This window comes from Mycobacterium sp. NGS57 (assembly GCF_059812405.1).
The window spans coordinates 387,749-444,482 of record NZ_JCALCP010000001.1; the positions used below are offsets into that span (position 1 = coordinate 387,749).

At 70.7% G+C, this 56,734-nt stretch carries 56 protein-coding genes (2 of these 56 cut by a window edge); 41 read left to right on the forward strand and 15 right to left on the reverse strand.

Annotated elements, in window-relative coordinates:
- Window positions 1-343, forward strand: partial view of a hypothetical protein gene (locus tag AC5Y43_RS02060; RefSeq protein WP_499968779.1) — the 3' portion only. The gene continues 389 nt to the left of window position 1, outside the view; 343 of the gene's 732 nt are visible here — the last part of the coding sequence; its start codon lies beyond the left edge, outside the window; it ends in the stop codon at window positions 341-343.
- Between the two features lie 6 nt (window positions 344-349).
- On the opposite strand, the gene car is transcribed toward AC5Y43_RS02060, so the two are convergent.
- Both car and gabT read right to left on the reverse strand, forming a co-directional pair.
- The gene (car, locus tag AC5Y43_RS02065) at window positions 350-3,823 is read right to left on the reverse strand and encodes a carboxylic acid reductase (protein WP_499968781.1); all 3,474 of its coding nucleotides are present in this window, start codon (window positions 3,821-3,823) and stop codon (window positions 350-352) included.
- Between the two features lie 137 nt (window positions 3,824-3,960).
- Entirely contained in the window at window positions 3,961-5,310 is a 1,350-nt protein-coding gene (gene gabT, locus AC5Y43_RS02070; RefSeq protein WP_499968783.1) for a 4-aminobutyrate--2-oxoglutarate transaminase, read from the reverse strand.
- Window positions 5,311-5,423: 113 nt separating this feature from the next.
- On the opposite strand from gabT, the gene yajC reads away from it, so the two are divergent.
- From yajC to AC5Y43_RS02100, 6 genes are read left to right on the forward strand one after another with little or no spacing between them, the layout of a single operon-like run.
- Window positions 5,424-5,774, forward strand: coding sequence for a preprotein translocase subunit YajC (gene yajC / locus AC5Y43_RS02075; RefSeq protein ID WP_499968785.1), 351 nt, complete (start codon window positions 5,424-5,426; stop codon window positions 5,772-5,774).
- Between the two features lie 43 nt (window positions 5,775-5,817).
- Entirely contained in the window at window positions 5,818-7,617 is a 1,800-nt protein-coding gene (gene secD / locus AC5Y43_RS02080; RefSeq protein WP_499968787.1) for a protein translocase subunit SecD, read from the forward strand.
- A gap of 3 nt (window positions 7,618-7,620) precedes the next feature.
- Window positions 7,621-8,889 carry a protein translocase subunit SecF gene (gene secF, locus AC5Y43_RS02085; RefSeq protein WP_499968789.1) on the forward strand — a complete coding sequence of 423 codons (1,269 nt, stop codon included), beginning with the start codon at window positions 7,621-7,623 and terminating at the stop codon, window positions 8,887-8,889.
- Window positions 8,890-8,894: 5 nt separating this feature from the next.
- A complete protein-coding gene (locus AC5Y43_RS02090) occupies window positions 8,895-10,535 on the forward strand; it encodes an ABC transporter substrate-binding protein (RefSeq protein WP_499968791.1) in 1,641 nt (546 codons plus the stop codon).
- On the forward strand, window positions 10,517-11,068 hold the full coding sequence (locus AC5Y43_RS02095; protein WP_499968794.1) for an adenine phosphoribosyltransferase: 552 nt from the start codon (window positions 10,517-10,519) through the stop codon (window positions 11,066-11,068). Before AC5Y43_RS02090 ends, AC5Y43_RS02095 begins: the two co-directional genes overlap by 19 nt.
- Before the next feature lie 43 nt (window positions 11,069-11,111).
- Complete coding sequence (locus tag AC5Y43_RS02100) at window positions 11,112-13,469, forward strand: RelA/SpoT family protein (protein WP_499969379.1); 2,358 nt, start codon at window positions 11,112-11,114, stop codon at window positions 13,467-13,469.
- Window positions 13,470-13,473: 4 nt separating this feature from the next.
- Here the strand turns inward: AC5Y43_RS02100 and AC5Y43_RS02105 are convergent, their stop codons facing one another.
- On the reverse strand, window positions 13,474-15,195 hold the full coding sequence (locus tag AC5Y43_RS02105) for a protein kinase domain-containing protein (protein ID WP_499968796.1): 1,722 nt from the start codon (window positions 15,193-15,195) through the stop codon (window positions 13,474-13,476).
- Window positions 15,196-15,274: 79 nt separating this feature from the next.
- Entirely contained in the window at window positions 15,275-16,174 is a 900-nt protein-coding gene (locus AC5Y43_RS02110; RefSeq protein WP_499968798.1) for a peptidylprolyl isomerase, read from the reverse strand.
- Window positions 16,175-16,278: 104 nt separating this feature from the next.
- On the opposite strand from AC5Y43_RS02110, the gene AC5Y43_RS02115 reads away from it, so the two are divergent.
- From AC5Y43_RS02115 to AC5Y43_RS02130, 4 genes are all read left to right on the forward strand, one after another.
- Complete coding sequence (locus AC5Y43_RS02115) at window positions 16,279-16,941, forward strand: MBL fold metallo-hydrolase (RefSeq protein WP_499968800.1); 663 nt, start codon at window positions 16,279-16,281, stop codon at window positions 16,939-16,941.
- On the forward strand, window positions 16,938-18,209 hold the full coding sequence (gene hisS / locus AC5Y43_RS02120) for a histidine--tRNA ligase (RefSeq protein ID WP_499968802.1): 1,272 nt from the start codon (window positions 16,938-16,940) through the stop codon (window positions 18,207-18,209). Before AC5Y43_RS02115 ends, hisS begins: the two co-directional genes overlap by 4 nt.
- A 92-nt stretch (window positions 18,210-18,301) precedes the next feature.
- Window positions 18,302-18,589 carry a CDGP domain-containing protein gene (locus AC5Y43_RS02125; RefSeq protein ID WP_499969380.1) on the forward strand — a complete coding sequence of 96 codons (288 nt, stop codon included), beginning with the start codon at window positions 18,302-18,304 and terminating at the stop codon, window positions 18,587-18,589.
- A gap of 48 nt (window positions 18,590-18,637) precedes the next feature.
- Window positions 18,638-19,639: an Rv2578c family radical SAM protein gene (locus AC5Y43_RS02130; protein ID WP_499968804.1), complete on the forward strand. Its 1,002-nt coding sequence runs from the start codon at window positions 18,638-18,640 to the stop codon at window positions 19,637-19,639.
- Here the strand turns inward: AC5Y43_RS02130 and AC5Y43_RS02135 are convergent.
- Window positions 19,636-21,177: a purple acid phosphatase family protein gene (locus tag AC5Y43_RS02135; RefSeq protein WP_499968807.1), complete on the reverse strand. Its 1,542-nt coding sequence runs from the start codon at window positions 21,175-21,177 to the stop codon at window positions 19,636-19,638. The two genes, AC5Y43_RS02130 and AC5Y43_RS02135, sit on opposite strands and share 4 nt — an antisense overlap.
- 36 nt (window positions 21,178-21,213) lie before the next feature.
- Here AC5Y43_RS02135 and AC5Y43_RS02140 point away from each other — a divergent pair, with 36 nt between their 5' ends.
- A complete protein-coding gene (locus tag AC5Y43_RS02140; RefSeq protein ID WP_499968810.1) occupies window positions 21,214-21,654 on the forward strand; it encodes an Rv2576c family protein in 441 nt (146 codons plus the stop codon).
- Window positions 21,655-21,658: 4 nt separating this feature from the next.
- On the opposite strand, the gene AC5Y43_RS02145 is transcribed toward AC5Y43_RS02140, so the two are convergent.
- The gene (locus AC5Y43_RS02145) at window positions 21,659-22,180 is read right to left on the reverse strand and encodes a helix-turn-helix domain-containing protein (RefSeq protein WP_499968812.1); all 522 of its coding nucleotides are present in this window, start codon (window positions 22,178-22,180) and stop codon (window positions 21,659-21,661) included.
- Between the two features lie 50 nt (window positions 22,181-22,230).
- On the opposite strand from AC5Y43_RS02145, the gene AC5Y43_RS02150 reads away from it, so the two are divergent.
- Both AC5Y43_RS02150 and AC5Y43_RS02155 read left to right on the forward strand, forming a co-directional pair.
- The gene (locus AC5Y43_RS02150) at window positions 22,231-23,016 is read left to right on the forward strand and encodes an aldolase (RefSeq protein WP_499968814.1); all 786 of its coding nucleotides are present in this window, start codon (window positions 22,231-22,233) and stop codon (window positions 23,014-23,016) included.
- A 10-nt stretch (window positions 23,017-23,026) separates the two neighbouring features.
- Complete coding sequence (locus AC5Y43_RS02155) at window positions 23,027-23,896, forward strand: dihydrodipicolinate synthase family protein (RefSeq protein ID WP_499968816.1); 870 nt, start codon at window positions 23,027-23,029, stop codon at window positions 23,894-23,896.
- 3 nt (window positions 23,897-23,899) lie between these two features.
- On the opposite strand, the gene ypfJ is transcribed toward AC5Y43_RS02155, so the two are convergent.
- The 3 genes from ypfJ to AC5Y43_RS02170 are packed head-to-tail and all read right to left on the reverse strand — an operon-like array spanning window position 23,900 to window position 26,185.
- A complete protein-coding gene (gene ypfJ, locus AC5Y43_RS02160) occupies window positions 23,900-24,775 on the reverse strand; it encodes a KPN_02809 family neutral zinc metallopeptidase (protein ID WP_499968818.1) in 876 nt (291 codons plus the stop codon).
- A 9-nt stretch (window positions 24,776-24,784) separates the two neighbouring features.
- Window positions 24,785-25,288, reverse strand: a complete 504-nt coding sequence (locus AC5Y43_RS02165) for an SRPBCC family protein (RefSeq protein ID WP_499968820.1) — start codon at window positions 25,286-25,288, stop codon at window positions 24,785-24,787.
- Between the two features lie 9 nt (window positions 25,289-25,297).
- Window positions 25,298-26,185 (reverse strand): oxidoreductase, encoded by an 888-nt coding sequence (locus AC5Y43_RS02170; RefSeq protein WP_499969381.1) that lies wholly within the window; start codon window positions 26,183-26,185, stop codon window positions 25,298-25,300.
- 54 nt (window positions 26,186-26,239) lie between these two features.
- Between AC5Y43_RS02170 and aspS the strand changes: the two genes are divergently transcribed.
- Genes aspS through AC5Y43_RS02185 form a run of 3 tightly spaced genes read left to right on the forward strand, consistent with a single transcriptional unit; the run spans window position 26,240 to window position 29,478 of the window.
- Window positions 26,240-28,021 carry an aspartate--tRNA ligase gene (gene aspS, locus AC5Y43_RS02175; RefSeq protein ID WP_499968822.1) on the forward strand — a complete coding sequence of 594 codons (1,782 nt, stop codon included), beginning with the start codon at window positions 26,240-26,242 and terminating at the stop codon, window positions 28,019-28,021.
- 49 nt (window positions 28,022-28,070) lie between these two features.
- Complete coding sequence (locus tag AC5Y43_RS02180) at window positions 28,071-28,502, forward strand: nitroreductase family deazaflavin-dependent oxidoreductase (RefSeq protein WP_499968824.1); 432 nt, start codon at window positions 28,071-28,073, stop codon at window positions 28,500-28,502.
- A 31-nt stretch (window positions 28,503-28,533) separates the two neighbouring features.
- Window positions 28,534-29,478: an FUSC family protein gene (locus AC5Y43_RS02185; RefSeq protein WP_499968827.1), complete on the forward strand. Its 945-nt coding sequence runs from the start codon at window positions 28,534-28,536 to the stop codon at window positions 29,476-29,478.
- Here AC5Y43_RS02185 and AC5Y43_RS02190 read toward each other — a convergent pair.
- Complete coding sequence (locus AC5Y43_RS02190; RefSeq protein ID WP_499968830.1) at window positions 29,470-29,859, reverse strand: MmcQ/YjbR family DNA-binding protein; 390 nt, start codon at window positions 29,857-29,859, stop codon at window positions 29,470-29,472. The genes AC5Y43_RS02185 and AC5Y43_RS02190 overlap by 9 nt on opposite strands.
- 58 nt (window positions 29,860-29,917) lie before the next feature.
- Entirely contained in the window at window positions 29,918-30,877 is a 960-nt protein-coding gene (locus tag AC5Y43_RS02195) for a hypothetical protein (RefSeq protein WP_499968832.1), read from the reverse strand.
- 111 nt (window positions 30,878-30,988) lie between these two features.
- On the opposite strand from AC5Y43_RS02195, the gene AC5Y43_RS02200 reads away from it, so the two are divergent.
- Window positions 30,989-32,335, forward strand: a complete 1,347-nt coding sequence (locus AC5Y43_RS02200) for a replication-associated recombination protein A (protein WP_499968834.1) — start codon at window positions 30,989-30,991, stop codon at window positions 32,333-32,335.
- Window positions 32,332-32,667, forward strand: a complete 336-nt coding sequence (locus AC5Y43_RS02205; protein WP_499968837.1) for a hypothetical protein — start codon at window positions 32,332-32,334, stop codon at window positions 32,665-32,667. Before AC5Y43_RS02200 ends, AC5Y43_RS02205 begins: the two co-directional genes overlap by 4 nt.
- Window positions 32,668-32,768: 101 nt before the next feature.
- On the opposite strand, the gene AC5Y43_RS02210 is transcribed toward AC5Y43_RS02205, so the two are convergent.
- Entirely contained in the window at window positions 32,769-33,392 is a 624-nt protein-coding gene (locus AC5Y43_RS02210) for a hypothetical protein (RefSeq protein ID WP_499968839.1), read from the reverse strand.
- 138 nt (window positions 33,393-33,530) lie between these two features.
- Between AC5Y43_RS02210 and AC5Y43_RS02215 the strand changes: the two genes are divergently transcribed.
- The 10 genes from AC5Y43_RS02215 to aroQ all read left to right on the forward strand — a co-directional run bounded on the left by AC5Y43_RS02215 (window position 33,531) and on the right by aroQ (window position 42,933).
- Window positions 33,531-33,920, forward strand: a complete 390-nt coding sequence (locus AC5Y43_RS02215) for a secondary thiamine-phosphate synthase enzyme YjbQ (protein ID WP_499969382.1) — start codon at window positions 33,531-33,533, stop codon at window positions 33,918-33,920.
- Between the two features lie 65 nt (window positions 33,921-33,985).
- On the forward strand, window positions 33,986-36,688 hold the full coding sequence (gene alaS / locus AC5Y43_RS02220) for an alanine--tRNA ligase (RefSeq protein ID WP_499968840.1): 2,703 nt from the start codon (window positions 33,986-33,988) through the stop codon (window positions 36,686-36,688).
- Window positions 36,689-37,180, forward strand: coding sequence for a Holliday junction resolvase RuvX (gene ruvX / locus AC5Y43_RS02225; protein WP_499968842.1), 492 nt, complete (start codon window positions 36,689-36,691; stop codon window positions 37,178-37,180). It begins immediately after the preceding gene.
- Complete coding sequence (gene mltG / locus AC5Y43_RS02230; RefSeq protein ID WP_499968844.1) at window positions 37,173-38,381, forward strand: endolytic transglycosylase MltG; 1,209 nt, start codon at window positions 37,173-37,175, stop codon at window positions 38,379-38,381. The genes ruvX and mltG overlap by 8 nt, the downstream gene beginning before the upstream one ends.
- Window positions 38,359-39,165, forward strand: coding sequence for a shikimate dehydrogenase (locus AC5Y43_RS02235; RefSeq protein ID WP_499968846.1), 807 nt, complete (start codon window positions 38,359-38,361; stop codon window positions 39,163-39,165). The genes mltG and AC5Y43_RS02235 overlap by 23 nt, the downstream gene beginning before the upstream one ends.
- Window positions 39,166-39,175: 10 nt before the next feature.
- Window positions 39,176-39,595, forward strand: coding sequence for a prepilin peptidase (locus tag AC5Y43_RS02240; RefSeq protein WP_499968848.1), 420 nt, complete (start codon window positions 39,176-39,178; stop codon window positions 39,593-39,595).
- Window positions 39,596-39,666: 71 nt separating this feature from the next.
- Entirely contained in the window at window positions 39,667-40,881 is a 1,215-nt protein-coding gene (gene aroC / locus AC5Y43_RS02245; RefSeq protein ID WP_499968850.1) for a chorismate synthase, read from the forward strand.
- Window positions 40,881-41,408, forward strand: coding sequence for a shikimate kinase (locus AC5Y43_RS02250; RefSeq protein WP_499968852.1), 528 nt, complete (start codon window positions 40,881-40,883; stop codon window positions 41,406-41,408). Before aroC ends, AC5Y43_RS02250 begins: the two co-directional genes overlap by 1 nt.
- Window positions 41,405-42,484, forward strand: coding sequence for a 3-dehydroquinate synthase (gene aroB / locus AC5Y43_RS02255; protein WP_499968854.1), 1,080 nt, complete (start codon window positions 41,405-41,407; stop codon window positions 42,482-42,484). The genes AC5Y43_RS02250 and aroB overlap by 4 nt, the downstream gene beginning before the upstream one ends.
- Window positions 42,481-42,933, forward strand: coding sequence for a type II 3-dehydroquinate dehydratase (aroQ, locus tag AC5Y43_RS02260; RefSeq protein WP_499968856.1), 453 nt, complete (start codon window positions 42,481-42,483; stop codon window positions 42,931-42,933). Before aroB ends, aroQ begins: the two co-directional genes overlap by 4 nt.
- Here the strand turns inward: aroQ and AC5Y43_RS02265 are convergent.
- Window positions 42,930-43,607, reverse strand: a complete 678-nt coding sequence (locus AC5Y43_RS02265) for a B-4DMT family transporter (protein WP_499968858.1) — start codon at window positions 43,605-43,607, stop codon at window positions 42,930-42,932. The two genes, aroQ and AC5Y43_RS02265, sit on opposite strands and share 4 nt — an antisense overlap.
- A gap of 33 nt (window positions 43,608-43,640) precedes the next feature.
- Here AC5Y43_RS02265 and AC5Y43_RS02270 point away from each other — a divergent pair, with 33 nt between their 5' ends.
- From AC5Y43_RS02270 to AC5Y43_RS02290, 5 genes are read left to right on the forward strand one after another with little or no spacing between them, the layout of a single operon-like run.
- Window positions 43,641-44,735, forward strand: a complete 1,095-nt coding sequence (locus tag AC5Y43_RS02270) for a M24 family metallopeptidase (protein ID WP_499968860.1) — start codon at window positions 43,641-43,643, stop codon at window positions 44,733-44,735.
- 14 nt (window positions 44,736-44,749) lie between these two features.
- Window positions 44,750-45,313, forward strand: a complete 564-nt coding sequence (gene efp, locus AC5Y43_RS02275) for an elongation factor P (protein ID WP_499968862.1) — start codon at window positions 44,750-44,752, stop codon at window positions 45,311-45,313.
- Window positions 45,314-45,322: 9 nt separating this feature from the next.
- A complete protein-coding gene (gene nusB, locus AC5Y43_RS02280) occupies window positions 45,323-45,787 on the forward strand; it encodes a transcription antitermination factor NusB (protein WP_499968864.1) in 465 nt (154 codons plus the stop codon).
- Window positions 45,784-46,149, forward strand: a complete 366-nt coding sequence (locus AC5Y43_RS02285) for an antitermination protein NusB (RefSeq protein ID WP_499968866.1) — start codon at window positions 45,784-45,786, stop codon at window positions 46,147-46,149. Before nusB ends, AC5Y43_RS02285 begins: the two co-directional genes overlap by 4 nt.
- A gap of 4 nt (window positions 46,150-46,153) precedes the next feature.
- Window positions 46,154-48,991, forward strand: a complete 2,838-nt coding sequence (locus AC5Y43_RS02290) for an aminotransferase class I/II-fold pyridoxal phosphate-dependent enzyme (protein ID WP_499968868.1) — start codon at window positions 46,154-46,156, stop codon at window positions 48,989-48,991.
- Here the strand turns inward: AC5Y43_RS02290 and AC5Y43_RS02295 are convergent.
- A complete protein-coding gene (locus tag AC5Y43_RS02295; protein ID WP_499968872.1) occupies window positions 48,972-49,229 on the reverse strand; it encodes a hypothetical protein in 258 nt (85 codons plus the stop codon). The genes AC5Y43_RS02290 and AC5Y43_RS02295 overlap by 20 nt on opposite strands.
- 70 nt (window positions 49,230-49,299) lie before the next feature.
- Here AC5Y43_RS02295 and AC5Y43_RS02300 point away from each other — a divergent pair, with 70 nt between their 5' ends.
- A complete protein-coding gene (locus AC5Y43_RS02300; protein ID WP_499968874.1) occupies window positions 49,300-50,679 on the forward strand; it encodes a HAMP domain-containing sensor histidine kinase in 1,380 nt (459 codons plus the stop codon).
- Here AC5Y43_RS02300 and AC5Y43_RS02305 read toward each other — a convergent pair.
- Window positions 50,661-51,329 carry a response regulator transcription factor gene (locus tag AC5Y43_RS02305; RefSeq protein WP_499968876.1) on the reverse strand — a complete coding sequence of 223 codons (669 nt, stop codon included), beginning with the start codon at window positions 51,327-51,329 and terminating at the stop codon, window positions 50,661-50,663. The two genes, AC5Y43_RS02300 and AC5Y43_RS02305, sit on opposite strands and share 19 nt — an antisense overlap.
- 194 nt (window positions 51,330-51,523) lie before the next feature.
- Here AC5Y43_RS02305 and AC5Y43_RS02310 point away from each other — a divergent pair, with 194 nt between their 5' ends.
- The 6 genes in view from AC5Y43_RS02310 to AC5Y43_RS02335 are tightly spaced (at most 37 nt apart) and all read left to right on the forward strand, a layout consistent with a single transcriptional unit that may run on beyond the window.
- Window positions 51,524-52,285 carry a GntR family transcriptional regulator gene (locus AC5Y43_RS02310; RefSeq protein WP_499968878.1) on the forward strand — a complete coding sequence of 254 codons (762 nt, stop codon included), beginning with the start codon at window positions 51,524-51,526 and terminating at the stop codon, window positions 52,283-52,285.
- Window positions 52,282-52,509 carry a 4Fe-4S dicluster domain-containing protein gene (locus AC5Y43_RS02315; RefSeq protein WP_077098705.1) on the forward strand — a complete coding sequence of 76 codons (228 nt, stop codon included), beginning with the start codon at window positions 52,282-52,284 and terminating at the stop codon, window positions 52,507-52,509. Before AC5Y43_RS02310 ends, AC5Y43_RS02315 begins: the two co-directional genes overlap by 4 nt.
- A gap of 37 nt (window positions 52,510-52,546) precedes the next feature.
- On the forward strand, window positions 52,547-53,929 hold the full coding sequence (locus AC5Y43_RS02320; protein ID WP_499968881.1) for an ABC transporter substrate-binding protein: 1,383 nt from the start codon (window positions 52,547-52,549) through the stop codon (window positions 53,927-53,929).
- On the forward strand, window positions 53,926-54,792 hold the full coding sequence (locus tag AC5Y43_RS02325; protein WP_499968883.1) for an ABC transporter permease: 867 nt from the start codon (window positions 53,926-53,928) through the stop codon (window positions 54,790-54,792). The genes AC5Y43_RS02320 and AC5Y43_RS02325 overlap by 4 nt, the downstream gene beginning before the upstream one ends.
- Window positions 54,789-55,538, forward strand: coding sequence for an ABC transporter ATP-binding protein (locus AC5Y43_RS02330; RefSeq protein ID WP_499968885.1), 750 nt, complete (start codon window positions 54,789-54,791; stop codon window positions 55,536-55,538). Before AC5Y43_RS02325 ends, AC5Y43_RS02330 begins: the two co-directional genes overlap by 4 nt.
- Window positions 55,535-56,734 carry the 5' end (the start) of a fumarate reductase/succinate dehydrogenase flavoprotein subunit gene (locus tag AC5Y43_RS02335; protein WP_499968887.1) on the forward strand. Its footprint extends 1,485 nt past the window's final position, so 1,200 of the gene's 2,685 nt are visible here — the first part of the coding sequence; it begins with the start codon at window positions 55,535-55,537; its stop codon lies off the right edge, out of view. Before AC5Y43_RS02330 ends, AC5Y43_RS02335 begins: the two co-directional genes overlap by 4 nt.

The window sequence follows — 56,734 nt, forward strand, 5'->3', positions numbered from 1 at the left end:
GGTCTCCTACTTCACCGGCCTGGGCGCGCTGATCGTGTTCGTCGGCGGGGTGGTCCTGGCGCGCACGGCGGCGCGCCTCGCCCGTGACGTGGAGCCCAAGTGGCACACCGAGCCCGCCGAAGCCCCGCGGGCGGCCGAAGAGCCGGCCTACGTGTCGGGGCTGCACGAGCCCCTTCAAGAGCCGGTTCGCGAGCCCGTTCGAGAGCCTGAAGTGTCCTCCGGCGCGCTGACCAAGCCGCGCCTCGATCCGGGCGAGCCGAAGCGGCGCTGGCGTCGCCAGCAGCAGGGCGGCGCCGGCTCGCGGGGCGAGGCGTACTTGCGCTGGCCCCATCCCCAGCGCTGAGTTGTCTCAGAGCAATCCGAGCAACTGCAGGTCGGTCACGTACTTGACGACGATCGGCGCGGAGACATGCGGAATGTCTTTGTCCGGGCCGATTTTCGCCTCCTGCACCGCGGCGCGGAACACCTCGGTCGGGGCCATCGATCCGCGGATCGGCTGCTCCGGCTTCTGGTAGTTGTGCAGCAGCGGCAGTAGCGAGTACTGGCGCTGCCGCTCGGGCAGGGCCCGCATCGATCCCTCGAACCGGCGCAGCCACTCGCCGTAGTCGGCGACGCGCTGGATCGGGTAGCCCGCGTCGACGAGCCAGTCGACGTATTCGTCGAGGCCGAGGCCGTCGTCGTACGGGTTCATCACGTGGTAGGTCTCGAAACCTCGGGTGACGTCGCCCCCCAGCGTGGCGATCGCCGCCGCGATGAACTCGACCGGAAGGCCGTCGTAGTGCGCGCGCTGCCGGTTGCCGTCGGCGTCCAGCTCGTAGAACGAACCGGGCGCCACGCCGGTGGCGACCAGGCTCAGCATCAGCCGGGTGAACATGTCCGGCAGGTTGAGCTGTCCCGCGTAGGTGGTGTCGGCCAGGATCATGTCGCAGCGGAACACCGAGACGGGCAGGCCGCACAGGTCGTGGGCCTCGCGCAGCAGCACCTCGCCGGCCCACTTGCTGTTGCCGTAGCCGTTGGCGTAGTTGTCGTTGACCGCGCGCGTCGCGCTGATCTGCCGGATGTCGGCGTTCTCGACGAACTGGCCGGGCTTGATCTGGTCGCCCACCCCGATCGTGGACACGTAGACGTACGGCTTCTGCTTGGTGGTCAGCGCGATCCGGATCAGCTCGGCGGTGCCCAGCGCGTTCGGGCCGAACAGCTCGCTGTACGGCAGCACGTGGTTCACCAGGGCGGCCGGGTCGACGATGAGGTCGACGGTGTCGGCCAGCCGCTGCCAGGTTGGCTGGTCCAGGCCCAGGTCGGCCTCGCCCTTGTCGCCCGCGAGGACCTCGAGGTGGTCGGCGGCCAGCTGCCGGTAATGGGCCAGCAGCTCGGGGTCTCCGCTGTCGAAGGTCTTGTCGAGCCGGGCGCGGGCCTCCTCGTCGGACTTGCCGCGCACCAGGGCGATCACCTTGCCGTCGACGAGGTCCATCCGCTCGAGCCATTCCAGCGCCAGGTAGCGACCAAGAAAGCCGGTCGCCCCGGTCAACAGGACCGTGCGCACCGCGGAGGTGGGCTTGGGCAGCTCGGGCGCGGCGGCCAGCGTCGACGCCTCGAGGAACTTGTCCAGCGTCAAATCGCCCGCGTGCACCTCGACCGCGTCACGGCCGTGCACCGAGGCGAAGCTGGGCCGCTTGGTGCCTGCGGGTGCAAGCGCAGCCTGGATGAAGTCGGCGATGGCGGCCAGGTCGTTGGCCGGGCTGACGATGACGCCCACCGGCACGTCGACGTCGAAGATCTCGCGCAGCAGGTTGCCGAATGTCAAGGCCGACAACGAGTCTCCGCCCAGGTCGGTGAAGTGCGCGTCGGACGGAAGGTCCGCTCCAACAAGCTGGGCGCTGCCCAGCAGCGCGCCGGCGGCCCGGCTGACCGTCTGCAGCACCGGCGCGTCGGCGCCGCTTTCGCGCAGCGTGCGCAGCTCGTCGGCCTGGCCCTCGGCCAGCTCGGCGTAAAGCTGCTCCAGCCGCTCGCCGTAGTGCTGCTTCAGCTTCGGCCACGCCAGCTTGCGGATGCCGGTCAGCAGGCCGTTCTCCAGCGTGAAAGGCGTTGTCTCGATGATGAAGTCGCGCGGCACCTCGTAGGACTGCAGGCCGGCCTCCTTGGCGACGGTCTGCAGCGAGTCGGCGATGGCCTGCTTCGGCGCGTTCTCGTCGGTCGGCACGACCACGGCCACCAGGTAGGGGTGCGCGCTGTTGCCGTAGATGTAGATCTGCCGGACCAGCGGGCTGTTGCCGAACACCGCCTCGAGCTTTGCGACGGTGACGAACTCGCCCTGCGCCAGCTTGAGCACGTTATTGCGGCGGTCGACGTACACCAGCCGGTCGGGAGCGACCTCGGCGACGACGTCCCCGGTCCGGTAGTAGCCGTCGGGGTCGAAGACGTCCGCGGTGACCTCGGGCCGCTTGTAGTAGCCGGGGAACATGTTCTCGGTCTTGAGCAGCAGCTCGCCGCGCGGAGACGGCCGGTCGGTGGAGAAGTAGCCGAGATCCGGGACGTCGACCAGCTTGTAGTCGACGACCGGCGGGCGCTGCACCTCGCCGTCGAACAGGACCATGCCCGCCTCGGTGGAGCCGTAGCCGTCCATCAGGTGCATCTCGAGCAGGGACTCGACCCACTGCTTGAGCTCCGGGGAAATGGGCGCCGAGCCCGTCATCGCGAAGATGAACCGGCCGCCCAGCTGGTACTGCCGCTGCTCGGCGAGCACCTCGGATTCGGGCTCCCCGCGGTCGATCCGGCGCTGGAACTCGCCATAGAGCGTCTCCCAGATCCGCGGCACGAAGTTCAGCTCGGTGGGGCGCACCAGCTCGAGGTCCTCCAGCAGGGTCGAGAGGTCGCTGCGGGCCGCGAAGTAGGCGGTGCCGCCGTTGCCGAGGGTGCCGTAGAGGATGCCGCGGCCCATGACGTGGCTCATCGGCATGAAGTTGAGGGTGATCGACGCGGCGCTCTCGCCGAACCAGTTGCGCGCCGACCGCCGCCACATCTTGGCGACGTTGCTCTGCGGGTACATCGCGCCCTTGGGCGCGCCGGTGCTGCCCGAGGTGTAGATCAGCAACGCCAACGGGTCATCCGAGTCCGGCGCGGCGGCCGGCGCGGCCGGCAGCTCTTTCCCGCGCGCGATGACGTCGGCCAGCGTCTCGACCGTCACCGAGGTGTCGGAGAGGGCGGCGACAGCGCCATCGAAGGCCTCGCGCTGGTCGTCGACCTCCGGGTGGTAGTCGAAGACCACCAACGCGACGGGTGGCTGTCCGGCCAGGATCAGCTCGACGGCGTCGGCCAGCTGGTCGACGCCGGCCGCGACGACGCGCGGCTCGGTCTCGGCAACGATGGGCCCCAGCTGGGCGATGGCCGCGCTGGTCTGCAGCGGGACGGACACGGCGCCGATCGTCCCGAGCGCGATGTCGATGGCGGTGTAGTCGACGCTGTTGAAGCCCAGCACGCACACCCGGTCGCCGGCCCGCACCGGCCCGTCGGCCAGGGCGCGCGCCAGGGCGTCGACGCGGTCGCCGAGCTCGCGGTAGGTGAGGGTTTCGTAGCGGGGGAGCAGTTCGGCCGAGGTGCGCCCGGTCGTGGGGTCCTCGACGAACTGCACCGCGCGCTGGCCCAGGGCCGGCCGGTCGGCGTAACCCTCGAGCACGGTCCGGATCACCTGCGGGAGGTGCAGGCCGGGTTGTTCGAGGGCCGCGACGACCGTCGGGCTCGGGGCGGCGGCGGCGAACTGTGGGTCGGTGGCGGTGAGTTCTTCGATGCGGCGCTCGAGCCGCGGGTCAACAACGGGATTCGACATGGCGGTGCCTCTTAGTGGACAAGAAGGAAGTTCCGATTTGCGCGGCGTTGCGCTGACCCCTAGAACGTTAGCGAAACTAACGTTATTCCTCAATGACGTGGCGGCGGCGAGTCCTTGTGAAATCGGCCACCGGGGTCTCAGAGCCCGGCGAGGCTCCCGGTCAGCACCTCGACGCCCTCCATGAGCAGCTCGTCGCTGATGGTCAGCGGGGGCAGCAGCCGGATGATGTTGCCGAACATGCCGCAGGTCAACACGATCACCCCGGCGGCGTGCGCCGCGGTGGACAGCGCCTCGGTCAGCTCGGCGTCCGGTTCGGCCGTGCCGCTCTTGACCAGCTCGATGGCGATCATGGCGCCGCGGCCGCGCACGTCACCGATCCGGTCGTCGGCGGCCTGCAGCCGCATCAGCGGCTCGGTCAGCACCCGCTCGATCTGCCGCGCCCGCTCGATCAGGCCGTCGCTCTCGATCGTCGCGATCGTGGCCAGTGCCGCCGCGCAGGCCACCGGGTTGCCGCCGAAGGTCCCGCCCAGGCCGCCGACGTGGGGGGCGTCCATGATTTCCGGCCGGCCGGTCACCGCCGACAGCGGCAGCCCGTCGGCGATGCCTTTGGCGGTGCAGATCAAATCGGGCACCAGGCCGTCGGGGCCCTCGTGCTCGCAGGCGAACATCGCGCCGGTGCGCGCGAAGCCGGTTTGCACCTCGTCGGCGATGAACACCACGCCGTTGCGGCGGCACCAGTCGAGCAGCGCGGGCAAAAACCCCTCGGCCGGGACGATGAACCCGCCCTCGCCCTGGATCGGCTCGATGATGAGGGCGGCCAGGCTGTCGGCGCCGACCTGGCTTTCGATGACCCGGATGGCCCGCGCGGCGGCCTTCTCGCCGTCGGTGGCCAGCTCCTTGTCGATCAGGCCGTCGCGATAGGGATACGACAGGGGGGCCCGGTAGACCTCCGGCGCGAACGGGCCGAAGCCGCTCTTGTAGGGCATGGACTTGGCGGTGAGCGCCATCGCCAGGTTGGTGCGCCCGTGGTAGGCGTGGTTGAACGCCACGACGGCGGGCTTGCGGGTGTAGGCGCGGGCGGCCTTGACGGCGTTCTCGACGGCCTCGGCGCCGGAATTGAACAGCACCGAGCGCTTCTCGCCGGTACCGGGGGTGATCCGGTTGAGTTCCTCGGCGACGGCGATGTACTCCTCGTACGGCGTCACCATGAAGCAGGTGTGGGTGAAGTCGTCGACCTGCGCGCGCACCGCGTCGACCACCCGGGGCGAGGAATTGCCGATCGTGGTGACCGCGATGCCGGAACCCAGGTCGATGAGCCGGTTGCCGTCGACGTCCTCGACGATGCCCCCGCCGGCGCGCGCGACGAAGACGGGCAGGGAGACGTTCACGCCACCGGAGACCGCCCCGGCCCGGCGCTTGTTGAGTTCCAGCGATGCGGGACCGGGGATTTCGGTGACCAGCTGGCGACTCTGCTCGAGGCTGGCCACGACGTCCTCCTCACCACGGCGCGCCTGTCACGTCGTGGTGAAAAGCCTATCGGGTCCGCGGCGGGTCAGCGGGGCCCGCGGGGACGACCTGCGGTGCTGGCACACTGGCCGTCATGGATAGCTTGGTTTTGTTCTTGCCGTTCCTGCTCATCATGGGCGGCTTCATGTACTTCGCGTCGCGTCGCCAGCGGCGGGCGATGCGGGCCACCATCGACCTGCACGAGTCGCTGCGGCCCGGCGACCGGGTGCACACCACGTCCGGGCTGGAGGCCACCGTCGTCGCGCTGAGCGACGACACCGTCGAGCTCGAGATCTCGCCCGGCGTGGTGACCACCTGGATGAAGCTCGCCGTGCGCGACAAGATCCTGCCCGACGCGCCGGAGCAGGATTTGGGCGACGTCGCCGACGAGCACGTTGACGGCGTGGAAGAGTCCGAGGGGCTGACCGACCCCGGGCGACACTAGGCTCTGTCGGGGTAACACCGATCCCTAGGAGATACGAGTAAACGTGGCATCGTCTTCGGCGCCGGTGCACCCCGCCCGCTACCTGTCGGTCTTCTTGTTATTGCTGGTCGGCGTCTACCTGATGGTCTTCTTCACCGGTGACAAGCGGGCAGCTCCGAAGCTCGGCATCGATCTGCAGGGCGGCACCCGCGTCACGCTGACCGCCCGCACCCCCGACGGTTCGCGCCCCAGCCGGGAGGCGCTGGCGCAGGCGCAGCAGATCATCAGCGCGCGCGTGAACGGGCTCGGCGTGTCCGGGTCGGAGGTCGTCGTCGACGGCGACAACCTGGTCATCACGGTGCCCGGAACCGACGGCAGCGAGGCCCGCAACCTGGGCCAGACCGCGCGGCTGTACATCCGGCCCGTGCTCAACTCTGAGCCCACGCTGGCCTCCCAGCCCAAGGCGCCGCAGCCCGGTCAGCCGCCGGCCGGTCAGCCGCCGGCCGGTCAGCCGCCGGCCGGTCAGCCGCCGGCCGGTCTTCCGCCGGCTGGTCAGCCGCCGGCCGGGGCGCCCGCCCCACCGGCGCGGTCCGCGCCCGGGCAGCCGCCCGCTCAGCCACGGCCCTACCCGCAGGACCCGCCGCCGTCGCCCGGCCCGGCCCCGCCGCCGGCTCCCGCGCCCGCACCCGCGGCACCGGCCGGCCAGGCCCCGCCGCCGGCGCCCGGGCCACCGGACCCGCGCAAGGACCTCGCCGAGCGCATCTCGGTGATGAAGGAATTCCGGCAGAGCAGCAACCCGTACCTGCAGATGGCCGCCATGCGGTGGGCGATCGTGCACTGCGGCGAAGACGACATCCTGGCCGGCAACGACGACCCGGCCCAGCCGCTGGTCACCTGCTCGACCGACCACAAGGTCGCCTACCTGCTGGGGCCGTCGATCATCAGCGGTGACCAGATCGCGGACGCCACGTCGAGCCAGAACCAGCGCGGCATCGGTTACGTCGTCGACCTGCAGTTCAAGCCGGCCGCGGCGAACACCTGGGCGGACTTCACCGCCGCGCACGTCGGCACCCAGACCGCGTTCACCCTGGACTCCCAGGTGGTCAGCGCCCCCATGATCCAGGAGGCCATTCCGGGCGGGCGCACCCAGATCTCCGGCGGCCAGCCGCCGTTCAACGCCTCCACCGCCAAGCAGCTGGCCAACGTCTTGAAGTACGGGTCGCTGCCGCTGTCCTTCGAGTCCTCGGAGGCCCAAACCGTCTCGGCGACACTGGGTCTGACCTCGCTGCGGGCCGGTCTGCTCGCCGGTGCGATCGGGCTGGTGCTGGTGCTGCTCTATTCGTTGCTCTACTACCGCGTGCTGGGGCTGTTGACGGCGCTGTCGTTGGCCGCTTCCGGCGCAATGGTTTTCGCGATACTGGTGATCCTGGGCCGCCAGATCAACTACACCCTGGACCTGGCGGGCATCGCGGGTCTGATCATCGGTATCGGCACCACCGCCGACTCCTTCGTGGTGTTCTTCGAACGCATCAAAGATGAGATCCGCGAAGGCCGTTCGTTCCGCTCGGCGGTGCCGCGCGGTTGGGTGCGGGCCCGCAAGACGATCGTGTCGGGCAACGCCGTCACCTTCCTGGCCGCCGCCGTGCTCTACGCGCTGGCGATCGGCCAGGTGCGGGGGTTCGCGTTCACGTTGGGGCTCACCACGATCCTCGACGTCGTGGTGGTGTTCCTGGTGACGTGGCCGCTGGTGTATCTGGCGTCGAAGTCCCCGACGCTGGCCAAGCCGGCGTACAACGGACTGGGCGCCGTGCAACGGGTCGCGCGCGAACGCCGGGCCGCCGATGTGAAGACGGGACGGGGATAGCGCATGGCCGAGTCCACCAACACCCACGCCACCGAGATCACCGAAGCCAGCCCGGATGTGGTGGAGGCCAAAGACGCCGCCGACGCCACCGGTCCGCACCACAATTTCATCTCCCGGCTCTACACGGGCACGGGCGCGTTCGAGGTGGTCGGGCGCCGTCGGCTGTGGTACGGCGTCAGCGGCGCGATCGTCGCGGTCGCGCTCGTCAGTATCGTGTTGCGCGGCTTCACCTTTGGGATCGACTTCAAGGGCGGCACGACGGTGTCCATGCCGCGCGGTACGGCCACGGTCGCAGCGGTGTCCGAGGTGTTTAACAAGACCCTCGGCAGCGACCCCGAGTCGGTCGTCGTCGTCGGCAACGGCGCGTCGGCGACGGTCCAGATCCGCTCGGAGACGCTGACCAACGACCAGACCAACAAGCTGCGCAACGCGCTGTTCGACGCGTTCCAGCCGACCGGCGCCGACGGCAAACCCACCAAGCAGGCCATCAGCGACTCGGCGGTGTCGTCGACCTGGGGCGGCCAGATCACCGACAAGGCGCTGCTCGCGCTGGGGGTTTTCGTGGCGCTGGTCAGCCTGTACATCACCGTGCGCTACGAGCGCTACATGGCGATCTCCGCGCTGACGACCATGGTGTTCGACCTCGCCGTCACCGCCGGCGTGTACTCGCTGGTGGGTTTCGAGGTCACCCCGGCCACCATCATCGGCTGGCTGACGATCCTCGGGTTCTCCCTGTACGACACCGTGATCGTCTTCGACAAGGTCGAGGAGAACACCCACGGGTTCCAGCACACCGCGCGGCGCACCTTCGCCGAGCAGGCCAACCTGGCGATCAACCAGACGTTCATGCGCTCGATCAACACCAGCCTGATCGGGGTGCTGCCGGTGCTGGCGCTGATGCTGGTGGCGGTCTGGCTGCTCGGCGTCGGCACGCTGAAGGACCTGGCACTGGTGCAGCTGGTCGGCATCCTGGTCGGCACGTACTCGTCGATCTTCTTCGCCACCCCGCTGCTGGTCAGCCTGCGCGAACGCACGGAGTTGGTGCGCACCCACACCCGGCGGGTGCTCAAGCGGCGTAAGCCGGGGGCGCAGGCCGAAGAAACCGGGGAAACGGGGGCGGCCGGGGCTGCTGAAGCGACCGAAGCGACCGAAGCGCCCGCTGCGGAAGCGCCCGCCAAGCCCGCGTCGAACAAGCCGGCACCCGGGGCGCGGCCGGTGCGCCCCACCGGGACCCGCCGACCGAGCGGCAAGCGAAACGCCGGCCGGAGGTAACCCACATGGCCAGCTGGTTTCGGCTTGGGATGGCCGGGCTGCTGGTGGCGGCGTTCGCCGCGACGCTCAGCGGGTGCTCCGGCAGCGCCGCCTCGCAGATCGACTACGTGGTCGACGGCCCCTTAACCACCTACAACACGAACACCGTCGCCGGGGCGGCGTCGGCCGGCGCGCAGGCGTTCGCCCGCACGCTCACCGGCTTCGGCTACCACGGCCCCGACGGACAGGTTGTCGCCGACCGCGACTTCGGCACCGTCTCGGTGGTGGGGGGTTCGCCGCTGGTGCTGGACTATCAGATCGCCGACAACGCCGTCTACAGCGACGGCAAGCCGGTGACCTGCGACGACCTCGTCCTGGCATGGGCGGCGCAGTCCGGCCGGTTCTCCGGCTTCGACGCGGCCACCCAGGCCGGCTACATCGACGTCGCCAACGTCGAGTGCATTCCCGGACAGAAGAAGGCGCGGGTGTCCTTCATCCCGGACCGCGGCGTCGTCGACTACAACCAGCTGTTCACCGCGACCGCGATCATGCCGTCGCACGTCATCGCCGATCAGCTCAACGTGGACGTGACCGCCGCCCTGCTGAGCAACAACGCGCAGGCGGTGGAGCAGATCGCCAAGCTGTGGAACACCACGTGGGACCTCAAGCCGGGGCTGGATCTGAAGCGCTTCCCGTCGTCGGGCCCCTACCGGATCGAGTCGGTCCTCGATGGCGGCGCGGTGGTGCTCGTCGCCAACGACCGCTGGTGGGGCCCCAAGGCGATCACCAAGCGGATCACCGTGTGGCCGCAGGGCCCCGACATCCAGGACCGGGTCAATAACCGCAGCGTCGACGTGGTCGACGCCGCCACCGGATCGGCAGGGGTGCTGCCCACCCCGGACAACTACGAGCGCAGCGAGGGGCCGTCGGACGGCATCGAGCAGCTGATCTTCGCGCCGCAGGGGCCGCTGGCGCAGCCCAAGGCCCGGCGCGCGTTCGCGCTGTGCACGCCGCGCGACACGATCGCCCACGACGCCGGCGTGCCCATCGCCAACTCGCGCCTGCAGCCGGCCACCGACGACGCCATCGCCGCCGGTGAGGGCGCCGCCGAGGCCGCCCCGTTCGGCAAGGCCGACCCCGCCGCGGCCCGCGACGCGCTGGGCGGGGCGCCGCAGACCGTGCGGATCGGCTACCGCGGGCCCAACGCGCGGCTGGCGGTGGCCGTCGGGGCCATCACCAAATCCTGCGCCGCGGCCGGGATCACCGTCACCACGGTCGCGCTGGACACCTCCGGCCCGCAGGCGCTGCGGGAGCAAAAGATCGACGTGCTGCTCGCCAGCACCGGCGGGGCCAGCGGCAGCGGGTCGACGGGGTCGTCGGCGATGGACGCCTACGCCCTGCACACCGGCAACGGCAACAACCTGTCCGGCTACTCGAACCCCCAGGTCGACGGCGCGATCAGCGCGCTGGCGGTGTCGGCCGATCCCGCCGAGCGGGTCCGGCTGCTCGCGCAGGCGGCACCCATCCTGTGGGCCGACCTGCCGACGCTGCCGCTGTACCGGCAGCAGCGCACGCTGCTGGTGTCGAAGAAGATGTACGCCGTGGGCACCAACCCGACCCGCTGGGGAGCCGGCTGGAACATGGACCGATGGGCGCTGGTGGAATGACGGGCGAGGGCACGCCGGCGGCCGAACTGATCGCGGCGCTGGCGCGGGATGTCGCCGACTTTCCGCGGCCCGGCGTGCAGTTCAAGGACCTGACGCCGGTCTTCGCCGACCGGGGCGGGTTGGCGGCGGTCACCGAGGCGCTGGCCGGGGTGGCCTCCGGCGCCGACCTGGTCGCCGGCATCGACTCGCGCGGGTTCCTGGTCGCCGCGGCCGTCGCCGCCCGGCTGGGCACCGGCGTGCTGGCCATCCGCAAGGCCGGCAAGCTGCCCCCGCCGGTGCTGGCCGAGCGCTACGAACTGGAGTACGGCAGCGCCACCCTGGAGATCCCCGCCGACGGCATCGACCTGCGCGGACGCACCGTCGTCGTCATCGACGACGTGCTGGCCACCGGCGGCAGCATGGGTGCGGCGGTCCGGTTGGTCGGGCGCGCCGGGGCCGAGGTGACCGCGGCGGCAGTGGTGATGGAACTCGCCGCGCTGGGCGGCCGCGCGGCGCTGGCGCCGCTCGCGGTGCACAGCCTGACTCGGGCTTGATCACGCCCCGCAAGCGATATCCTCGAGGTCGGAGGTGACCGACGTGGCGGACGAGAAGAGCGGGGCGCAGGCTCTCGACGCGCCCGCCGCCGTCACCGACGCGCCGGCGGTAACCGAGCCGATCGAGACCCTGAAGTCCTCCAGCAGCGCCTCGCGCCGCGTGCGGGCCCGGCTGGCCCGCCGGATGACCGCCCAGCGCAGCGCGCTGAATCCCGTGCTCGAGCCGCTGGTGGCGGTGCACCGCGAGGTCTATCCCAAGGCCGACCTGTCGATGCTGCAGCGCGCCTTCGAGGTGGCCGACCAGCGCCACGCCACCCAGTTGCGCCATTCCGGTGACCCCTACATCACCCACCCGCTGGCGGTCGCGAACATCCTGGCCGAATTGGGCATGGACACCACCACTTTGGTGGCGGCGCTGCTGCACGACACCGTCGAGGACACCGGTTACACGCTCGAGGCGCTCTCCGAGGAGTTCGGCGAGGAGGTGGGTCACCTCGTCGACGGTGTGACCAAGCTGGACCGGGTGGTGCTGGGCAGCGCCGCCGAGGGCGAGACCATCCGCAAGATGATCACCGCCATGGCGCGTGACCCGCGGGTGCTGGTGATCAAGGTCGCCGACCGGCTGCACAACATGCGCACGATGCGTTTCCTGCCGCCTGAGAAGCAGGCCCGCAAGGCCCGTGAGACGCTGGAAGTCATTGCGCCCCTTGCCCATCGGCTGGGCATGGCCAGCGTCAAGTGGGAGCTCGAAGACCTGTCGTTCGCGATCCTGCACCCCAAGAAGTACGAGGAGATCGTTCGGCTGGTCGCCGGGCGCGCGCCGTCGCGGGACACCTACCTGGCCAAGGTCCGCACCGAGATCGTCAACACCCTTGGCGCGTCGAAGATCAAGGCGACGGTGGAGGGCCGCCCCAAGCACTACTGGTCGATCTACCAGAAGATGATCGTCAAGGGCCGCGACTTCGACGACATCCACGACCTGGTCGGCATCCGTATCCTCTGCGACGAGATCCGCGACTGCTATGCGGCTGTGGGCGTGGTGCATTCGCTGTGGCAGCCGATGGCGGGCCGGTTCAAGGACTACATCGCCCAGCCCCGCTACGGCGTGTACCAGTCGCTGCACACCACCGTCGTCGGGCCGGAGGGCAAGCCACTGGAGGTGCAGATCCGCACCCGCGACATGCACCGCACCGCCGAATACGGGATCGCCGCGCACTGGCGCTACAAGGAAGCCAAGGGCCGCAATGGAGTTCCGCATCCGCACGCCGCCGCCGAGATCGACGACATGGCCTGGATGCGCCAGCTCCTCGACTGGCAGCGTGAGGCCGCCGACCCCGGTGAGTTCCTGGAATCGCTGCGCTATGACCTCGCGGTCCAGGAGATCTTCGTGTTCACCCCCAAGGGCGACGTGATCACCCTGCCGACCGGGTCGACACCCATCGACTTCGCCTACGCGGTGCACACCGAGGTCGGCCACCGCTGCATCGGCGCCCGGGTCAACGGCCGGCTGGTGGCGCTGGAGCGCAAGCTGGAAAACGGCGAAGTCGTCGAGGTTTTCACGTCCAAGGCGCCCAACGCCGGGCCGTCGCGCGACTGGCAGCAGTTCGTGGTATCGCCGCGCGCCAAGACCAAGATCCGCCAGTGGTTCGCCAAGGAGCGCCGCGAGGAGGCGCTGGAGGCCGGCAAGGAGGCGATGGCGCGTGAGGTGCGCCGCGGCGGACTTCCCTTGCAGCGCTTGGTCAATGGCGAGTCGATGGCCGCGGTGGCCCGCGAGCTGCACTACACCGACGTGTCCGCGCTCTACACCGCGATCGGCGAGGGCCACGTGTCGGCCAAGCATGCCGTGCAGCGGCTGCTGGCCGAACTCGGCGGCATCGACCAGGCCGAGGAGGAACTGGCCGAGCGGTCCACGCCGACCACCATGCTGCGCCGCCCGCGCAGCAGCGACGACGTCGGCGTCTCGGTTCCGGGCGCCCCCGGCGTGCTGACCAAGCTGGCCAAGTGCTGCACGCCGGTGCCCGGCGACCAGATCATGGGGTTCGTCACCCGTGGCGGCGGGGTGAGCGTGCACCGCACCGACTGCACGAATGCCGCGTCGCTGCAACAACAGTCGGAGCGCATCATCGAGGTGCTGTGGGCGCCGTCGGCGTCGTCGGTGTTCCTGGTGGCCATTCAGGTCGAGGCCCTCGACCGGCACCGGCTGCTGTCGGACATCACGCGGGTGCTCGCCGACGAGAAGGTCAACATCCTGTCGGCGTCGGTGACGACGTCGGGGGACCGGGTGGCGATCAGCCGGTTCACCTTCGAGATGGGCGACCCCAAGCACCTCGGGCATCTGCTCAATGTCGTGCGCAACGTCGAGGGCGTCTACGACGTCTACCGGGTGACGTCCGCGGCGTAGGTTTCTAGCCCACCCGCACCGAGGTGATGGTGACCGGGTTGGCGGGATTGCCCCGGCTGCGGTGGCCGGCCACGCCCGCCTTGGCGATCTTGTCCAGGATCAGCAGTCCCGTCTCGTCGACCGTGCCGAACACCGTCGAGGTGGGCTCGGTCTCGGTGTCCCGGTACACCATGAAGAACTGGCTCTCGTTGGTGTTGGGGCCGGAGGTCGCCATCGCGACCGTTCCGCGCGGATAGATCACCGTCTCCTTGAGCGCGGGATCGTCGGGCTTGAATTGGTTGGTGGGGTATTCGTCGGCGTATTCGTAGCCCGGGCCGCCGGAGCCCGCGCTGTCGGGGCCGCCGCACAGCAGCGTGCCGCCTTCCGGCTCGTCGATCAGCCGGCCGCATTCGGTGTTGTCGAAGAACTGCTGGCGCGCCAGGCTCTCGAAACTGTTGACGGCGCACGGGGATTCGTTGTTGGCGAGCTGGATGCCGATGTCGCCGTAGTTGGTGGCGATGGTGGCGTGGATCTGCGCCGGCTCGGTGGACACCCGCCCCGACGGCGGCGGGTTGACTGCCCGGACGGACGCATCCGGCGCCGGCGGGTATTGGCAATTGGCGCCGACGTCCGGCGGCGGCGCGAACGCCGGCAACGGCGGCACGGCGGCGGGTCCCGCGGACCCGGGGACGGTTCCCGGCCGCGCGGCCCCGCGGGCCCGCGTCGGGGAGCTCGACGCGGCGCTGTCGGTGTGGCCGTCGCTCTGGGTCACCAGCGAGATGACCAGCGCCACCACCGCGGCCAGCGCGATGACCGACCCGGCGACGATCCCGAGCGCCAGGCGCCGGTTGAACGTGCGCGCCGGGTGTGGCGGGGCCGCCGGCGGCACCGGTGGCGGCGGAGGCACGGACGCCGGGGCGGCCGGGTTGGCGAGCGCCGCCCTGGCGCCCTCGGCGAGCTCGATCGCCGACTGGTAGCGGGACGCGACGTCCTTGGCCATTCCCTTGGCGATCACCGCGTCGAAGGCCGGCGGCACGCCGGGGGTGATGATCGACGCCCGCGGCGGGGGCGTGTTGACGTGCGCGTTGAGCTGCTCCTCGAGGCTGTCGCCGGGGTAGGGGCGGGCGCCGGTCAGGCACTCGTAGAGCACGCAGGCCAGCGAGTACACGTCGGCGCGGTGATCCGTCAGCCCCCGGAAGCGCTCGGGCGCCAGGTACGCCACGGTGCCCATCGTGGCGCCGGTACCGGTGAGCTGGGTGTCGGTCTCGGCGCGCGCGAGGCCGAAGTCGATCAGGTAGACGAAGTTTCGCGCCTTGGTGACCAGGATGTTCTTCGGCTTGATGTCGCGGTGGATCAGGCCCACGCCGTGGGCGGTGTCCAGCGCCGCCGCCACCTGTTCGATCACCGCGACCGTGCGCTCGGGGGACAGGCGTCCGCCGTTCTCGGCGATGTACTCCGACAGGTCGCGGCCCTCGATCAGCCGCATGTCGACGTACAGCCGGCCGTCGATCTCGCCGTAGCCGTGGATGGGCACCACGTGCGGGTCGTTGAGGCTTGCCGCGATGCGCGCCTCGCGGCGGAACCGGTGCTGGAAGTCCTGATCCTCGGCCAGGTGCGGGGGGAGCACCTTGAGGGCCACGATCCGGTCGGTGGTGGCGTCGTAGGCGCGGTACACGCGCCCCATGCCGCCGCGGCCCAGTAACCCCTGTATCTGGTAATGACCGAATGTCTCCGGATCAATACTCACTTGACGAACCTTAAATGGTCGGGAGCGCGAGTCTGGCCATTCTCACCAACCGTTGCGACCTGTGTTGCGCCGCTTGAGGTTAGTCGAGCAGCAGCGACTTGATGGTGACCTCGGCGGCCGGCGGCCCGTCCTCGCCGCCGCCGGCGACGCCGGCCTTGGCGATCTTGTCCAGCGTGGCCAGCCCGTCGGGCTGAATGGTGCCGAAGACGGTGTACTGGGGCGGCAGCTGGGAGTCCTTGTAGACCAGGAAGAACTGGCTTCCGTTGGTGCCGGGCCCGGCGTTGGCCATCGCCAGGGTGCCGCGCGGATAGACCACCGGCTCCTGCGCCTTGGGGTCGTTCGGCGGGTACTGGTCGGTCGGGTATTCGTTGGCGAACTGATAGCCGGGGCCGCCGGTGCCGTCGCCCTTGGGGTCGCCGCACTGCAGGACACCCAGCGACGCCGAGGTGGTCAGCCGGTGGCATTTGGTGCCGTCGAAGTACTTCTGGCCGATCAGGCTCGCGAAACTGTTGACCGTGCACGGTGATTCGTTGTTGGCCAGCATCAGCCCGAGGTTGCCCTGGCTGGTCGCCATGCTCGCGCTCACCTGCGCCGGCTCGGTCGGGACCTTCCCGGTGCGCGGCGGCTTGACCGGCTTGGCCGCCGGCTCCTGCGGGGTGGCCGGGTACTGGCAGTTGGCGCCCAGGTCGGCCGACGGCTTGAACGGCGGCAGCGCCGCGGTGGGCGGCGTCGGCCCGGCCGGCGTGGTCGACGACGGCGAGCTGGTGGCGGCGCCGCTGGTCGGGGCGGCCGAGGTGGTCTTGTGCTCGTGCTCGTTGGTGACGATCGCGATCACCACCGCGGCGATCACGGCCACCGCCACGATCGAGCCGCCGGCGATCACCGTGACGCGGCGCCTTTTGGCTTGCTTCGCGCGGCGCTCGAGCTGCCGTTCGAGTTTGCGCTTGGCTGTGGCGCGTCGCTGTTCGTTGGTCGGCACGGCCGGTATGCCTCCATGCTGGTCGTCGGGCCCCGGGTAGCCAGCCCAGGCTAATGTGGGCGCCGTGACCGGTGTCAACCGGGTTCCGTGGGAAACTGGGAACCGTGTTGATCACCGGATTTCCCGCCGGCATGTTGCAGTGCAACTGCTATGTGCTGGCCGAGCGCCCCGGCACGGACGCCGTCATCGTGGACCCCGGCCAACGTGCGATGGGTCCGCTGCGCCGCATCCTGGACGAGAACCGGCTGACCCCGGCGGCGGTGCTGTTGACCCACGGGCACATCGATCACATGTGGTCGGCCCAGAAGGTTTCCGACACCTACGGCTGTCCCACCTTCATCCACCCCGAGGACCGGTTCATGCTGACCGACCCGATCCACGGCTTCGGCCCGCGGCTGGCGCAGCTGGCGGCGGGCGCCTTCTTCCGCGAGCCCAAGCAGGTCGTCGAGCTCGACCGCGACGGCGACAAGCTCGACCTGGGCAGCGTGACCGTCAACGTCGACCACACGCCGGGCCACACCCGCGGTTCGGTGGTCTTCCGGGTGGCCTCCGATAAGGATCTCGTGTTCACCGGTGACACCCTGTTCGAGCGGTCGGTGGGCCGCACCGACCTGGCCGGCGGCAGCGGGCGCGACCTGCTGACGTCGATCCTCGACAAGCTGTTGGTGCTCGACGACGACACCGTCGTGTTGCCGGGCCACGGCAACGCCACCACCATCGGGGCGGAGCGGCGGTTCAACCCGTTCCTCGAGGGCCTGGGCGCGTGACGGATTTTGTTGCGCCCAAGGGCGTGCCGGATTACGTCCCGCCCGATTCGGCCCAGTTCGTCGCCGTGCGCGACGGGCTGCTGGGCGCGGCCCGCCGCGCCGGCTACGGCGACATCGAGCTGCCCATCTTCGAGGACACCGCGCTGTTCGCCCGCGGCGTGGGCGAATCCACCGACGTGGTGTCCAAGGAGATGTACACCTTCGCCGACCGCGGCGACCGCTCGGTGACGCTGCGGCCCGAGGGCACCGCCGGGGTGGTGCGCGCGGTCATCGAACACGGCCTCGACCGCGGCGCGCTGCCGGTCAAACTTTGTTACGCCGGGCCGTTTTTCCGCTATGAACGCCCGCAGGCCGGACGCTATCGTCAGCTGCAGCAGGTGGGCGTGGAGGCGATCGGCGTCGACGATCCGGCGCTGGACGCCGAGGTGATTGCCGTCGCCGACGGGGGTTTCCGCGCGCTGGGCCTGGACGGGTTCCGGCTGGAGATCACCTCGCTGGGCGACGACACCTGCCGTCCGGCGTATCGAGAACTGTTGCAGGACTTCCTATTCGGGCTCAACCTCGATGACGAGACCCGGCGGCGCGCGCAGCTGAACCCGCTGCGCGTGCTGGACGACAAACGCCCCGCCGTGCGCGCGATGACGGCCGACGCGCCGGTGCTGCTCGATCACCTGTCCGACGCGGCCAAGCAGCACTTCGACACGGTGCTGGCGCATTTGGACGCGCTCGGCGTTCCCTACGTCGTCAACCCGCGCATGGTGCGCGGGCTGGACTACTACACCAAGACCACGTTCGAGTTCGTGCACGACGGGCTGGGCGCGCAGTCCGGCATCGGCGGCGGCGGCCGCTACGACGGCCTGATGCGCGAACTCGGCGGACAAGACCTGTCCGGCATCGGATTTGGGCTCGGGGTCGATCGCACGCTGCTGGCGCTGCGCGCCGAGGGCAAGACCGTGGGGGAGGCCGCGCGCTGCGACGTGTTCGGGGTGCCGCTGAGCGAGCCGGCCAAGCTGCGCCTGGCGGTACTGGCCGCGCGGCTGCGCGCCGCCGGCGTGCGCGTCGACCTGGCCTACGGCGACCGTGGGCTCAAGGGGGCCATGCGTGCGGCCGACCGTTCCGGCGCCCGGATCGCGCTGGTGGCCGGGGACCGCGACATCGAGGCCGGGACGGTCGGGGTGAAGGACCTCTCGTCGGGGGAGCAGGTATCGGTCTCGACGGACTCCGTCGTCGCCGACGTGCTGGGGCGGCTGGGCCGGCCGCGAGCCTGACCGCACCGCGAAACTCCGCGCGACTTTTCGCGGTGCGGTTAGGCTCGCGTGAGAAGCGCGTCGGCACCGGCGACGGCGACGGGGAGGCCATCATGAAGCACTACATCGTCGGGGCGCTGGCCGCCGCGCTGATGGCCGCCGGACTGATCGCCGCGGCACCGCCGGCCAGCGCCGGCTGCCTCTACGGGGGACCCGTGCTCAGCAAGTGCGACGGGCCCCTCCAGCCCGACGGCACCTGGGAGCGCTGCGTCGCGGTCACCCAGCTGGTTCCCCACGGGGCCAGCTCCTACCTGGTGCCCGACAAGCACTGCGGCGTGATGGGCCCCGGGCAGACGCTCGGGGGCCTCGACGGCGACCCGCCGACGCACATCGACGGCTGAGCCGCATCCCCACTTGACTTCGCATCGAACGATTGTTCGAATAGAGGCATGCGCTGGGCCAACCAGGCCGTCACCGCCGACGACGGGGCGCTGCCGGGACTGCAGCGGATCGGGCTCGTCCGCAGCGTGCGCGCGCCGCAATTTGAGGGCATCACGTTCCACGAGGTGCTGTGCAAGTCGGCGCTCAACAAGGTGCCCCACGCGGCGGCGCTGCCGTTCCGGTACACCGTCAACGGCTACCGCGGCTGCTCGCACGCCTGCCGCTACTGTTTCGCCCGCCCCACCCACGAATACCTGGACTTCGACCCCGGCGCCGACTTCGACACCCAGGTGGTGGTCAAGACCAACGTCGCCGAAGTCCTCAAGCGCGAACTGCGCCGGCCGTCGTGGCAGCGGGATACGGTCGCGCTCGGCACCAACACCGACCCCTACCAGCGCGCCGAGGGCCGCTACGCGCTGATGCCGGGCATCGTCGGCGCGCTCGCCGGATCCGGCACGCCGCTGTCGATCCTGACCAAGGGCACGCTGCTGCGCCGCGACCTGCCGCTGATCGCCGATGCGGCCCAACACGTTTCGGTATCGGTCGCGGTGTCGCTGGCGGTCGGCGACCCGGACCTGCACCGCGACGTCGAGCCCGGCACCCCGACACCGCAGGCGCGCCTGGCGCTGATCGCCGCGATCCGCGACGCCGGCCTGGGCTGCCACGTGATGGTCGCCCCGGTGCTGCCGCACCTGACCGACTCGGCCGAGCACCTCGACGCGCTGCTGGGCCAGATCGCGGCGGCCGGCGCCACCGGCGTCACGGTGTTCGGGCTGCACCTGCGCGGCACGACCCGCGGCTGGTTCATGGGTTGGCTGGCCCGCGCGCACCCCGGGCTCGTCGGCCGCTACCGCGAGCTCTACCGCCGCGGCGCGTACCTGCCGCCGGCCTACCGCGACGCGCTGCGCGAGCGGGCCGCTCCGCTGATCGCCAAGTACCGGCTCGGCGGGGATCACCGCCCGTTCCCGAAACCCGCCGCGCCGCAGCCGTGCCAGCAGACGCTGTTTTAAGACCGCGGCTTGGTCAGGGTGAATTGATCGATCGCGACGACGCCGCCGGACGGCCCGCGCAGCGCGTAGTGCGTGGCCTTGATCGAGGTGTTACCGCCGGGTGGGCCCGGATCGACGTCGAAAGCCACGAAGCCGTAAGGGTTGTCGCGGTCGCGAAACGCCGACCACGGCGCATCCTCTAACACGTAGATCGGCGCCTTGCGGCCGATGCCGGGATCGAACCCGCCCACGCCGGTCAGCACCCGGCAGCGCGGCTCGGGGAAGAAGAACCCGTTGCTCGGCGCCGAAGTGCCGCCGCCGCCGATGACGAGGTGCACCGTGCCGCGGGTCGCGTCGATGACGTCGCTGCGGGTGTCGACGGGGACCGGCGTGCGGGTGTCGGTGCCCAGCGTGCCGCGCAACGGGTGCGACCGCTCGTAGTGGTGCTCGTGGCCGCACACCACCAGATCGACGTGATACCGGTCGAACAGCGGCAGCCATTCCTCGCGGATCCCCAGGTCGGCGCCGTTGGACCGGTCGGTGGTGGAGATCGCGGTCTGATGCATGCACACGACGACCCAATCCACCTGCGGGTCCCGCCGCGCATCCGCCAGTTCGGCCGCGAGCCAGCGCTTTTGCTCCCCGCCGGAGTAGCCGTGCACGTAGGAGTTGCCGCCGTCCTGGTAGGCGACGTCGTCGTTGGCCAGGCTGATCACCCGCACCGAGCCCGCGGTGAACCCGTACCACAGCCCGCGGGTCTGCGGGCTCGACCCGGAATCGGGCAGCGCGAAGTACGTCTGATATGCGGCGTAACCGATTGGCCCGTTGCCCAATTCGTTCTCGTGGTTGCCCGCGGCCGGCATCCACGGCCGGTAGCGCGCCGAGCGGGTGTTGTTCTCGAACCAGTTCGACCAGCTGCGGATCCGGTCGTTCGCCAGGTTGGCGTAGCACAGGTCGCCGTTCACCAGGTTGAACAGCGGGCCGAGGCGTTCGATGGCCAGCGTGGTGTCGGCGGCCGCGGGCGATCCGATGTTGTCGGTCGCGAACCGGCCGTCGGGCATCCTGGCCAGCGCGGGGGTGGACTGGTCCCCGAAGCTGGTGAACCGCAGTGGTTTTCGCCCGCTCGGTGCGGTCCGCACCGTGCCCTGGGCGGGCTCCGCCCCGTCGTGCAGCGCGGCGTACACGTAGTCGGTGTCCGGGTCCAGGCCCGTCAGCCGCGCGTGGTTGACGCGAACCTCGGTGCCCGACTTGGCGTCTCGGTAGGTCCGCGTTTCGGCCGCGACGGTGCGCCCGAACCCCGCAGCCGGGGTGCCCAGCATCACCCGCGGATTGCGCACGGCCTCGGTGGTGTGCCAGGACACCACCACCTCGGTGGCGGCCTGCCTGCCGAACTGCAGGTGCAATCCGGTCACCGGCGGCGCGCCGTTGCGGTCCGGCTGCGACCACACGGCCGGCCCGTGCGGATGTGACCACAGCAGCACCGCCCCGCCGCCGAGGGCGGCCGAGGCCGCGCTCGTCGTCAGAAACCTGCGGCGGGTGATCGCCGGGTCGTCGCTCATGCGGCCCAAGGTAACGAATCCGGTAGCGTTTTCGATATGACGAGTGTGCGAAAAGTGACCAGCAAGGTTGCCGTGGCGACGTTTGCGGCGGCCGCAGCCGCAGCCGCAGCCGTGCCCGGGACCTCATCCGCGGATCCGGCCGGCCATCAGGTGACGTACACGGTGACGAGCCCGAACAACCTGACCGCCACCGTCAACTACGTGAGTTCCGATCCGCCCAGCCAGGCCGCCTACAACGCAGACGCGTCGAAGTTCATGACAAGTGTGCAGGCGCCGCTGAGCGGGGGAGCGCCGGTGACCTACACGGCCACCTTGGCGAACCCGACCCAGTGGGCCAGCGTCACCGCCAGCGGCATGCTGCACTGGCCGGATTCGGGCAACGGCCCCGCGTCGTTCCACTGCGAGATCGCCGTGGACGGCCAGGTGGTCGCGCGCCAGGATGCGACCACCACCGTCACCTGCGCGGCGCGGCCCTAGCGAGTTAGCCGGCGGCGCCGTTCGCGACCACGACGACCTCGGCGGGCTTGGCGCCGACAGCGCGGATCTTGTGGCTGACCGACGCGTCGAAGTAGGCGCTGTCGCCCGCGCCCAGCGCGATGCTCTGGTCGCCGTACTCCAGCTCGACCCGGCCGGCGTGGACGAAGACGAACTCCTGCCCGGTGTGCTCGGGATGGGGATCGTCGCTCGGATTGCCCGTAGGGCGAACCACGAACGGCGACATGGACTTTCCCAGCAGCGATGACGCCAGGACCCGGTAGCGCTCGCCGCCGGCGCCGCCCGGAGCCCGGTCCACCGTGATCTTTTCCTCGGCCGCCTCGTCGGAGAACAACCGGCCGACGTCGACGTCGAGCGCCCGCGCGACCCGCAAGGCCACCGCGATCGACGGCGTGCTCTGGCGGCGCTCGATCTTCGACAGATAGCTCTTGGTCAGCCCGGTCTGGGCGGCGAGTTGCTCGAGGGTCAGGCCGCGTTCCCGGCGGACCGCGCGCAGTAGTGCCGTCACCCGACCCCCTCTCATGACACGAAGTTTCCTAACTGCTACCATTGTGTCATATGGCCACCTCGTTCAGCGATTCGAAATCCGACCTGATGCGCCGGGCCGCCGAGCAGCTGACCGCCAACGTCGCGGATTCGCAGCTGAGCATCCGGCAGAAGCTGGCGCTGACCTGCCGGGCGCTGTTCGACGCCGGGCATGATTCCGGGCTGGCCGGGCAGATCACCGCCCGCGCCGAGGACGACGGCACTTACTACACGCAGCGGCTCGGCTTGGGGTTCGACGAGATCACCGACGCCAACCTGCTGCTGGTCGACGAGGACCTCAACGTCCTCGACGGGGACGGAATCCCCAACCCCGCCAACCGCTTTCACAGCTGGATCTACCGCGCGCGGCCCGACGTGCAATGCATCGTGCACACCCACGCCTTCCACGTGGCTGCGCTGTCGATGCTCGAGGTCCCGCTGATCGTCTCGCACATGGACACCACCCCGCTGTACGGCGACTGCGCGTTCCTTCCCGAGTGGCCGGGCGTGCCGGTGGGCAACGAGGAGGGGGAGATCATCTCGGCCGCCCTCGGCGACAAGAAGGCGGTCCTGCTGGCCCACCACGGCCACGTCATCGCCGGCGCCAGCGTCGAGGAGTCGTGCTCGCTGGGCATCCTGATCGAGCGCGCCGCCAAGCTGCAGCTGGCCGCCATGGCCGCCGGCAGGGTCAAGGAACTGCCCGAGCGGCTGGCCCGCGAGGCGCACGACTGGACGCTGTCGCCGCAGCGCAGCCGGGCCAACTTCGCCTACTATGCGCGCCGGGCGCTGGCCCGCCACCCCGACGTCCTGACGAGCTAGAAGGAGCCCCGTGCCCGACATCCACGGCATCATCGCCTATCCGGTGACCCCGTTCTCCGGTGACGGAATCGATACGGGGCGGCTTGCCGCGCTCGTCGAGAAGCTCGTCGCCGACGGCGCGCACGGCATCGCCCCGCTGGGCAGCACCGGCGAGCTGGCCTACCTCGAGGAGCCCGAGTCCGATGCCGTCGTCGACACCACGATCGCCGCGGTCGGCGGGCGGGTGCCGGTGGTGGTCGGCGTCTCGGATGTGACCACCGCCAAGACGGTTCGGCGCGCGGTGTACGCGCAACAGGCCGGGGCCGACGCGGTGATGATCGTGCCGGTGTCGTACTGGAAGCTCACCGAGCGCGAGATCGCCCAGCACTACCGCAGCGTCAGCGACGCCATCGAAATCCCGATCATGGCCTACAACAACCCCGCCACCAGTGGCGTCGACATGCGCCCCGAACTGCTGGTCGAGATGTTCGAATCCATCGACAACGTCACCATGGTCAAGGAGTCCACCGGCGACCTGACCCGCATGCAGCGCATCGCCGAGTTGTCCGGCGGCCGGCTGCCGTTCTACAACGGCAGCAACCCGCTGGTGCTCGACGCGCTGAAGGCCGGCGCGTCCGGATGGTGCACGGCCGCACCCAATCTGCGGCCCCAACCGTGCATCGACCTGTACGAGGCGGTGCGCGCCGGAGACCTCGACACGGCCCAGGCCCGCTACGACGACCTCAAGCCGCTGCTGCAGTTCATCGTCGCCGGTGGGCTGGCCACCACGGTCAAGGCGGGCCTGGACCTGCTGGGCTTCCCGGTCGGCGACCCGCGGCTGCCGCTGCTGCCGCTCGACGAGCAGGGCCGCGCCGAACTGAAGGCGCTGTTGGCCGGCTAAAAGCTAGATGTTGGTGGCCGAGAAGGTGTCGCAGCTGTTCGGGTCGCCGGTCTGGTAGCCGGTGGTGAACCAATGCTGGCGCTGCTCAGCCGAACCATGCGTCCAGCTTTCGGGGTTGATGTGCCCGGTTGACTGTCTCTGGATGCGGTCGTCGCCGACGGATGCCGCGGCCGACAGCGCGGCGCTGATGTCGTCGTCGGTCAGCGGGTTCAGGAACGGCGTGCCGTCGTTCTGCTTGACCGTCGACGCGTAGTGCGCCCAGACCCCCGCGTAGCAGTCCGCCTGCAGTTCGGTGCGCACGCCGTTGCCGCCCGCGCCCTTTGCGCCCTGCGAGGCGCGGCCCAGCACCCCCCGCAGGTTCTGCACGTGATGGCCGTACTCATGGGCGACGACATATTCCTGCGCGAAAGCTCCGTTGCTGGAATGCAATTGCCTGACAAGCACATCCTGGAAGAAGCTGGTGTCGAAGTAAGCCGTCTTGTCCACCGGGCAGTAGAACGGCCCGACGTCGGTGGTGGCCATGCCACATCCGGTCGACACCTGATCGCTGAACAGTCGCACTTTCGGGCGGGTATAGCTCGGCATCAGCTGATGCCACACCGCGTCCACGGAGTTGCCGGTGGCGACGACGCGGCACTGTACGTATTTGTTGGCGTCGGCCCCGGTCTTGCACTGGCTCAGGTCGAAACCGGGCGCCGAATAGCCGCTGTCCATCGGCTGCTGGCTGACGACGCCGCCCGGGTCGACGCCCAGGAACATCGCCACGACGAGGACCAGCAGCCCGACGCCGCCGCCCCCGATGGCCATGCCCATCCCGCCCCCGCCGCCCGACGACGACGCGGCGCTGGTGTCGATCTGCATGCCCTCGTTGAACGTCATCGCGCGCTCCTAATGTTGCCGGGTTGCCGAGAACCGGGCGTCGGTGTAGCTGCGCAGGTTGCGCAGAAAACGGCGCAGCCCCAGGTTCAGCAGCGGCGCGACCAGCGGCATCGCCCACCGCGACGGGCCGGCCGGCTGCTGCGCCATGGTCCACGTCAGCCGGCAGCCACCCGCGATGACCTCGACGCGGTAGTCCTCGGCGAACGCCTGGATGGCCTGCGTCGAACACTCGTTGAACCGGAACGCCATGCGGCTGAACGGTTCCCACGCCAAAAACTCTTCGTTGCCCACGAGGCCGCCGCGCATCTCGACCGTGCGGGTGGTGCCGACGCCGAACGGCGGGGGGCTGGTCCACGTCACCTTGGTGATCACGCTGGCCCAGCGCGGCCAGGACCCGGCGTCGGATAACACCTCGAACAGCTGCTCGGGCGTGACCGCGAGGTCGACGCTGTTTTGAAAGCGGAACCGCGCGTTGTCGACGAAGTCCAGGCCGACGCGCTCGCAGGGGAACATGGATCTAACTTAGCCGGGCCCGTCGCTGGTGGCGGCCAACAGCGGCACCAGGATGTCGCTGATCGGGGTCGGCAGGCCGTGGGCGCGGGCCTTGCGGATGATCACGCCGTTGCGGATGTCCCACTCCTGCGGGCGCCGGTTTTCCCGGTCGGCCAGCATCGAGGTGCCCATGTCCTCGGGGGCGCTGCGGAACATCCCGACCATCTCGTCGACGGTGTCGTCGGGCAGCCGGGCGCCCTCGGCCCGCGCGACGGCCAGGCATTCGGCCACGTAGCGGCGCGACAGCGCGGCCACGTCGTCGCGCCGGAACATCCCGGATCGCCGCCCGGTCAGCACCATGAGCCCGGCCAGCGCGTTGACGAGCAGCTTGCGCCAGGCCGCGGTGACGAAATCGGGGTCGCAGTCCACCTCGCAGCCCGCGCCGCGCAGCAGCTCGGCGACGCTTTCCGCCGCCGGTCCCGACGGCAGCACCAGTCGGGCCGGGGTGCGCAACCGGACCCAGCCCCGCGGATCCGTTTCGGCGCCGTACCACACGATGCCCGGGACGACGGGCGACGCCGGGCAGTGCGGCTGGACCTGCTCGATCTGCTCGACGCCGTTCTGCAGCACGACGACGACGGTGTGTTCGGCGCACAGCCGCGCCAGCCAGCGGGCCGCATCGTCGTTCTGGGTGGCCTTGACCGCGAGCACCACCACGTCGACCGGGCCGGACACCTGGCCCGGGTCGGTGTGCACCGGGCCGGGCACGACGATCGGGTCGGCGCCGTCGGGCCGCAGCTCGACGTTGTCGCGGGGGGTGCGCCCGCACAACAGCACCGGATGCCCGGCCCGGTGCAGCAGCGCGGCGACCGTGGTGCCGACGGCGCCGGGGCCGACGAGTGCGATGTTCGTGGCGATAGGAGCGAAATTACACGGCCCCTTAGACTGATCAGTCGTTCAACCTAAAGGGGAGTGTTTGTGCTGCGCAGCCACGCCGCTGGTTCGCTTCGGAAGGGCGACGCCGGCCAGCAGGTGACGTTGGCGGGCTGGGTGGCCCGTCGCCGCGACCACGGCGGGGTCATCTTCATCGATCTGCGGGACGCGACGGGCGTCGCGCAGGTGGTGTTCCGCGCCGAGGACGTGCTGGCCCAGGCCCACCGGTTGCGCTCCGAGTTCTGCGTCGCGGTCACCGGCGTCGTCGAGATCCGCCCGGAGGGCAACGCAAACCCCGAGATCGCGACCGGCGAGATCGAGGTCAACGCGGCGTCGCTGACCGTGCTGGGCGAGAGCGCGCCGCTGCCGTTCCAGCTCGACGAGCCCGCCGGCGAGGAGCTGCGGCTGAAATACCGCTACCTAGATTTGCGCCGCGACGGCCCGGCCGCGGCGATCCGGTTGCGCTCCAAGGTCAATGCCGCCGCGCGCGCGGTGCTGGCGCGGCACGACTTCGTCGAGATCGAGACGCCGACGATCACCCGCTCGACGCCCGAGGGCGCGCGCGACTTCCTGGTGCCGGCCCGGCTGCACCCCGGCTCGTTCTACGCCCTGCCGCAGAGCCCGCAGCTGTTCAAGCAGTTGCTGATGGTGGCCGGGATGGAGCGCTACTACCAGATCGCGCGCTGCTACCGCGACGAGGATTTCCGCGCCGACCGCCAGCCCGAATTCACCCAGCTCGACATGGAACTGAGCTTCGTCGACGCCGAGGACGTCATCGCCGTCTCCGAGGAGATCCTGACCGCGCTGTGGGAGCTGATCGGCTATGCGATCCCCACGCCGATCCCGCGGATCAGCTACGCCGACGCCATGCGGCGGTTCGGCTCCGACAAACCCGACATGCGCTTCGGGCTGGAGCTCGTCGAGTGCGCGGAGTTCTTCTCCGACACCACGTTTCGCGTCTTCCAGGCGCCGTACGTCGGCGCGGTGGTCATGCCGGGCGGGGCCTCGCAGCCGCGGCGCACCCTGGACGGCTGGCAGGAGTGGGCCAAACAGCGCGGGCACAAGGGCCTGGCCTACGTGCTCGTCGGCGAGGACGGCGAACTGGGCGGTCCGGTGGCCAAGAACCTGTCCGACGCCGAGCGCGGCGGGCTGGCCGCGCACGTCGGGGCGAAGCGGGGGGACTGCATCTTCTTCTCGGCGGGTCCGGCCAAGCCGTCGCGGGCGTTGCTGGGTGCGGCGCGCGGCGAGATCGCCAAGCGGCTCAACCTGATTGACGCGGGAGCGTGGGCGTTCGTGTGGGTCGTCGACCCGCCGCTGTTCGAGCCCGCCGAGGACGCGACCGCGGCCGGTGACGTCGCCGTCGGCTCCGGGGCGTGGACCGCGGTGCATCACGCGTTCACCTCGCCCAGGGCCGAGCACGAAGGGTTGCTCGACGGCGATCCCGGCGGCGTGCTCGCCGACGCCTACGACATCGTCTGCAACGGCAACGAGATCGGCGGCGGCTCGATCCGTATCCACCGCCGCGACATCCAGGAACGGGTGTTCGCGGTGATGGGCCTGGACAAAGCGGAGGCCGAGGAGAAGTTCGGATTCCTGTTGGAGGCGTTCACTTTTGGCGCGCCCCCGCACGGCGGCATCGCGTTCGGCTGGGACCGGATCAACGCGCTGCTGTCCGGGACGGACTCCATCCGCGACGTGATCGCCTTCCCCAAGACCGGCGGCGGCGTCGACCCGCTCACCGACGCGCCCGCGCCCATCACCGCCCAGCAGCGGCGCGAGTCCGGAATAGACGCCAAGCCGGAGAGGGTTGAGCAAACATGACCCGCGCCGGCGACGATGCAGCGCGAAGCAATGAAGAGGAGCGGCGCGCATGACCGAGATGCCCGACAGCGAGACCATCAACGCCTTCAACACCAGCATCATCGACGAGTTCCGCGCCAACGCCGGAAAGGTCGGCGGCCAATTCGCGGGCGCCGACCTGCTGCTGCTGACCACGACGGGCGCCAAGTCCGGCAAGCCGCGCGTGTCGCCCCTGGCCTATTTCCGCATCGACGGCAAGCTGATCGTCATCGGATCGTTCGCCGGCGCGCCCGTCAACCCCGCGTGGGTGCACAACCTGCGGGCCAACCCGGCCGCGCGGGTGGAGGTGGGCACCGACTCGTTCGACGTCACCGCCCGCGAGCTGCCCGCCGCCGAGCGCGACGAGCTGTTCGGCCAGATCGCGGCGGCGGCACCGGGATTCGCCGAGTACCAGTCCAAGACCAGCAGGGTGATTCCGCTGATCGAGCTGCAGCCGGTCTAACTTGCGCGCCGGCGGCAAGCGGCTTCGCGCGGTGTGGTTCAACCTCGTGCAGGCCTCGGTCGCCGCGGGCCTGTCGTGGTACCTCGCGCACGACGTGCTCAGCCACCCGCAACCGTTCTTCGCGCCGATCGCCGCCGCGGTGTCGCTGTCGGTCAGCAACGTGCTGCGCGCGCAGCGCGCCCTCCAGATGATGCTCGGCGTGACCCTGGGCATCGGCATCGGCAGCCTGGTGCAGTGGCTGCTGGGCCCCGGCGCCATACCCATGACGGCGGCCGCGCTGATCGCGCTGTGCGTCGCGGTGTTCATCGGGGGCGGCTTCATCGGCCAGGGGCAGATGTTCGCCAACCAGACCGCCATCTCGGCGATCCTGGTGCTGGCCCTGTTGCGCACCGACGTCGGCTTCGAGCGCATCTACGACGCGCTGCTCGGCGGCGCGGTGGCGATCGTCTTCGCCCTGGTGCTGTTCCCGGCCCACCCGCTGACGGTGCTGCGCAGCGCGCGCGTCGGCGTGCTCGGCGTCCTGCAGAGCGTCCTGACGCGGGCCGCGGACCTCGCCGCCGGACGCCGGGAGGCCCCCGCCGACTGGCCGCTGTCGGCCGTCGACCGGGTGCACCAACAGCTCGGCGGGCTCATCGAGGCGCGCACCTCGGCCCGCCAGGCCGTCCGCATCGCGCCGCGGCGCTGGGGCCTGCGCGCCGCCGTGTCGGCCGCCGACCACCAGGCCGTCCACGTCGCGCTGCTGGCCGGCTCGGTGCTGGAGCTGGCCCGCGCCGTCGCGCCCGGCGCCGGCGCACACGACGCGCTGGCGGTGCTGGCGGCGGCGACGGCCCTGGCCGACCCCGACCCCGCGGGCGCGTGCGCCTACCTCGCGTCCGCGCGCCATCACGTCTCGCGGCTGCCATCGAGTGCGCTCGCCGACGCCGTGCGGGCGTGCATCGACGACTTGCAACGGGTCATCGACCTGCGCTCAGAGTGAATCGGCGAGGAATTCCTGGACGAGCTTCTTCGGCGCCTGCGTCAGCCACGCCTCGGTGATCACCTCCGCGAGGTCGCGCACCGCGATCTCGCCCAGCCGGACCAGCACCGCCGGATAGCCGTCGAAATGCGGGGTGGTGAAGTAGACGCCCGGCTCGTCGGCGATCAGCGCGAACTTGACGCCCTCGTCGGACACCCGGACGCCGAGGATGTCGCCCTCGGGGGCGTCCACGCCGCTTTGCGCCAGCGCGTCGCGGTCCGACGAGCGCAGCGGCCGCTCCCAGGCCAGCAACTTCTTGCCGACCCGCCATTCGCGCGGGGACGGCTCCGAGGTGAGCGCCAGTTCACCAACGATGTGGGCGACGTCGCTCCACGTGGCCACCCCACAATTGTGCTCCGATTACGGCGCGATCGGCCCGCGATCGGCAAACAGGTCGCGGCTACCCGAACTGGGGGCCGGGCGGTGGGCCCGCCGGATAGCCCGGCTGCTGCAGCGGCACGACCTGTCCGCCGGCGAGCTTGCGGTAGGTGTAGACCAGGATGAGCATGGCCACGGGTCCGCCGACGAGCAGGCCCACCAGGCAGAGCAGCGCACCGACGAAGACGGCGGCCGCCTGGACCAGCCAGGACAGCAGGGCGTTGCCGAAGTTCGACGCGACGGTGCTGAAGCTGGACTTCAACGCGTCGATGACGCCCTGCGACCTGTCGACGACGAACGGCATGACGAACTGGGCGAAGATGCCCACGACGATGCCGCCGATGATGAAGATCGAGCCGATCCCGGTCAGAATGCCGACGACGATCGCGGCGAGAATCACCGTGCCGAGGTTGCGCGGCTTGAAGAACGAACCGATGCTCACGGGCCGTCCGTCGGCGATGTCCAGGCATCCGGTCACGAGGCCGGCCTGGGCGAACACCGCCACCGCGTAGACGAGCAGGTAGCCGACGGCGGCCAGGGCCATCCCGCTGGCGCTCACGTCCGTGCTGGTGACGTCGTAGCCGTCGGCGTTGGTCATGGTGGTCGTCGTGCCCATGCTCATGCCGGCGGCGATCAGCCCGTAACAGCAGGCCACGAGCAGCCCGTAGAGCAGGACGGACACCACCAGCGGCATGGCGTTCTGGGTGAACTTGCCCCACGCCCAACTGAACGCCTCGCCGATGCTGAACGGCGGGCCCTGCTGGCCCACCGGGGCGCCGTAGCCGGGCGGGGGCGCGCCGTAGCCGGGCGGCGGCCCGTAACCGGGAGGCGGGGGTGGCGGCGGCGCGCCATAACCGGGCGGGGGGCCGTAACCGGGCGGCGGCGGAGGCGGGGGTGCGCCGTAGCCGGGCGGGGGTGGATAACCGGGAGGGTTCTCGCTTCCCCCGTAGGGGGCGCCTGGGTACTCGGGGGGCTGGCTCATGTCCGTCCTAGCTGTCGGCTTGTCGGCACACGGCAACTTAACAAATAAGCGCCCGGGGCGCGCGCCATGTTTTCCCGTGTCGGGCCGCCCATCGCGTCACACCGGCGTGGTATGCCTGGAATCGTGTCCGACGGTCTGTTCGACCTCCCCGGCGCACCCCGGACAACGGGCCACGGCTTGGGCGTCTCGGCCGGAGCGCCGCTGGCCGTCCGGATGCGCCCGGCCTCGCTGGACGAGGTGGTGGGGCAGGACCACTTGCTGGCGCCGGGGTCGCCGCTGCGCCGCCTGGTCGAGGGCTCGGGCGTCGCCTCGGTCATCCTGTACGGCCCGCCCGGCAGCGGCAAAACGACGCTGGCCGCGCTGATCTCGCAGGCGACCGGCCGCCGGTTCGAGGCGCTGTCCGCGTTGTCGGCCGGCGTCAAGGACGTCCGGGCCGTCATCGATGCGGCCCGTCAGGCGCTCCTCCGAAGCGAGCAGACCGTGCTGTTCATCGACGAGGTGCACCGGTTTTCCAAGACCCAGCAGGACGCCCTGCTGTCCGCGGTGGAAAACCGGGTGGTGCTGCTGGTGGCGGCGACGACGGAGAACCCGTCCTTCTCGGTCGTGGCGCCGCTGCTGTCGCGGTCGCTGATCTTGCAACTGCGGCCGCTGACGCCCGACGACGTCCGCGCCGTGGTGCAGCGCGCCATCGACGACGAACGTGGCCTGGGCGGGCGCGTCGCGGTGGACGCCGACGCCGTCGACCTGTTGGTGCAGCTGGCCGCAGGCGACGCCCGCCGGGCCCTGACCGCGCTGGAGGTGGCGGCCGAGGCGACCGAGCGTGTCACCGTCGAGACCATCGAGCAGTCGCTGGACCAGGCCGCGGTGCGCTACGACCGCGACGGCGACCAGCACTACGACGTCGTCAGCGCCTTCATCAAGTCGGTACGCGGCTCCGACGTCGACGCCGCGCTGCACTACCTGGCGCGCATGCTGGTCGCCGGGGAGGACCCGCGGTTCATCGCGCGCCGGCTGGTGATTCTGGCCAGCGAGGACATCGGGATGGCCGACCCGAGCGCGCTGCCCACCGCCGTCGCCGCCGCCCAGACCGTGCAGCTGATCGGCATGCCCGAGGCCCAGCTGACCCTGGCGCACGCCACCATCCACCTGGCCACCGCGCCCAAATCCAACGCCGTCACCACCGCGCTGGCCGCGGCGATGGGCGACATCAGGGCGGGCAACGCCGGGCTGGTGCCGCCCCACCTGCGCGACGGCCACTACTCCGGGGCGGCCGCGCTGGGCAACGCCCAGGGCTACCAGTACTCCCACGACGACCCCGATGGCGTTGTCGCCCAACAATATCCACCCGACGAGCTGGTCGGCGTGGACTACTACCGGCCCACCGGCCGCGGCGGCGAACGGGAGATGGCCGGCCGGCTGGACCGGCTGCGCGCGATCATCCGCAGGAGGCGGGCATGAAGACCTTCACCGACGAGGAGATGGGCGAACTGCTGCCCACCGCCAAGGCCTACAGCGTCGTCATCCTCAAGCGCGGCCCCCGGTTCGGCGACGAGTCGTCGCCCGGGATCATCTGGGAGCACGGCCGGCGCAACTTCGGGCTGCGCGACGAGGGCGTGCTGCCGGTGGTGCTGCCGGTGGCCGACGAATCCGACGTGTGCGGGATCGGGGTCTTCGCGGCGACCGTCGGGCAGACCGCCGCGCTGATGGACGACGACCCCGGGGTGGCGGCGGGGGTCTTCACCTACCAGGTGCATCCCTGCCGCGGGTTCCCCGGGGACGCCCTGCCTTAGCGCTTGACTGGCGACTGCTCGAGCGTGCGGCTGGCCGCACGCTCGAGGCCGGCCGTGCGTCTGGCCGCACGTTCGGCAAGCGAGGCGACCTTAGCGGGCGCTTAGACCAGCTCGGGCACCCGCAGGCGGGCGATCGCCAGCTCGAACTCGGCCACGTCGATCACCTCGGCGCCCAGGTCCCGGACCCGCCGGCTGCGAAGCTCGGTGGCTTGGTCGCGGTTGCGGGCCATTGCGTCCATGCTGTCGAACGTCGAGCAGGACACCGCCCGCCGGCACGCCGGGTGATCGACCATCAGGCTGGCGCTGCAGAACCCGTCGAGGCTCTCCATCTCCGGGAGCACGAACATCCGATAGAAGTCGATGGCCCGGTTGACGTGACTGGATACCACCTTGAGCCAGGTGGCGCGCACGCAGGCGCCCTCCTGCGAGCGGTGGTCGCGGTGCAGCAAAGGGATGTCCCATTCCTCGACCCTGGCGCTGCCGTCGAACATCAGACCGGCCCGGTCACGGATGGGTGCCACCGCCGCGGCGCTCGCGCGCATCGATTGCAAGCTCTCCCACGAGCTGGTGGCGATGCACAGCCCGGATCGCCGGTCGACCAGTAGCGACAACCCGACATACCCCTCGATCTCCTGCAGCGCGGGCATGACGACATCGCGGACATGCGCAATGCCGATGTCGATGGACAGGGGTTGCGCCTGGATGGTGGTGGAGCGTGCGTACACGATCGGCCCCCCTCCTATGTCGGGGCGGCGCCCCGGTGGCGCCACCGGTCTCACCAGTTACCTTCCTCCTACCCGTGACCGCCCGCAATGGCTTTCGGGGACGCCGCCGCCGGTAGGCTTGACCGGGTGCATACCGATGTGCTGGAGGTGGACACCGCGCGTCGCCGCATCGTCGACGTGACCGATGCGGTGCGCCGGTTCTGCTTCAGCTACGGCGACGGCCTGTGCAACGTGTTCGTCCCGCACGCGACGGCCGGGGTCGCGATCATCGAGACCGGCGCGGGCTCCGACGACGACCTGCTGGACGCGCTGGAACGGCTGTTGCCCCGCGACGACCGCTACCGGCACGCGCACGGCTCGCCCGGCCACGGCGCCGACCACGTGCTGCCGGCGCTCGTCGCGCCCTCGGTGACGATTCCGGTCGCCAAGGGCGACCCGCAGCTGGGCACCTGGCAAAGCATCGTGCTGGTCGACCTCAACCGCGACAACCCGCGGCGGTCGGTGCGGTTGAGCTTTTTGGAGGGTTAGCGGCAGCGCCCGCGCCCGACGAATAGGCTGACCAAGCCGAACCCAACAGGAAGAAACGGACTCAAGTGCAGACACACGAGATCAGGAAGCGATTCCTCGATCACTTCGTGAAGGCCGGCCACACCGAGGTGCCCAGCGCCTCGGTGATCCTCGACGACCCCAACCTGCTGTTCGTCAACGCCGGAATGGTCCAGTTCGTGCCGTTCTTCCTGGGCGCGCGCACGCCGCCGTACCCGACGGCCACCAGCATCCAAAAGTGCATCCGCACCCCCGACATCGACGAGGTGGGCATCACCACCCGGCACAACACCTTCTTCCAGATGGCCGGCAATTTTTCGTTCGGCGACTATTTCAAGCGCCGCGCGATCGAGCTGGCCTGGTCGCTGCTGACCAATCCTATTGACGACGAGGCCGACGGCGGATACGGCCTCGATCCCGAAAGGCTCTGGGCCACCGTATTTTTCGACGACGACGAGGCCTTCGTGCTGTGGCAGGAGATCGCCGGGTTACCGGCCGAGCGGATCCAGCGCCGCGGCATGGCCGACAACTACTGGTCGATGGGCATCCCCGGGCCGTGCGGCCCGTCCTCGGAGATCTACTACGACCGCGGGCCGGAATTCGGGGTCGAGGGCGGCCCTATCGCCAACGAGGACCGCTACATCGAGATCTGGAACCTCGTGTTCATGCAAAACGAGCGCGGCGAGGGCACGTCCAAGGAGGACTTCGAGATCCTCGGGCCGTTGCCGCGCAAGAACATCGACACCGGCATGGGCGTCGAGCGGGTCGCGTTCATCCTGCAGGGCGTGCACAACGTCTACGAGACCGACCTGCTCCGGCCGGTGATCGATCTGGTGGCCACGCGCGCGCCGCGCGGTTACGACGTGGGCAGCCACGAGGACGACGTCCGGTACCGCGTCATCGCCGACCACAGCCGCACCGCGGCGATCCTGATCGGCGACGGCGTCAGCCCCGGCAACGACGGGCGCGGCTACGTGCTGCGCCGGCTGCTGCGCCGGGTGATCCGCTCGGCCAAGCTGCTGGGTATCGAGGACCCGATCGTCGGCGACCTGATGGCCACCGTCCGCGACGCGATGGGCCCGTCGTACCCCGAACTGGTCACCGACTTCGACCGGATCCGGCGCATCGCCGTCGCCGAGGAGACCGCGTTCAACCGCACGCTCGCGTCGGGCTCGAAGCTGTTCGACGACGTCGCCGGCGCCACCAGGGCCGCGGGCACCGGCGTGGTGTCCGGTTCCGACGCGTTCACCCTGCACGACACCTACGGCTTCCCGATCGAGCTCACCCTGGAGATGGCCGCCGAGGCCGGCCTGCAGGTCGACGAGACCGGCTTCCGGGAACTGATGGCCGAGCAGCGCCGCCGGGCCAAGGCCGACGCCGCCGCGCGCAAGCATGCGCACGCCGACCTGAGCGCCTACCGCGAGCTGGTCGACGCCGGGCCCACCGAGTTCACCGGGTTCGACGAATTAGCTTCCGAGGCAAAGATTTTGGGTATCTTCGTGGACGGCAAGCGGGTGCCGGTGGTCGCCCATGGTGCCGACGGGGCCGACCGGGTTGAGCTGGTGCTGGACCGCACCCCGCTCTACGCCGAGTCGGGCGGCCAGATCGCCGACGAGGGCACCATCAGCGGCACCGGCGCCAACGAGAGCGCCCGCGCGGCCGTCACCGACGTACAGAAGATCGCCAAAACCCTGTGGGTGCACCGGATCAACGTGGAGTCCGGGGAATTCGTGGAGGGCGACACCGTCGTCGCCGCCGTCGACCCGGGCTGGCGCCGGGGCGCCACCCAGGGCCATTCGGGCACCCACATGGTGCACGCCGCGTTGCGACAGGTGTTGGGTCCCAACGCCGTTCAGGCCGGGTCGCTGAACCGGCCGGGCTACCTGCGGTTCGACTTCAACTGGCAGGGGCCGCTGAGCGAGGACCAGCGCACCCAGATTGAAGAGGTCACCAACGAGGCCGTGCAGGCCGACTTCGAGGTGCACACGTTCACCGAGCAGCTGGAGAAGGCCAAGGCGATGGGCGCCATGGCGCTGTTCGGCGAGGCCTATCCCGACGAGGTGCGGGTGGTCGAGATCGGCGGCCCGTTCTCGCTGGAACTGTGCGGCGGAACCCATGTGCACAACTCCGCGCAGATCGGCCCGGTGACGATCCTGGGCGAGTCCTCGATCGGCTCCGGGGTCCGCCGGGTGGAGGCCTACGTGGGGCTGGAGTCGTTCCGGCACCTGGCCAAGGAGCGCGCGCTGATGGCCGGGCTGGCGTCGTCGCTGAAGGTGCCCTCCGACGAGGTGCCCGCCCGGGTGGCCAACCTGGTGGAGCGGCTCAGGGCCGCCGAGAAGGAGCTCGAGCGCGCCCGGCTCGCCGGCGCCAGGGCCGCCGCGACCAACGCCGCGGCCGGCGCGGAGCGGATCGGTAACGTGCGGGTGGTGGCGCAGCGGATGGCCGGGGGGATCACGGCGGCGGATTTGCGCTCCCTGGTCGGCGACGTCCGGGGCAAGCTGGGCAGCGACCCGGCCGTGGTGGCGCTGATAGCCGAAGGCGAGGGCGCCACGGTCCCGTACGCGGTGGCCGTCAACGCCGCCGCCCAGGACCTCGGGATCCGCGCCAACGACCTGGTCAAGCAGCTCGCCGGGGCCGTCGACGGCCGCGGCGGCGGCAAGGCCGACCTGGCACAGGGTTCCGGGAAAGACCCGTCGGGAATCGACGCCGCGCTCGCCGCAGTGCACCGGGCGATTGCGCGGGTCGGCTGAGTGGTCTTGACCGAGCACCGCGCGCCCGACCGGCCCGGCGATCCCGCCCAGGACCCCGGCCGCGGCAGAATCCTCGGCGTCGACGTCGGCAGCGTGCGCATCGGCGTGGCCGTCAGCGACCCCGACGGCGTCCTGGCCACCCCCGTGGAGACGGTGCGCCGCGACCGCTCCGGCAAACACCTGCGCCGGCTGGCGGCGCTCGCCGCCGAGCATGAGGCCGTCGAGGTGGTCGTCGGGTTGCCCCGCACCCTGGCCGACCGGACCGGGCCGTCGGCCCTGGACGCGATCGCGCTGGCCGACACGCTGGCCCGGCGGATCGCGCCCACGCCGGTGCGGCTCGCCGACGAGCGGCTGACCACCGTGAGCGCGCAGCGTTCGCTGCGGGCCGCCGGTGTGCGGGCCCGCGAGCAGCGCAGTGTGATCGACCAGGCGGCGGCCGTGGCGATCCTGCAGAGCTGGCTGGACGCGCGCCGGGGGGCCGCCCGTGGTTGACAGCGCACGCCGAACGCGGCTCGACCGGGCGGCGCGCCGGCGCGAGGCCCAGGGCAAGAAGCGCCGCCGCGTCATGGGCCGGGTGGCGCTCGTGGTGTTCGTCGTGGTCCTCGTCGCCGGTGTGTTCGCCGGTACCCGGCTGTGGAGCTCGATGTTCGGCACCGGTGACGACTACAGCGGAGACGGCAAGCGCGACATCGTGATTCATGTGCAGGACGGCGACTCGACCACCATGGTCGGGCAGACGCTGCAGAACCAGCAGGTGGTCAAGACGGTCCGGGCGTTCGTCAACGCCGCGCACGGCAACAGCAAGATCGACTCGATCCAGCCCGGCTATTACCGGATGCGCACCGAAATCCCCGCGGCCGACGCCGTGGCGCGGCTGGCCGACCCGAACAGCCGGGTGGGGCGCCTGGTCATCCCGGAGGGCCGTCAGCTCGACGACACCACCGACATGAAAACCAACAAGGTCAACCCCGGCATCCTCACGCTGATCTCGCGCGCCACCTGTGTGGATCTCGACGGAGACCACCGCTGCGTGTCCGTGGACGACCTGCGCGCGGCGGCCACCAACACCACCCCCGCGGTGCTGGCCGTGCCCGCGTGGGCCACCGAGCCCGTCACCGAGCTGGGCAAGGACCATCGCCGCATCGAGGGCCTCATCGCGCCGGGGACCTTCAACGTCGACCCCGCGGCGCCCGCCCAAAGCATCCTGACCGAGCTGATCAGCGCCGGCGCCGTCGAATACCTGAAGTCCGGCCTGCTGGACACCGCGCACGCGCTGGGCCTGTCGCCCTACGACATCCTGGTGGTCGCCTCGCTGGTGCAGCAGGAGTCCAATTCGCAGGACTTCGCGAAGGTGGCGCGGGTCATCTACAACCGCCTGCAGGCGCGCCACACGCTGGAGTTCGACTCGACGGTGAACTACCCGCTGGATCGCCGCGAGGTGGCCACCACCGACGCCGACCGCGCCCAGCGCACCCCGTGGAACACCTACGTGTCGGCGGGGCTGCCCGCCACGGCGATCTGCTCGCCGGGTGTCGACGCGCTGCGGGCGGCCGAACACCCGGAGCCGGGTGACTGGCTGTACTTCGTCACCATCGATGCCCAGGGCACGACGCTGTTCACGAAGGATTATCAGCAGCATTTGGCCAACATCGAGCTGGCTAAGCGCAACGGTGTCCTCGACTCAGCGCGCTAGGAAGGCGGCCGTTCTGGGCTCGCCGATCGCGCATTCGCGCTCCCCGGAGCTGCACCTGGCCGCCTACCGCGCGCTGGGACTCGACGATTGGACCTACGAGCGCATCGAGTGCTCCGCCGAGGAGCTGCCGGGCCTGGTCGGCTCGTTCGGACCGGAGTGGGTCGGCGTGTCGGTGACCATGCCGGGCAAGTTCGCCGCCCTGCGCTTCGCCGGCGAGCGCACCGAGCGCGCCGCCGCGGTCGGCTCGGCCAACACCCTGGTGCGCACGGCGGCGGGCTGGCGCGCCGACAACACCGACATCGACGGGGTGTCGGGTGCGCTCGGATCGGCCTCGGGACGCGCGCTGGTCTGTGGATCGGGCGGCACCGCGCCGGCGGCGGTCGCGGGCCTGGCCGAACTCGGCGTCGCCGGCATCACGGTGGTCGCGCGCGACCCGCGGAAGGCGGCCCGGCTGGTCGAGCTCGGCACGCGCCTGGGCGTGGCGACGCGGTTCTGCGCGCTGGACGACGGCGGCCTGGCCGACGAGGTGGCCGGCGCGCAGGTGCTGGTCAGCACCATTCCGGCCGACGTCGCCGCCCGGTATGCGGACACGTTCGCGAAGGTCCCGGTGCTGCTGGACGCCGTCTACGACCCGTGGCCCACGCCGCTGGCCGACGCGGTGGCCGCCGCGGGCGGCCGGGTGATCGACGGCCTGCAGATGCTGCTGCACCAGGCGTTTTCCCAGGTGGAGCAATTCACCGGGTTGCCGGCTCCGCGAGCGGCGATGGCTGCCGCGTTGGGCTAACGTGCCGCGCATGGCGGCCGCGGTGGTGCTGCTGTGGATGGGCGCGCTGAGCGTCTGCGACATCCGGCGCCGGCGGCTGCCCAACGCGCTGACGCTGCCCGGGGCCGGGGTGATCCTGCTGGGCGCAGCGGTGGCCGGCCGCGGGCTGCCCGCCGTGGCCGGGGCGGCGGCGCTGGCCGGGGTGTATCTGCTGGTCCACCTCGTGGCGCCGGCGGCGATGGGCGCCGGCGACGTCAAGCTGGCGATCGGACTGGGCGGGCTGACCGGCTGTTTCGGCGCCGGCGCGTGGTTTCTGGCGGCGCTGGGCGCACCAGTGCTGACGGCCCTGGTCGGGGTGGTCGGGCTGATGCGCGGCGTGCGCGCGGTCCCGCACGGCCCGTCGATGTGCCTGGCCACCGCCGCGGCCGTGGCGCTCACCCTGCCTACTTGACAAACGTCGCCCCATATCAGAGTCAACGGCCGGAGCACGGAGCACGCCCGCGCGCATGGGAGAATTGTCGGGTGTTGCGCTGGATCACCGCCGGAGAATCCCATGGCCGCGCGCTGGTGGCCGTGGTGGAAGGCATGGTCGCCGGCGTGGGCGTCACCTCCACCGAAATCGCCGACCAGCTGGCCCGCCGGCGCCTCGGCTACGGGCGCGGCGCGCGGATGAAGTTCGAGCGCGACGCGGTGACCATCCTGTCCGGGATACGCCACGGCGTCACGCTCGGCGGGCCCATCGCCATCGAGATCGGCAACACCGAGTGGCCGAAGTGGGAAACCGTGATGGCCGCCGACCCGGTCGACCCGTCGGAGCTGGCGGAACTGGAAAAATCCGCCCGCAACGAGCCGCTCACCCGGCCGCGGCCCGGCCACGCCGACTACGCCGGCATGCTCAAATACGGCTTCGACGACGCCCGGCCGGTCCTGGAGCGGGCCAGCGCCCGCGAGACCGCCGCCCGCGTCGCGGCCGGCACCGTCGCGCGCTCCTTCCTGCGCCAGGCGCTGGGCGTCGAGGTGCTTTCGCACGTCATCGCGATCGGCCCGTCGGCGCCCTACGACGGCCCGCCGCCACGCCCGGAGGACCTGGCCGCGATCGACGCCAGCCCGGTTCGCGCCTATGACGAAGCGGCTGAGCAGTCCATGATCGCCGAGATCGAGGCGGCCAAGAAGGACGGCGACACCCTCGGCGGCGTCGTGGAGGTCGTGGCGCTGGGCCTGCCCGTGGGCCTGGGCTCGTTCACCAGCGGCGACAACCGCCTCGACAGCCAGCTGGCCGCCGCGGTCATGGGCATCCAGGCGATCAAGGGCGTCGAGATCGGCGACGGCTTCGAAACCGCGCGGCGCCGCGGCAGCCGGGCGCACGACGAGATGTACCCCGGCCCCGACGGCGTGGTCCGCTCGACCAACCGCGCCGGGGGCCTCGAGGGCGGCATGACCAACGGGCAGCCGCTGCGAGTGCGGGCCGCGATGAAGCCCATCTCCACCGTGCCGCGGGCGCTGGCCACCGTGGACATGGCCACCGGCGACGAGGCCGTCGCCATCCACCAACGCTCCGACGTGTGCGCGGTACCCGCCGCCGGGGTCGTCGTCGAGACCATGGTGGCGCTGGTGCTGGCCCGCGCGGCGCTGGAGAAGTTCGGCGGCGACTCGCTGACCGAGGTCCGCCGCAACATCGACTCCTACCGGCGCGCGGTCGCCGACCGGGAGTCGCCGGCGGCGCGGGGGACCGCGTGATGGCACCCAAGGCGGTGCTCGTGGGGCTGCCCGGCTCCGGCAAGTCCACGATCGGGCGCCGGCTGGCCAAGGCGCTCGACGTCGGCCTGCTCGACACCGACGCGGCGATCGAGCAGCAGACCGGCCGCAGCATCGCCGACATCTTCGCCGCCGACGGCGAACAGGAGTTCCGCCGCATCGAGGAGGCCGCGGTGCGCGCGGCGCTGGCCGACCACGACGGCGTGCTGTCGCTGGGCGGCGGCGCCGTCACCAGCCCGGGTGTGCGCGAGGCGCTGGCCGGCCACACGGTCGTCTACCTGGAGATCGGCGCGCGGGAGGGGGTGCGGCGCACCGGCGGCAACACCGTGCGCCCGCTGCTGGCGGGCCCCGACCGCGCCGAGAAATTCAAAGCCCTGATGGCCGAGCGGGTCCCGCTGTACCGGCGCGTCGCGACCGTTCGGGTAGACACCAACCGGCGCAACCCCGGGGCCGTTGTCCGCCACATCCTTTCGCGCTTGCCGGCGGCCCAGACCGGGGCGACCACATGAACTCACCGGTCACCGTGCACGTGGCCGTCGACCAGCCGTACCCGGTACTGATCGGCGCCGGGCTGCTCGACCAGCTGGACGGACTGCTGGAAGGCCGGCACCGGGCCGCGGTCCTGCACCAGCCGGTGCTGGCCGAGACCGCCGAGGCGATTCGAAGCCGCTTGGCCGACAAGGGGATTGACGCGCACCGCATCGAGATCCCCGACGCCGAGGCCGGCAAGGACCTGCCCGTCGTGGGATTCATCTGGGAGGTGTTGGGCCGCATCGGGATTGGCCGCAAGGACGCGCTGGTCAGCCTCGGCGGGGGCGCGGCCACCGACGTCGCCGGCTTCGCGGCGGCCACCTGGTTGCGTGGCGTCGACATCGTGCACGTGCCCACCACCTTGCTCGGCATGGTCGACGCGGCCGTCGGCGGCAAGACGGGCATCAACACCGACGCCGGCAAGAACCTGGTCGGCGCGTTCCACCAGCCGCTGGCCGTCCTCGTCGACCTGGACACGCTGAAAACCTTGCCGCGCAACGAACTCGTCGCCGGGATGGCCGAGGTGGTCAAGGCGGGCTTCATCGCCGACCCGGTGATCCTGGACCTCATCGAGGCCGACCCGCAGGCCGCGCTGGATCCGGCCGGCGACGTGCTGCCCGAGCTGATCCGGCGCGCGATCGCCGTCAAGGCCGAAGTCGTCGCCGCCGACGAGAGGGAGTCGGAGCTGCGCGAAATCCTCAACTACGGCCACACTTTGGGGCACGCGATCGAACGCCGGGAGCGTTACCGGTGGCGCCACGGCGCCGCGGTGTCGGTGGGCCTGGTGTTCGCCGCGGAGTTGGCGCGACTCGCCGGCCGGCTCGACGACGACACCGCCGAGCGCCACCGCAGCATCCTGACCTCGCTCGGCCTGCCGGTCAGCTACGACGCCGACGCGCTGCCGCAGCTGGTGGAATACATGGCCGGCGACAAGAAAACCCGCTCCGGCGTGCTGCGCTTCGTGGTCCTCGACGGCCTGGCCAAGCCGGGCCGGCTGACCGGGCCGGACCCGTCGCTACTGGCGGCCGCGTACGCGGGACTGGAGGCGCAATGACGAGCACCGTCAACGTCATCAACGGACCCAACCTCGGCCGGCTGGGCCGGCGCGAGCCCGACGTCTACGGGGACACCACGCACGAGCAGCTCGCCGCGCTCGTCGAGCGCGAGGCCGCAGCTCTGGGTCTGAAAGCCGTTGTGCGGCAAAGCGACAACGAGGCCGAGCTGCTGGACTGGATCCACGACGCCGCCGACGCCGGCGAAGCGGTGATCCTCAACGCAGGCGGCCTCACCCACACGTCGGTGGCCCTGCGGGACGCGTGCGCCGAGCTGCGCGCGCCGCTGATCGAGGTGCACATCTCCAACGTGCATGCGCGCGAGGAGTTTCGGCGCCACTCCTACATCAGCCCGGTCGCGACCGGAGTCATCGTCGGGCTGGGCATCCAGGGCTACCTGCTCGCCCTGCGCTACCTCGCCTCAAACGTCGAGGGCAACGTCGGCGGCTAGCGCTCCCGCTTGGCGTCGGGATCGGTGCGGATGACCTCGGTCTTGGGGTCGTCGGCGGTCGGTATGGATTCCGTCGGCGCGTCCCGTTCGGCGTCCCGTTCGGCGGTAGCGACCGACCCGGTGCGTTCCTCGGCCGCCGCGCCGGTGGCGGTCTGCGCGGGGATCTCGCCGGTCGGCGTCTCGTCGCCACGGACGGCCGAGAAGACGTCGGTGTCGGCGCGTTCGTCGTCGGACGCGCCGTGCGGGCGCGGTGGCGGGTTGCGATCGATGCGCCAGCGGCCGACGGCCACGCCGATGATTGCGGGCAGGAAGACGAGCAGCGCGGTGAACGCCGCGAACGTCGTCAACTCGCTGATGAAGCCCCCCGTGTACAGCCCGCTGTACACCAGCGCGATGAGCCAGCACACCAAGCCGCCGAGGAGGCCCGCGGTGATGCCGGCCAGCAGCCAGACCATCGCCATATCCTGGCGACGATCCGGATCGGGGTTGGCCGTCGCGTCGGCGCGGCCGTCGCGTACACCCCACACGACGACACCGATGACGAACAACAGCAGCAGCACCATGCTGATCAGCCCGGCCTGCGTCTGCCACGCGTTGATCAGCGCACCTTGAATCAAACGGACGACCACCATCGCCGCGGCGAACACCAATCCGCGCAGCATCCAGTTCCTCATGAAGGAAAAGCGTAGCGAGTACCGTCAAGGGTCGTGACACATTCCCAGCGGCGAGACAAGCTGAAAGCGCAAATCGGGGCCGGCGGGCTGGACGCGATGCTGGTCACGGACCTGAACAACGTCCGCTACCTGTCCGGATTCTCGGGCTCCAACGGCGCGTTGCTCGTGTTCGCCGACGACCGCGACCCCGTGCTGGCCACCGATGGCCGGTACCGGACCCAGGCCGCCAAGCAGGCGCCCGATCTCGAGGTCGCCATCGAGCGGGCCGTCGGGCGCCACCTGGCGGGCCGGGCGGGCGACGCCGGTGTGGGCAAGCTGGGCTTCGAGAGCAACGTGGTCACCGTCGACGGTTTCGACGCGCTGCGCGGCGAGCTGGACGACCGCAACGCCGCCACCGAGCTGGTGCGCGCCGCGGGGACCGTCGAGGCTTTGCGCGAAATCAAGGACGCCGGCGAGGTGGCCCTGCTGCGGCTGGCCTGCGAGGCGGCCGACGCCGCGCTCGCCGAGCTGGTGGCGCGCGGCGGCCTGCGCCCCGGCCGCACCGAGAAGGAAGTCAGCCGCGAGCTGGAGTCCCTGATGCTCGACCATGGCGCGGACGCGATCTCGTTCGAGACCATCGTGGCCGCCGGGCCGAATTCGGCCATCCCGCACCACCGCCCGACCGACGCGGTGCTGGCCGACGGGGATTTCGTCAAGATCGACTTCGGCGCGCTGGTGGCCGGCTACCACTCCGACATGACCCGCACCTTCGTACTCGGCAGGGCCGCCGAGTGGCAGCTCGAGATCTACCAGCTGGTCGCTGACGCGCAGCGGGCCGGCCGAGAGGCGCTGGAACCGGGCGCCGGTTTGCGCGACGTGGACAACGCCGCGCGCCGGCTGATCGCCGACGCCGGCCACGGCGAGCACTTCGGCCACGGGCTGGGGCACGGCGTGGGCCTGCAGATCCACGAAGCGCCGGGAATCGGGGCCACGTCCGCCGGTACACTGCTTGCGGGCTCCGTGGTGACCGTGGAGCCCGGCGTCTATCTACCGGGCCGTGGTGGTGTCCGCATCGAGGACACCCTGGTGGTGACCGCGAAGACCCCGGAATTGCTGACCCGGTTCCCCAAGGAACTGGCCATCCTCTAGGAGACACACCGACCGTGGCAACGACTGCCGATTTCAAGAACGGACTGGTATTGGCCATCGACGGCCAGCTGTGGCAGATCGTCGAGTTCCAGCACGTCAAACCCGGCAAGGGGCCGGCGTTCGTGCGGACCAAGCTCAAGAACGTGCTGTCGGGCAAGGTGGTCGACAAGACCTACAACGCCGGGGTCAAGGTGGACACCGCCACCGTGGACCGCCGCGACACCACCTTCCTGTACCGCGACGGGTCGGACTTCGTGTTCATGGACAGCCAGGACTACGAACAGCACCCGCTGCCGGAGTCCCTGGTCGGCGACGCCGCCCGGTTCCTGCTGGAGGGCCTGCCCGTGCAAGTGGCGTTCCACAACGGCGCGCCGCTGTACATCGAGCTGCCGGTGTCGGTCGAGATGGAGGTCACCCACACCGAGCCCGGCCTGCAGGGCGACCGGTCCAGCGCGGGCACCAAGCCCGCCACCGTGGAAACCGGGGCGGAGATCCAGGTGCCGCTGTTCATCAACACCGGGGACAAGCTGAAGGTGGACACCCGCGACGGCAGCTACCTGGGCCGCGTCAACGCGTGAGCAGGCCGCATGCCTGCTAAGGGACGTCATCAGGCCCGCAAGCGCGCCGTCGACCTGCTGTTCGAGGCCGAGGCCCGCGGGCTCGGCCCGGCCGAGCTCGTCGACGCGCGCACCGCGCTGGCCGGCACCAACCCGGACGTGGCGCCGCTGCACCCCTACACCGCCGCGGCGGCCCGGGGGGTCGGCGAGCACACCGCACACGTCGACGACCTGATCAGCTCGCACCTGCAGGGCTGGACGCTGGACCGGCTGCCCGCGGTGGACCGGGCCATCCTGCGGGTGGCGGTGTGGGAGCTGCTCTACGCCGACGACGTCCCCGAGCCCGTCGCCGTCGACGAGGCCGTGCAGCTGGCCAAGGAGCTGTCCACCGACGAATCGCCGGGCTTCGTGAACGGGGTGCTGGGCCAGGTGATGCTGGTGACGCCGCAGATCCGGGCGGCGGCCCGCGCGGTCCGGGGCAGCCAGGACACGTGACCCAACTGGAGCTGCGTGTTGTCGTCGCCGCGGTATTGGCGGCGTCGGTGGTGCTCGGCGCCGTCGTGTGCGCCGCCTACGGGTGGGCCATCGCCGCGTCGGCGCTGGCGATCTACGCGCTGGGCGTCGGCGCCTGGCTGTATCACTCGATCGAACGCCTGGTGATGGCCCGCCGCATCAGCACGGTCCGCTCCGCGGCCCGCCCCCTGCAGCCGCTGCTGCCGGTGATGGCGGCCCTGATGGGCCTGACGCAGGCCGTGGTGCGCTCGCTGACCGACGTCACCGCCCTGCCGGTGCGCGGCCGGGAGCTGCCGGTGCTGCGCCGATTGAGCCGCAACGGCGAAGACGAGGGCGCACAATAGCTCCATGAGCCGAGATAGCGCCCGCCCGAAACGACTTCGTGTGTCCGCGCTGGCGGCGGTGGCCAACCCGTCGTACACGCGCGTGGACACCTGGAACCTGCTCGACGACGCGTGCCGTCGCCTGTGCGAGGTCGACCTCGCCGGGCTGGACAAGGCCCACGACCTCGCCCGGGTGAAGCGCCTGATGGACCGCATCGGCGCCTACGAGCGCTACTGGCTGTACCCCGGCGCGCGCAACCTGGCGACGTTTCGCGCCCACCTGGAGAGCCTGTCGACGGTGCGGCTGGCCGAGGAGGTCTCGCTGGCGGTGCGGCTGCTCAGTGAATACGGCGACCGCGCCGGGCTTTTCGACACCTCCGCGCCGCTGGCCGAGCAGGAGTTGGTCGCCCAGGCCAAACAACAGCAGTTCTACACGGTGCTGCTGGCCGACGATTCCCCGGTGACGGCCCCCGACAGCCTTGCCGAATGCCTACGGGCGCTGCGCAACCCGTCCGACGAGGTTCAGTACGAGCTGCTGGTGGTGGGCAGCATCGAGGACGCCGTCACCGCGGTCGCCCTCAACGGCGAGATCCAGGCGGCGATCATCCGCCACGATCTGCCGCTGCGCTCGCGCGACCGGGTGCCGCTGATGACCACGCTGCTGGGGGCGGCGTGCGACGACGTGGTGGCCGGCGACACCCAGGACTGGGTGGAATGCGCCGAATGGATCCGGGAGCTGCGGCCGCACATCGACCTCTACCTGCTCACCGACGAGTCGATCGCCGCGGAGACCGAGGACGAACCCGACGTCTACGACCGCACCTTCTACCGGCTCAACGACGTCACCGACCTGAACAGCACGGTGCTCGCGGGACTGCGAAACCGTTTCGCCACACCGTTTTTCGACGCGCTGCGGGCCTACGCGGCGGCCCCGGTCGGCCAGTTCCACGCGCTGCCGGTCGCCCGCGGCGCCAGCATATTCAACTCGAAGTCGTTGCAGGACATGGGCGAGTTCTACGGCCGCAACATCTTCATGGCCGAGACGTCGACCACCTCGGGGGGTTTGGACTCGCTGCTGGACCCGCACGGCAACATCAAGAAGGCGATGGACAAGGCGGCCGTCACCTGGAACGCCAACCACACCTACTTCGTCACCAACGGAACCTCGACGGCCAACAAGATCGTCGTGCAGGCCCTTACCCGGCCCGGCGACATCGTGCTGATCGATCGCAACTGCCACAAGTCGCACCACTACGGGTTGGTGCTCGCCGGGGCGTACCCGCTGTATTTGGACGCCTACCCGCTGCCCGAGTACGCGATCTACGGGGCGGTGTCGCTGCACACCATCAAGAAGACGCTGCTCGATCTCGAGGCGACCGGCCAGCTGGACCGGGTGCGCATGCTGCTGCTGACCAACTGCACCTTCGACGGCGTCGTCTACAACCCGCGCCGGGTGATGGAGGAGGTGCTGGCGATCAAGCCGGACATCTGCTTCTTGTGGGACGAGGCGTGGTACGCGTTCGCGACGGCGGTGCCGTGGGCGCGGCAGCGCACCGCGATGGTGTCCGCCGATCGTCTCGAGCAGATGCTGGGATCGCCGGAATACGCTGCGGAGTATAGGGATTGGGCCGCGGAGATGGAAGGTGTCGACCGCTCCGAGTGGCTCGAGCGCCGGTTGCTGCCCGACCCCGCCCGCGCGCGGGTGCGGGTGTACGCGACGCACTCGACGCACAAGTCGCTGTCGGCGCTGCGGCAGGCGTCGATGGTCCACGTGCGCGATCAGGATTTCAAGGCGCTGACCCGCGACGCGTTCGCCGAGGCGTTTTTGACCCACACCTCGACGTCGCCCAACCAGCAGCTGCTCGCGTCGCTGGACCTGGCGCGCCGGCAGGTCGACATCGAGGGCTTCGAGTTGGTCCGCAACGTGTACAACATGGCGCTGGTGTTCCGGCACCGGGTGCGCCGGGACCGGTTGATCAGCAAGTGGTTTCGCATCCTCGACGAGTCCGACCTGGTGCCCGACGAGTTCCGGGCGTCGTGCGTCAGCTCCTACCGCGAGGTGCGCCAGGGCGCGCTGGCCGAGTGGAACGAGGCGTGGCGCTCCGACCAGTTCGTGCTGGACGCGACGCGGGTCACGCTGTTCGTCGGCGACACCGGGATGAACGGGTACGACTTCCGCGAGAAGATCCTGATGGACCGGTTCGGCATCCAGATCAACAAGACCTCGATCAACAGCGTGCTGCTGATCTTCACCATCGGGGTCACCTGGTCGAGCGTGCACTACCTGCTCGACGTGCTGCGGCGCATCGCCACCGACTTCGAACGCAACCACAGCGCCGGGGGCAAGGAGGACCGCGACCTGCAGCGGCGGCGGGTCGAGGAGATCACCGAGGACCTGCCGCACCTGCCCGACTTCAGCGAATTCGACGTGGCCTTCCGTCCCGTCGACGCCTGCAAGTTCGGCGACATGCGGTCGGCGTTCTACGCCGGGTACGAGGAGTCGGACCGCGAGCACGTGCTGATCGGCATGGCCGGGCGGCGGCTGGCCGAGGGCAAGACGCTGGTCTCGACGACGTTCGTGGTGCCCTACCCGCCCGGCTTCCCGGTGCTGGTGCCAGGGCAGGTGGTTTCCAAGGAGATCGTGTACTTCCTCGCCCAGCTCGACGTCAAGGAGATCCACGGCTACAACCCCGATTTGGGGCTGTCGGTGTTCACCGAGGCGGCGCTGGCCCGGATGGAGGCCCAGCGCAACGCGGCGGCGGCCGCGGTCGGTTCGGCCTACCCCGCGTTCGAGCTGCCCGCCGATGCTGCTGCGCGCAACGGCGACAGCGCCGTGGCGGCGGTCAGCGAATCCGACCGCTGAGCTGGCGCTGCGCGCCCGGCGACCACTCGGTCAGGCTCTCTCGGATTCCGCGGGTGATCTCGTCGCGCCGAATCGCGCTGCCGGCCGGGCCTTTTGGATGACAGCCGCAGGTCAGCGTGCCGAACGCGCCCGGGTCGGCGCCGGCCGGCGGTGCGCTGACCCCGACGCCGGCCGCGAGGACCACCATGGCCGCGCCGATCAGTGCATGCGCGACGTGCAGTGGCTTCATCGCCTCCATCGGCGCCAGCCTACGACGAGGGTGCTGAGAAGCGGCTGAGAGGCGCCCGGCAGAATCTACAGTCGTGGGGGTGCGTTCGTTGTCGCCCTTCCGCTTGGGGGTCGCCGCTCGCTCGGCCGCCGTATCGGCGGCGGCCGTGTTGATCGCGCTCACGTTCGCCGGTGCCGTGTTCGACGCGATCCTCTACCGGTCGCTGCTGGCGGGCGTCGACGATGCCACCGCGGCCAAGGTCCGCATCATCGCCGACGCCCTGCGGGCCGATCCGCCCGGCGAACTCGGCGAACTCGACGAGGCGTTGCTGAGCACCAACCAGCGGGTGGTCGCGATCCAGGTGATCGACCCCGGGGGCAACGTGGTGAAGCGTTCCGGCCTGGCGCCCAGGACGCCGCTGGTCGCGGTCACCGAGTTCGGGCACGACCTGCGCCGCGGCATGCCCGACGACGCGGTGGCCGGCGACGACATGCGCGCCAGCGGTCAGCGGGTGACGACCGGGAGGGGAGATTTCACGGTGATCGTCGGCGGCGGCAGCGAGGCGGTGGAGGCGACCGCGCGGACGGCCGCGCTGCTGTTGGCGTGCGGCGCCCCGATCATCACCGCGGTGGCGGCGGCCGCCAGCTACCGGTTGGTGCGCCGGTCCCTGCAGTCGGTGGACGCGATCCGCAGCCGGGTGGCCGAAATCTCCGCGTCGGATCTGTCCGGGCGGGTGCCCGTGCCCGACGGCGACGACGAGATCTCGGCCCTGGCCGTGACCATGAACGACATGCTGTCGCGCATCGAGGCCGGTCATCGCGCGCAGCAGCGCTTCGTCGGCGACGCCTCGCACGAACTGCGCAGCCCGCTGACCACCATCATCTCCGGGCTGGAGGTTGCCGAGGCCCATCCCGAGTTGCTCGACGCGGAGTTCGCGGTCAGCACCCTGCTGCCCGAGGCGCAACGCATGCACGTGCTGGTGCGGGACTTGCTGATGCTGGCCCGCGCCGACGAGAAGCGCCTGACGCTGCAGCAGGAGGAGGTGGGCCTGCACGAGCTCGCCGAGGCCGAGGCGGCCCGGGCGCGTCGCGAGGCGGCGTGCGCGGTCGTCACCGACATCGGCCCGGCGCGCCTGACCGGTGACCCGGCGGCGTTGTCGCGGATGATCCGCAACCTGGTGGATAACGCTGTCCGCCACGCCAATTCGCATATCGGGATCGAGGTGGCCGACCGAGACGGGACGGCCACGCTCACCGTCTGCGACGACGGCCCCGGCATCGCCCCGGCGGACCGGGCGCGGGTGTTCGAACGCTTCGTGCGCCTGGACTCCGACCGCTCCCGCGCCGGGGGCGGCGCCGGCCTGGGCCTGGCGATCGTCGCCGAGGTCGTCGCCGCGCACGGCGGCACGATCACCCTCGACGAGCGGCCCGGCGGGGGGACGCGCGCGGTCGTGGTGCTGCCTCAGCACACCAACCGATAGCCGACGCCGCGGACCGTTTCAATGGTGTTGGTGCCGAAGGGAACGTCGATCTTGCGGCGGACGTAGCCGACGTACACTTCGACGACGTTGTCCGGGCCGTCGTGGTGTTCGTCCCACACGTTGCGCAGGATTTCGGCCTTCGTCACCGCCCGGTCCTGGTTGCGCATCAGGAACTCCAGCAGCCCATACTCGCGGGGCGTCAGGGCGATCGGGGTCGAGCCGCGTTGGACGGTGTGCCGCGCGGGATTCAGCGACAGCGTTCCGGCGCTCAACACGACCGGTCGCTCGGGTGCACCGCGACGAGCAAGCGCCCGCAGCCGCGCCACCAGCACCCGGAACGAAAACGGTTTGGTCAGATAGTCATCCGCCCCCAGATCGAACGCGTCGATCTCGTCGTACTCGCCGTCTTTGGCGGTCAGCATCAGCACCGGGGTCCATACGTTCCGCGCGCGCATCCGGCGCAGCACCTCGTACCCGCTGCGGCCGGGGAGCATGATGTCGAGGACGACGACGTCGAAGCCGTCGGTCAGCGCCTCCTGCAGGCCCTCTTCGCCGGTCTCGACGGCCGCGACGACGAAGCCCTCGGCCTTCAGCCCCATCGACACCGTCGCCGACAATCGCCGCTCATCCTCGACGAGTAGGACCCGCATGTCGCTACGCTACCGCCCGTTTCGCTCACCGGGATCGCAAAGGCGGCGCGCGCGCCGGGGTGGCGCATTGGCGCGCCGCGCGCGGGTTTGCGCTGGTCGCCGCCGAATCGCGCCCGGCGCAATGCCCTAGGCTGCCCCGACGGGCCCCGCGCGGCCGCCCGGAACGGACCCCCGACCCGGGTTAGCGTGACGGCGTGGCGCACCCAGTACCGATAGGCGGACCTTTCCCGGGGTCCCGGTCCGACCGGGCCCGCCGGGTCGCCGACGTCCTGCGCCAGCAGGTCCACGCCGGCGCCTACCCCGACGGCCTGCCCGGCGAACACGACCTGGCGGCCGAATTCTCGGTGTCGCGCAACACCGTTCGCGAGGCGCTCACCGTCCTCAAACGCGAAGGGCTGATCGACCGCGGGCCCAAGGTCGGCACCCACGTCGCCCAGCGCAAGTACACCCACGGCCTCGACGCGCTGCTGGGGTTGAAGGAGACGTTCAAAGACCTTGGCGAGGTCCGCAACGAGGTGCGCGCCGCCATGGCGGTGACCGCCCCGCCGTCGGTGGCCCGCCGGCTGCGGCTGGAGCCGGGCGAGCAGGCGGTGTTCATCGAGCGGCTGCGCTACCTGGGCGACCTGCCGCTCAGCCTCGACCTGACCTACCTGGTCCCGGACATCGGCGCGCAGATCCTGGACCACTCGCTGGAAACCTGCCTGGAAAGCCAGGACCTGTTCGGGCTCATCGAGCGGGTCAGCGGGCGGCGGCTGGGGTCGGCGTCGCTGGCGCTGGAGGCCATCCCCGCCGACGCGCACTCGGCGGCCACGCTGCAGGTGCCCGACGGGGCCGCGCTGCTGATGCTGGAGCGTCTCACCAGCCTCGACGACGGCAGACCCGTTGACTTGGAGTACATCCGGATGCGTGGCGACCGAATCACCATGCGCGGCAGCCTATTGAGGAGCAAGCTATGACGTTGGTCAACAACCGCGCGGACGTGCCGGTCACGATCGACGAGTCGCTGTGCATCGACGGTTGCACGCTGTGCGTCGAGGTCTGCCCGCTGGACGCGCTGGCCATCGACCCCGACACCGGCAAGGCCTTCATGCATGTCGACGAATGCTGGTACTGCGGCCCCTGCGCGGCCCGCTGTCCCACCGGCGCCGTCACCGTCAACATGCCCTATCTGCTGCGCTGAGATGCGCTGAGATCACGCTGAAATCACAAGGCCCCCAATGAAACCCAACACCGTCCTATCGGTGCTCATCGCGGTGGCGGCGCTGGTCTCCGGCTGCTCGCTCGAATCGCTGTCGCAGTCCTCCGGCGTGGTCAACGTCGTGGTGGGCTACCAGTCCAAGACCATCAACACCGTCACCGCCGGCGCGCTGCTGCGCGCGCAGGGCTACCTGGAACGCCGACTGGCCGACATCACCACCCGCACCGGAACCAGATACGCGGTGCGCTGGCAGGACTACGACACCGGCGCCCCGATCACCGCGCAGATGCTCGCCGAGAAGATCGACATCGGCTCGATGGGCGACTACCCGATGCTGATCAACGGGTCCAAGACGCAGGCCAACGCGCGGGCCCGCACGGAGATGGTGTCGGTCACCGGCTACAACCCCAAGGGCGCGCTGAACATGGTTGTGGTGAACCCGGATTCGGCGGCGAGCACGCTGGGAGACCTGGCCGGGGCGAAGGTCTCGGCCAGCGTGGGCTCGGCCGGCCACGGCACGCTGGTGCGCGCGCTGGCCCGGGCCAACGTGACCGGCGTCGAGGTGCTCAACCAGCAGCCCCAGATCGGCGCCTCGGCGCTGGAATCCGTTCAGGTGCAGGCGCTTTCGCAGTTCGTCGCCTGGCCCGGGCTGCTGGTCTACCAGGGCAAGGCCAAGTTGCTCTATGACGGCGCCGAGCTGAACCTGCCCACCCTGCACGGGGTGGTGGTGCGGCGCTCGTACGCGTCCGCCCACCCCGAGGTGCTCGCCGCCTTCCTGCAGGCCCAACTGGACGCCACGGATTTCCTCAACCAGAAGCCGCTGGAGGCGGCGCGCATCGTGGCCCAGGTCAGCGGGCTGCCGCAGGAGGTGGTGTACCTCTACAACGGCCCCGGCGGGACGTCGTTCGACACCACGCTCAAGGGATCGCTGGTCGAGGCGCTGAAAAGCGATGTGCCGTACCTGAAGTCGATCGGCGACTTCGCCGACCTCGACATCGGCAAGTTCGTCGTGGACTCACCGCTGCGCGCGGTGTTCGCCGCCCGCGGCCTGGACTACGACGCGGCGCTGGCGCGCACCGCCAACCCGTCGGTGCTGCGCGGTGATCCGGCCCGGGCCAGCGAGCTGTGGCTGGACGGGGCCGACGCGACCCAGACCGTCGCCGACCCGACCGGCCTGCTGCAGGCGATCAGGGACGCCACCGCGCGCGGCGCCAAGGTCCGCGCGGCCTACGTCCCGGACACCGAGCTGGGGACCCGATGGTTCGCCGACAAGGCGGTGTGGGTGCGCGACGGGCAGGCCTACTACCCGTTCGGCACGTCGGCCGGGGCGCGCCGCTACCTCGCCGCGCATCAGGGCAGCACCACCGTGGATTACCAACGAGCAGTGGGAGGTTCGGTATGACCGCCGAGTTGAGCGAACGGGTTGCCGTTCCGCTGCCCGCCGCGGTACCGGGGGCCGCCCCGCGCCCGTCGGCCTGGGCGTCGCGGCCGTGGCGGTCGCGGCTGCTGCGGCTGGCGTCGGTGGCCGCCGCGATCGGGCTGTGGCAGTTGCTCACCGCCGGTAGGGTGCGGCTGCTGCTGCGGTTCGACACGCTGCCCACCGTCACCGAGATCGTGCACGCGCTGGGCCGCCGGCTCGGCGCAGGAGAGTACTGGCTCGACCTGGCGCAGTCGTTGCTGCGGATCCTCACCGGTTTCGGGCTGGCCGCCGTGGTCGGCGTCGCGGCCGGCGTGCTGCTGGGCCGCTCGCGGCTGTTCGCCGACACGTTCGGCCCGCTGGCGGAGCTGGCCAGGCCCATCCCCGCTATCGCGATGGTGCCGGTGGCGATCCTGCTGTTCCCGACCGACGAGGCCGGCATCGTGTTCATCACGTTCCTGGCGGCGTTCTTCCCGATCATGGTCAGCACCCGGCACGCGGTGCGGGCGCTGCCCACGCTGTGGGAGGACTCGGTGCGCACCCTGGGCGGCGGCCGGTGGCAGGTGCTCGGCCAGGTGGTGCTGCCGGGCATCCTGCCGGGCGTGTTCGGCGGGCTGTCGGTGGGCATGGGGGTGGCGTGGATCTGCGTCATCTCCGCGGAGATGATCTCGGGCCGCCTCGGGGTCGGTTACCGCACCTGGCAGGACTACACCGTGCTGGCCTACCCGCAGGTGTTCGTCGGGATCATCACCATCGGCGTGCTGGGGTTCGCGACGTCGGCGGCCGTCGAGCTGGTGGGCCGCCGGGTGACCCGGTGGCTGCCGCGCGCACAGGAAGGAGCGAGATGACCGCGAAAAACATTGGGATGAGTCTCGAGCTGGACCGAGTCCGGTTGTCCTACACGGGAAAACCCGTCATCGATGGGCTGAGCCTGGCGGTGCGGCCGGGGGAGATCCTGGTGCTCACCGGGCCGTCGGGCTGCGGCAAGTCGACCGTGCTGCGCGCGCTGGCCGGCCTGCTGACCCCCGACGACGGCCGCGTGCTGGCCGACGGCGCCGAGGTCACCACCACCTCCGGCGACCGCGGCATGGTGTTCCAGGACAACGCGCTGCTGCCGTGGCGCACGGTGCGGTCCAACATCGAACTGGCGCTGCGGCTGCGCGGTGAGCCGCGGGCCACCCGGCGGGCGGCGGCCGAGCGCTGGATCTCCGAGCTCGGCCTGGGCGGCTTCGGTCACTTCTTGCCCAAGAGCCTGTCCGGCGGGATGCGCCAGCGCGTCCAGCTGGCCCGCGGACTGGCCGGGGCGCCGCGCGCGGTGATGATGGACGAGCCGTTCGGGGCGCTGGACACCCAGACCCGCGCCGCCATGCAGCGGCTGCTCATCGACACCTGGCGCACCCACCCGACCACGATCGTCTTCGTCACCCACGACGTCAGCGAGGCGCTGGCGCTGGGGGACCGGATCGTCGTGCTGGGCCGGGCCGGGGAGCCGCCCCGCGCCTCGATCGAGGTGCCCGATCCGCGCAGCGACGCGCCCGCGGAGGAGCTGTACGCGCAAGTCATTGCCGCGCTTGACCATTCGGTGGCCGCATGATGCAGATTCCCGATCCGGGGGCGCCGCTGCGCCTCGACTGTGACGTGCTGGTGATCGGTGGCGGCACCGCGGGCACCATGGCCGCGCTGTCCGCCGCCGAGAGCGGGGCGCAGGTGCTGCTGCTGGAGAAGGCCCACGTGCGGCACTCCGGCGCGCTGGCGATGGGCATGGACGGGGTCAACAACGCCGTCATCCCCGGCAAGGCCGAGCCCGAGGACTACGTCGCCGAGATCACCCGCGCCAACGACGGAATCGTCAACCAGCGCACCGTCTATCAGACGGCGACCCGCGGCTTCGCGATGGTGCAGCGCCTGGAGCGCTACGGGGTGAAGTTCGAAAAGGACGAGCACGGGGAGTACGCGGTGCGCCGGGTGCACCGCTCGGGCTCCTACGTGCTGCCCATGCCGGAGGGCAAGGACGTCAAGAAGGCGCTCTACCGGGTGCTGCGGCAGCGCGCGATGCGGGAGAAGATCCGCATCGAGAACCGGCTCATGCCGGTGCGGGTGCTGGTCTCCGAGGGGCGCGCCGTGGGGGCCGCCGCTCTGCACACGCGCACCGGCGAGTTCTATGCGATCGGCGCCAAGGCCGTGATCCTGGCCACCGGCGCCTGCGGGCGGCTGGGCCTGCCCGCGTCGGGCTACCTGTACGGCACCTACGAGAACCCGACCAACGCCGGCGACGGGTACGCGATGGCCTACCACGCGGGCGCGGAGCTGTCGGGAATCGAGTGCTTCCAGGTCAACCCGCTGATCAAGGACTACAACGGGCCCGCGTGCGCGTACGTGGCCAACCCGTTCGGCGGCTACCAGGTCAACGCGCACGGCGAGCGGTTCGTCGACTCCGACTACTGGTCGGGGCAGATGATGGCCGAGGTCAAAAGCGAGATCGACTCCGCCCGCGGGCCCATCTACCTCAAGGTGTCGCACCTGCCCGACGAGACGGTGAGCGCGCTGGAGAACATCCTGCACACCACCGAGCGCCCGACCCGCGGCACCTTCCACGCCAACCGCGGCCACGATTACCGCACCCACGACATCGAGATGCACATCTCCGAGATCGGTTTGTGCAGCGGGCATTCCGCGTCGGGGGTGTGGGTCGACGAGCACGCCCGCACCACCGTTCCGGGGCTCTACGCGGCGGGGGACATGGCCTGCGTCCCGCACAACTACATGATCGGGGCGTTCGTGTTCGGCGAC

Excerpts from the sequence above, each read along its gene's own strand:
- AC5Y43_RS02240 (WP_499968848.1), top strand. The coding sequence starts at position 39,176 with ATGGCGGCCGCGGTGGTGCTGCTGTGGATGGGCGCGCTGAGCGTCTGC.
- ypfJ (WP_499968818.1), bottom strand. The coding sequence starts at position 24,775 with ATGACGTTCAACGAGGGCATGCAGATCGACACCAGCGCCGCGTCGTCG.
- AC5Y43_RS02130 (WP_499968804.1), top strand. The coding sequence starts at position 18,638 with ATGCGCTGGGCCAACCAGGCCGTCACCGCCGACGACGGGGCGCTGCCG.
- AC5Y43_RS02200 (WP_499968834.1), top strand. The coding sequence starts at position 30,989 with ATGCCTGGAATCGTGTCCGACGGTCTGTTCGACCTCCCCGGCGCACCC.
- AC5Y43_RS02265 (WP_499968858.1), bottom strand. The coding sequence starts at position 43,607 with ATGAGGAACTGGATGCTGCGCGGATTGGTGTTCGCCGCGGCGATGGTG.
- aroB (WP_499968854.1), top strand. The coding sequence starts at position 41,405 with ATGAACTCACCGGTCACCGTGCACGTGGCCGTCGACCAGCCGTACCCG.
- AC5Y43_RS02295 (WP_499968872.1), bottom strand. The coding sequence starts at position 49,229 with ATGGAGGCGATGAAGCCACTGCACGTCGCGCATGCACTGATCGGCGCG.
- nusB (WP_499968864.1), top strand. The coding sequence starts at position 45,323 with ATGCCTGCTAAGGGACGTCATCAGGCCCGCAAGCGCGCCGTCGACCTG.
- AC5Y43_RS02125 (WP_499969380.1), top strand. The coding sequence starts at position 18,302 with ATGAAGCACTACATCGTCGGGGCGCTGGCCGCCGCGCTGATGGCCGCC.
- AC5Y43_RS02090 (WP_499968791.1), top strand. The coding sequence starts at position 8,895 with ATGGCCAGCTGGTTTCGGCTTGGGATGGCCGGGCTGCTGGTGGCGGCG.
- AC5Y43_RS02165 (WP_499968820.1), bottom strand. The coding sequence starts at position 25,288 with ATGTTCCCCTGCGAGCGCGTCGGCCTGGACTTCGTCGACAACGCGCGG.
- AC5Y43_RS02205 (WP_499968837.1), top strand. The coding sequence starts at position 32,332 with ATGAAGACCTTCACCGACGAGGAGATGGGCGAACTGCTGCCCACCGCC.
- yajC (WP_499968785.1), top strand. The coding sequence starts at position 5,424 with ATGGATAGCTTGGTTTTGTTCTTGCCGTTCCTGCTCATCATGGGCGGC.
- AC5Y43_RS02135 (WP_499968807.1), bottom strand. The coding sequence starts at position 21,177 with ATGAGCGACGACCCGGCGATCACCCGCCGCAGGTTTCTGACGACGAGC.
- car (WP_499968781.1), bottom strand. The coding sequence starts at position 3,823 with ATGTCGAATCCCGTTGTTGACCCGCGGCTCGAGCGCCGCATCGAAGAA.
- AC5Y43_RS02325 (WP_499968883.1), top strand. The coding sequence starts at position 53,926 with ATGACCGCCGAGTTGAGCGAACGGGTTGCCGTTCCGCTGCCCGCCGCG.
- AC5Y43_RS02140 (WP_499968810.1), top strand. The coding sequence starts at position 21,214 with ATGACGAGTGTGCGAAAAGTGACCAGCAAGGTTGCCGTGGCGACGTTT.
- AC5Y43_RS02095 (WP_499968794.1), top strand. The coding sequence starts at position 10,517 with ATGGGCGCTGGTGGAATGACGGGCGAGGGCACGCCGGCGGCCGAACTG.
- AC5Y43_RS02250 (WP_499968852.1), top strand. The coding sequence starts at position 40,881 with ATGGCACCCAAGGCGGTGCTCGTGGGGCTGCCCGGCTCCGGCAAGTCC.
- AC5Y43_RS02180 (WP_499968824.1), top strand. The coding sequence starts at position 28,071 with ATGACCGAGATGCCCGACAGCGAGACCATCAACGCCTTCAACACCAGC.
- AC5Y43_RS02195 (WP_499968832.1), bottom strand. The coding sequence starts at position 30,877 with ATGAGCCAGCCCCCCGAGTACCCAGGCGCCCCCTACGGGGGAAGCGAG.
- AC5Y43_RS02330 (WP_499968885.1), top strand. The coding sequence starts at position 54,789 with ATGACCGCGAAAAACATTGGGATGAGTCTCGAGCTGGACCGAGTCCGG.
- AC5Y43_RS02315 (WP_077098705.1), top strand. The coding sequence starts at position 52,282 with ATGACGTTGGTCAACAACCGCGCGGACGTGCCGGTCACGATCGACGAG.
- secF (WP_499968789.1), top strand. The coding sequence starts at position 7,621 with ATGGCCGAGTCCACCAACACCCACGCCACCGAGATCACCGAAGCCAGC.
- AC5Y43_RS02305 (WP_499968876.1), bottom strand. The coding sequence starts at position 51,329 with ATGCGGGTCCTACTCGTCGAGGATGAGCGGCGATTGTCGGCGACGGTG.
- AC5Y43_RS02150 (WP_499968814.1), top strand. The coding sequence starts at position 22,231 with ATGGCCACCTCGTTCAGCGATTCGAAATCCGACCTGATGCGCCGGGCC.
- AC5Y43_RS02320 (WP_499968881.1), top strand. The coding sequence starts at position 52,547 with ATGAAACCCAACACCGTCCTATCGGTGCTCATCGCGGTGGCGGCGCTG.
- aroQ (WP_499968856.1), top strand. The coding sequence starts at position 42,481 with ATGACGAGCACCGTCAACGTCATCAACGGACCCAACCTCGGCCGGCTG.
- AC5Y43_RS02290 (WP_499968868.1), top strand. The coding sequence starts at position 46,154 with ATGAGCCGAGATAGCGCCCGCCCGAAACGACTTCGTGTGTCCGCGCTG.